The sequence below is a fragment of the Microbacterium sp. genome (genome assembly GCF_047607225.1).
In the GTDB taxonomy this organism is placed as follows: domain Bacteria; phylum Actinomycetota; class Actinomycetes; order Actinomycetales; family Microbacteriaceae; genus Microbacterium.
In genome coordinates this window covers 1-54934 of record NZ_JASGDO010000041.1, presented here as the reverse complement: position 1 = coordinate 54934, position 54934 = coordinate 1, and the positions used below count along the sequence as shown (strand labels likewise).

At 68.4% G+C, this 54934-nt stretch carries 45 protein-coding genes, 4 tRNA genes and 1 other RNA gene; 18 read left to right on the top strand and 32 right to left on the bottom strand.

Features of this window, described 5'->3' with window-relative positions; all coding sequences use genetic code 11:
• Window positions 1-18 precede the first annotated feature (18 nt).
• Window positions 19-444 (bottom strand): hypothetical protein, encoded by a 426-nt coding sequence (locus QM591_RS07530; protein WP_067160049.1) that lies wholly within the window; start codon window positions 442-444, stop codon window positions 19-21.
• Between the two features lie 143 nt (window positions 445-587).
• On the opposite strand from QM591_RS07530, the gene QM591_RS07525 reads away from it, so the two are divergent.
• Window positions 588-1748, top strand: coding sequence for an SLC13 family permease (locus QM591_RS07525; protein ID WP_415131160.1), 1161 nt, complete (start codon window positions 588-590; stop codon window positions 1746-1748).
• A 12-nt stretch (window positions 1749-1760) separates the two neighbouring features.
• Here the strand turns inward: QM591_RS07525 and QM591_RS07520 are convergent, their stop codons facing one another.
• Window positions 1761-2267, bottom strand: a complete 507-nt coding sequence (locus QM591_RS07520) for a glycine cleavage system protein R (RefSeq protein WP_415131158.1) — start codon at window positions 2265-2267, stop codon at window positions 1761-1763.
• Window positions 2268-2352: 85 nt separating this feature from the next.
• Window positions 2353-3270 carry an arsenic resistance protein gene (locus QM591_RS07515; RefSeq protein WP_415131156.1) on the bottom strand — a complete coding sequence of 306 codons (918 nt, stop codon included), beginning with the start codon at window positions 3268-3270 and terminating at the stop codon, window positions 2353-2355.
• 94 nt (window positions 3271-3364) lie between these two features.
• On the opposite strand from QM591_RS07515, the gene QM591_RS07510 reads away from it, so the two are divergent.
• The gene (locus QM591_RS07510; protein ID WP_415131154.1) at window positions 3365-4192 is read left to right on the top strand and encodes an SDR family oxidoreductase; all 828 of its coding nucleotides are present in this window, start codon (window positions 3365-3367) and stop codon (window positions 4190-4192) included.
• A gap of 46 nt (window positions 4193-4238) precedes the next feature.
• Here the strand turns inward: QM591_RS07510 and QM591_RS07505 are convergent.
• From QM591_RS07505 to QM591_RS07495, 3 genes are all read right to left on the bottom strand, one after another.
• Window positions 4239-4313: transfer RNA gene (locus tag QM591_RS07505), tRNA-Val, on the bottom strand.
• Between the two features lie 29 nt (window positions 4314-4342).
• Window positions 4343-4416, bottom strand: a tRNA-Cys gene (locus tag QM591_RS07500).
• Between the two features lie 55 nt (window positions 4417-4471).
• Window positions 4472-4544 (bottom strand) — tRNA-Gly (locus QM591_RS07495).
• A gap of 147 nt (window positions 4545-4691) precedes the next feature.
• On the opposite strand from QM591_RS07495, the gene QM591_RS07490 reads away from it, so the two are divergent.
• Window positions 4692-4764 (top strand) — tRNA-Val (locus QM591_RS07490).
• Here QM591_RS07490 and QM591_RS07485 read toward each other — a convergent pair.
• A complete protein-coding gene (locus QM591_RS07485) occupies window positions 4741-5100 on the bottom strand; it encodes an antibiotic biosynthesis monooxygenase family protein (protein ID WP_415131152.1) in 360 nt (119 codons plus the stop codon). The genes QM591_RS07490 and QM591_RS07485 overlap by 24 nt on opposite strands.
• A 200-nt stretch (window positions 5101-5300) precedes the next feature.
• Between QM591_RS07485 and sigJ the strand changes: the two genes are divergently transcribed.
• A complete protein-coding gene (gene sigJ, locus QM591_RS07480; RefSeq protein WP_415131150.1) occupies window positions 5301-6218 on the top strand; it encodes an RNA polymerase sigma factor SigJ in 918 nt (305 codons plus the stop codon).
• 6 nt (window positions 6219-6224) lie between these two features.
• On the opposite strand, the gene QM591_RS07475 is transcribed toward sigJ, so the two are convergent.
• The 4 genes from QM591_RS07475 to QM591_RS07460 form a co-directional block, all read right to left on the bottom strand.
• Window positions 6225-6782, bottom strand: a complete 558-nt coding sequence (locus tag QM591_RS07475; protein WP_415131148.1) for a type II toxin-antitoxin system PemK/MazF family toxin — start codon at window positions 6780-6782, stop codon at window positions 6225-6227.
• Between the two features lie 112 nt (window positions 6783-6894).
• A complete protein-coding gene (locus QM591_RS07470) occupies window positions 6895-8133 on the bottom strand; it encodes an ammonium transporter (protein WP_067160069.1) in 1239 nt (412 codons plus the stop codon).
• 195 nt (window positions 8134-8328) lie between these two features.
• Window positions 8329-9354 (bottom strand): cell division protein ZapE, encoded by a 1026-nt coding sequence (gene zapE, locus QM591_RS07465; protein WP_415131146.1) that lies wholly within the window; start codon window positions 9352-9354, stop codon window positions 8329-8331.
• Between the two features lie 25 nt (window positions 9355-9379).
• Window positions 9380-10597: an alpha/beta hydrolase family protein gene (locus QM591_RS07460; RefSeq protein WP_415131144.1), complete on the bottom strand. Its 1218-nt coding sequence runs from the start codon at window positions 10595-10597 to the stop codon at window positions 9380-9382.
• A 25-nt stretch (window positions 10598-10622) separates the two neighbouring features.
• Here QM591_RS07460 and QM591_RS07455 point away from each other — a divergent pair, with 25 nt between their 5' ends.
• The 4 genes from QM591_RS07455 (at window position 10623) to QM591_RS07440 (ending at window position 15831) form a co-directional block, all read left to right on the top strand.
• Window positions 10623-11210 carry a DUF3000 domain-containing protein gene (locus tag QM591_RS07455; RefSeq protein WP_415131142.1) on the top strand — a complete coding sequence of 196 codons (588 nt, stop codon included), beginning with the start codon at window positions 10623-10625 and terminating at the stop codon, window positions 11208-11210.
• Window positions 11203-12399 (top strand): HRDC domain-containing protein, encoded by a 1197-nt coding sequence (locus QM591_RS07450; RefSeq protein WP_415131140.1) that lies wholly within the window; start codon window positions 11203-11205, stop codon window positions 12397-12399. Before QM591_RS07455 ends, QM591_RS07450 begins: the two co-directional genes overlap by 8 nt.
• Window positions 12400-12471: 72 nt before the next feature.
• Complete coding sequence (locus QM591_RS07445; protein WP_415131138.1) at window positions 12472-13674, top strand: thiolase family protein; 1203 nt, start codon at window positions 12472-12474, stop codon at window positions 13672-13674.
• A 12-nt stretch (window positions 13675-13686) separates the two neighbouring features.
• A complete protein-coding gene (locus QM591_RS07440) occupies window positions 13687-15831 on the top strand; it encodes a 3-hydroxyacyl-CoA dehydrogenase NAD-binding domain-containing protein (protein ID WP_415131136.1) in 2145 nt (714 codons plus the stop codon).
• Between the two features lie 75 nt (window positions 15832-15906).
• On the opposite strand, the gene pepN is transcribed toward QM591_RS07440, so the two are convergent.
• From pepN to dut, 6 genes are all read right to left on the bottom strand, one after another.
• The gene (gene pepN / locus QM591_RS07435) at window positions 15907-18441 is read right to left on the bottom strand and encodes an aminopeptidase N (RefSeq protein ID WP_415131134.1); all 2535 of its coding nucleotides are present in this window, start codon (window positions 18439-18441) and stop codon (window positions 15907-15909) included.
• Between the two features lie 48 nt (window positions 18442-18489).
• Window positions 18490-20448 carry a 1-deoxy-D-xylulose-5-phosphate synthase gene (gene dxs, locus QM591_RS07430; RefSeq protein ID WP_415131132.1) on the bottom strand — a complete coding sequence of 653 codons (1959 nt, stop codon included), beginning with the start codon at window positions 20446-20448 and terminating at the stop codon, window positions 18490-18492.
• 94 nt (window positions 20449-20542) lie between these two features.
• Window positions 20543-23377 carry an aconitate hydratase gene (locus QM591_RS07425; protein WP_415131130.1) on the bottom strand — a complete coding sequence of 945 codons (2835 nt, stop codon included), beginning with the start codon at window positions 23375-23377 and terminating at the stop codon, window positions 20543-20545.
• Between the two features lie 135 nt (window positions 23378-23512).
• Complete coding sequence (locus tag QM591_RS07420; RefSeq protein ID WP_415131128.1) at window positions 23513-24316, bottom strand: DUF3159 domain-containing protein; 804 nt, start codon at window positions 24314-24316, stop codon at window positions 23513-23515.
• Window positions 24313-24927 carry a DUF3710 domain-containing protein gene (locus QM591_RS07415; protein WP_415131126.1) on the bottom strand — a complete coding sequence of 205 codons (615 nt, stop codon included), beginning with the start codon at window positions 24925-24927 and terminating at the stop codon, window positions 24313-24315. The genes QM591_RS07420 and QM591_RS07415 overlap by 4 nt, the downstream gene beginning before the upstream one ends.
• Window positions 24924-25373: a dUTP diphosphatase gene (dut, locus tag QM591_RS07410; protein ID WP_415131124.1), complete on the bottom strand. Its 450-nt coding sequence runs from the start codon at window positions 25371-25373 to the stop codon at window positions 24924-24926. Before dut ends, QM591_RS07415 begins: the two co-directional genes overlap by 4 nt.
• A 24-nt stretch (window positions 25374-25397) precedes the next feature.
• On the opposite strand from dut, the gene QM591_RS07405 reads away from it, so the two are divergent.
• Window positions 25398-25874, top strand: coding sequence for a DUF3093 domain-containing protein (locus QM591_RS07405; RefSeq protein WP_415131122.1), 477 nt, complete (start codon window positions 25398-25400; stop codon window positions 25872-25874).
• On the opposite strand, the gene QM591_RS07400 is transcribed toward QM591_RS07405, so the two are convergent.
• Window positions 25875-26168, bottom strand: a complete 294-nt coding sequence (locus tag QM591_RS07400) for a DUF4193 domain-containing protein (RefSeq protein ID WP_067160111.1) — start codon at window positions 26166-26168, stop codon at window positions 25875-25877. It lies immediately after the preceding gene.
• A gap of 221 nt (window positions 26169-26389) precedes the next feature.
• Here QM591_RS07400 and sepH point away from each other — a divergent pair, with 221 nt between their 5' ends.
• A complete protein-coding gene (sepH, locus tag QM591_RS07395; protein ID WP_415131120.1) occupies window positions 26390-27436 on the top strand; it encodes a septation protein SepH in 1047 nt (348 codons plus the stop codon).
• Window positions 27437-27446: 10 nt separating this feature from the next.
• Here sepH and QM591_RS07390 read toward each other — a convergent pair whose 3' ends face one another.
• A complete protein-coding gene (locus QM591_RS07390) occupies window positions 27447-28580 on the bottom strand; it encodes an alkaline phosphatase family protein (protein ID WP_415131118.1) in 1134 nt (377 codons plus the stop codon).
• Between the two features lie 98 nt (window positions 28581-28678).
• Between QM591_RS07390 and QM591_RS07385 the strand changes: the two genes are divergently transcribed.
• Window positions 28679-31135: a DNA gyrase/topoisomerase IV subunit A gene (locus QM591_RS07385; protein WP_415131116.1), complete on the top strand. Its 2457-nt coding sequence runs from the start codon at window positions 28679-28681 to the stop codon at window positions 31133-31135.
• Window positions 31136-31192: 57 nt separating this feature from the next.
• Here QM591_RS07385 and QM591_RS07380 read toward each other — a convergent pair whose 3' ends face one another.
• Entirely contained in the window at window positions 31193-33262 is a 2070-nt protein-coding gene (locus tag QM591_RS07380; RefSeq protein WP_415131114.1) for a DNA gyrase/topoisomerase IV subunit B, read from the bottom strand.
• 192 nt (window positions 33263-33454) lie between these two features.
• Between QM591_RS07380 and QM591_RS07375 the strand changes: the two genes are divergently transcribed.
• On the top strand, window positions 33455-33667 hold the full coding sequence (locus tag QM591_RS07375; RefSeq protein WP_415131112.1) for a hypothetical protein: 213 nt from the start codon (window positions 33455-33457) through the stop codon (window positions 33665-33667).
• A 30-nt stretch (window positions 33668-33697) separates the two neighbouring features.
• Here the strand turns inward: QM591_RS07375 and QM591_RS07370 are convergent, their stop codons facing one another.
• From QM591_RS07370 to QM591_RS07350, 5 genes are all read right to left on the bottom strand, one after another.
• Complete coding sequence (locus QM591_RS07370; RefSeq protein WP_415131110.1) at window positions 33698-34720, bottom strand: sugar-transfer associated ATP-grasp domain-containing protein; 1023 nt, start codon at window positions 34718-34720, stop codon at window positions 33698-33700.
• 28 nt (window positions 34721-34748) lie between these two features.
• Window positions 34749-35771, bottom strand: coding sequence for a sugar-transfer associated ATP-grasp domain-containing protein (locus tag QM591_RS07365; protein ID WP_415131108.1), 1023 nt, complete (start codon window positions 35769-35771; stop codon window positions 34749-34751).
• Between the two features lies 1 nt (window position 35772).
• A complete protein-coding gene (locus QM591_RS07360; protein ID WP_415131106.1) occupies window positions 35773-36489 on the bottom strand; it encodes a coenzyme F420-0:L-glutamate ligase in 717 nt (238 codons plus the stop codon).
• Window positions 36486-37817: an RNA polymerase sigma factor gene (locus QM591_RS07355; protein ID WP_415131104.1), complete on the bottom strand. Its 1332-nt coding sequence runs from the start codon at window positions 37815-37817 to the stop codon at window positions 36486-36488. The genes QM591_RS07360 and QM591_RS07355 overlap by 4 nt, the downstream gene beginning before the upstream one ends.
• A 245-nt stretch (window positions 37818-38062) precedes the next feature.
• A complete protein-coding gene (locus QM591_RS07350) occupies window positions 38063-38989 on the bottom strand; it encodes a proteasome assembly chaperone family protein (RefSeq protein WP_415131102.1) in 927 nt (308 codons plus the stop codon).
• Window positions 38990-39113: 124 nt separating this feature from the next.
• Here QM591_RS07350 and QM591_RS07345 point away from each other — a divergent pair, with 124 nt between their 5' ends.
• From QM591_RS07345 to sucB, 3 genes are all read left to right on the top strand, one after another.
• Window positions 39114-40586 carry a leucyl aminopeptidase gene (locus QM591_RS07345; protein ID WP_415131100.1) on the top strand — a complete coding sequence of 491 codons (1473 nt, stop codon included), beginning with the start codon at window positions 39114-39116 and terminating at the stop codon, window positions 40584-40586.
• Window positions 40583-41953 (top strand): dihydrolipoyl dehydrogenase, encoded by a 1371-nt coding sequence (lpdA, locus tag QM591_RS07340; RefSeq protein WP_415131098.1) that lies wholly within the window; start codon window positions 40583-40585, stop codon window positions 41951-41953. The genes QM591_RS07345 and lpdA overlap by 4 nt, the downstream gene beginning before the upstream one ends.
• A gap of 63 nt (window positions 41954-42016) precedes the next feature.
• On the top strand, window positions 42017-43753 hold the full coding sequence (gene sucB, locus QM591_RS07335; RefSeq protein WP_415131096.1) for a 2-oxoglutarate dehydrogenase, E2 component, dihydrolipoamide succinyltransferase: 1737 nt from the start codon (window positions 42017-42019) through the stop codon (window positions 43751-43753).
• A 10-nt stretch (window positions 43754-43763) separates the two neighbouring features.
• On the opposite strand, the gene QM591_RS07330 is transcribed toward sucB, so the two are convergent.
• Window positions 43764-45062, bottom strand: a complete 1299-nt coding sequence (locus QM591_RS07330; protein WP_415131094.1) for a hypothetical protein — start codon at window positions 45060-45062, stop codon at window positions 43764-43766.
• A gap of 117 nt (window positions 45063-45179) precedes the next feature.
• On the opposite strand from QM591_RS07330, the gene QM591_RS07325 reads away from it, so the two are divergent.
• A complete protein-coding gene (locus QM591_RS07325) occupies window positions 45180-45890 on the top strand; it encodes a DUF4191 domain-containing protein (protein ID WP_415131092.1) in 711 nt (236 codons plus the stop codon).
• 24 nt (window positions 45891-45914) lie between these two features.
• Here QM591_RS07325 and QM591_RS07320 read toward each other — a convergent pair whose 3' ends face one another.
• Window positions 45915-46340, bottom strand: a complete 426-nt coding sequence (locus QM591_RS07320; protein WP_415131090.1) for an RDD family protein — start codon at window positions 46338-46340, stop codon at window positions 45915-45917.
• Between the two features lie 99 nt (window positions 46341-46439).
• On the opposite strand from QM591_RS07320, the gene glnA (QM591_RS07315) reads away from it, so the two are divergent.
• Complete coding sequence (gene glnA / locus QM591_RS07315; RefSeq protein ID WP_067160161.1) at window positions 46440-47864, top strand: type I glutamate--ammonia ligase; 1425 nt, start codon at window positions 46440-46442, stop codon at window positions 47862-47864.
• An 87-nt stretch (window positions 47865-47951) separates the two neighbouring features.
• Here glnA (QM591_RS07315) and QM591_RS07310 read toward each other — a convergent pair whose 3' ends face one another.
• From QM591_RS07310 to QM591_RS07295, 4 genes are read right to left on the bottom strand one after another with little or no spacing between them, the layout of a single operon-like run.
• Entirely contained in the window at window positions 47952-49094 is a 1143-nt protein-coding gene (locus QM591_RS07310) for a hypothetical protein (protein ID WP_415131088.1), read from the bottom strand.
• A 41-nt stretch (window positions 49095-49135) separates the two neighbouring features.
• Complete coding sequence (locus QM591_RS07305) at window positions 49136-52132, bottom strand: bifunctional [glutamine synthetase] adenylyltransferase/[glutamine synthetase]-adenylyl-L-tyrosine phosphorylase (RefSeq protein WP_415131086.1); 2997 nt, start codon at window positions 52130-52132, stop codon at window positions 49136-49138.
• 5 nt (window positions 52133-52137) lie between these two features.
• Entirely contained in the window at window positions 52138-53475 is a 1338-nt protein-coding gene (glnA, locus tag QM591_RS07300) for a type I glutamate--ammonia ligase (protein WP_067160169.1), read from the bottom strand.
• A gap of 30 nt (window positions 53476-53505) precedes the next feature.
• The gene (locus tag QM591_RS07295; RefSeq protein ID WP_415131083.1) at window positions 53506-53736 is read right to left on the bottom strand and encodes an SPOR domain-containing protein; all 231 of its coding nucleotides are present in this window, start codon (window positions 53734-53736) and stop codon (window positions 53506-53508) included.
• A 77-nt stretch (window positions 53737-53813) separates the two neighbouring features.
• Here QM591_RS07295 and ppgK point away from each other — a divergent pair, with 77 nt between their 5' ends.
• On the top strand, window positions 53814-54575 hold the full coding sequence (ppgK, locus tag QM591_RS07290) for a polyphosphate--glucose phosphotransferase (RefSeq protein ID WP_415131081.1): 762 nt from the start codon (window positions 53814-53816) through the stop codon (window positions 54573-54575).
• Between the two features lie 32 nt (window positions 54576-54607).
• Here the strand turns inward: ppgK and rnpB are convergent.
• Window positions 54608-54934, bottom strand: an RNA gene (gene rnpB / locus QM591_RS07285) — RNase P RNA component class A; the annotation flags it as partial.

Here is a 54934-nt window from a genome sequence, read left to right as displayed (position 1 = left end):
CCCCCCCGCGGCAGGCGGTCACTGCGAGCAGAGGGTGCCGAGCTTGGTGCTGGAGTCCTGGATCGCGGTGGCGGCGGGCTCGAACTGGTCGAGCTTTCCGCTCAGCCCCTCCATGTCGCCGTCCTCCAGCCCGTCGAACAGGGTGGCGAACTTGTCGACGCTCGCGGAGAGGTCGTTGACGGCCGTCTTGACCTCTTCGTTGGTGATCTTCCCAGACGCCTCGTCGAGCTTCCCCTTGAGGGTGTCGAAGAGCCCCGAGACCTTGGAGAACTCGCCGGCCGAGGCATCTGCCGACACCGATGCGACGTCGGTCTGGACCTCGGAGACGGTCGACTCCGCGATCTTGCACGCGTCAGCCACGGACTGCTGCCCGGAGCATCCGGTCAACGCGGCGACGGCGAGTCCGCCGACGAGAAGGAGGGACAGGGAGGAGGTGGTGCGCATGCGTATCCATTTCTTCGTACTCGGGACCGTTCGCCCGAGCGATTCGGTGATGATGGCCGACGGGGCCGGTGCGAGTCTAGACGGCTCGTGTGACCGGCGCGGCCCGTTCTGCCGACGGCCGCGGCCGCCCGCCATGCCAGATGATGGATCCCGTGAAGCTCGTCCTGGTCGGATCGTTCTTGATCCTGGCATCCGCCGCCGCGGTGACGACCGGCGCGCTCCCCGTTGATGAGGTGTGGGCCATCGCGGAACGGGTGTGGCCGATCCTCGTCTTCGTCGTCGCGGTGACGGTCGTCGCCGAACTGGCCTCGATCGCCGGCGTGTTCGACGTCGCGGCCAGCGCGCTTGCGCGCCTCTCTCGAGGGCGCACCATCGTGTTGTGGCTCCTCGTCGTGGCGTTGGCGACGGCCTCGACGGCCTTCCTGTCGCTGGACACCACCGCCGTGCTGCTGACTCCCGTCGTCATCGCGGTCGCACGCGCCAACGGGCTCTCCCCGGTGCCCTTCGCCTTCGCCACCGTTTGGCTCGCCAACACCGCGTCGCTCGTCCTTCCCGTCTCCAACCTCACGAATCTGCTCGCCGTGCACCGGCTGGGCGGCGCGGATGCCGGTGCCTTCCTCGGACTGCTGGGTCCGTCCGCGGCCGCCGCGGTCGGCGTGACGATCGCGCTGCTCCTGGTGATCCATCGGCGTGAACTGCGCGGTCGGTTCCGTCCCGCGGCAGCCCCGCTCATGTCGGATCGTGTGCAACTGCGCATCGCTTCGGTCGTGCTCGTGGTGCTCGCACCCCTTCTCGTGGTCGGCGTGGAGCCGTGGATCCCGGCCACCGCTGCCGCTGTCATCCTGGTGGCGCTGTTCGCCTGGCGGTCTCCGCGGGTCGTGCGCTTCTCCCTCGTGCCGTGGTCACTGCTCGTCTTCGCCGTCGGGCTCTTCCTCGCCGTCGGAGCTCTGGAGCAGCTGGGGCTCCGCGCGATCGTCGCCGCGATGACCGGTGCCGGTGAGAGCCCGCTCGCGCTGTGGCAGATGTCGGGCGTCGGGATGCTCAGCGCCAACGCCGTCAACAACCTCCCGGCCTATGTGGCACTGGAAGGGGTGGCCGATACGCCGCTGCGCCTTGCCGCGTTGCTCATCGGGGTCAACGCCGGCCCGCTCATCACGCCGTGGGCGTCCCTGGCGACCCTCCTATGGCATCAGCGTCTGACCGCCGTGGGCGTCCATGTTCCTTGGCGTACGTACGTGCTCTGGGGGCTGGTCGCCGCGCCGCTCACGGTCGCCGTCGCGGTCCTTCCATTGATGATCCGCTGAGTAGGGGGCGCGTCAGCCCAGGTTGAGGTCCACCTGGATCTCGTCGGCCAGACGCTCCAGCGCAGCCACGATGGGGGCGGCGTCGGCATCCGCGGGAACCCGAACCGAGACGACGGCCTCGAAGAGCAGACCACCCGCCATCGGCGCGTCGATCGTCCGGCTGGTGAAAGCGTCGATGCTCACCGCGTGCTCGTTGATCGCGCTCGTGACATCGCGCACGATACCCGGTCGATCGTTGCCCAGCACCGTGAACGTCAGCAAGCGTCCCGGGGCGGCCGGGAGCGTCGTGCCGGTGTGGGCGGTCACACGCAGGAGGCCGTCGAGACGGCCGAGAGCAGCCGTCAGTTCCTCGTGACGTTCGTCGGGAACCGAGACCAGCACGACGCCGGCGAATGCGCCAGCGAGCTCCGTGAGCTCGCTGCGCTCCCAGTTGCCGTCGTGAGCGGCGATCGTGTCGGCGAGGGCGCGGACGAGGCCGGTGCGGTCGTCGCCGACGACGGACAGGACGAGGTGAGCCACACCGCCGAGCCTAGCCCTCGACCGCAGGCGAAACCGAAGCGCCCGCGGGTCCGCGCACCGGGAGGAGAGCGGGTACGAGTCGCACCTACACGACCATGCCGACGAGTTCCACGAGCGTCTGGGTCACCACGACGCTGGCGGCGAGGGCGAGGCCCTCGGGGAGCGCGAGTGCCAGTGGCAGCACGACGAGTGAGTTGCGCGTGGCGCCGGAGAAGACGATCGCGCGGCCGGATGGCGGCTCTTGCCGGAAGAGACGCGCAGCGAGAAGGCCCAGCGTCGTCATCGCGACGAGGAAGACGAGGAACAGAGGGACCACGCGCAGGAGGTTCGGGTAGTCGGAGCCCAGCCGGGGGATCTGAGCGGCGACGATGACAAGGAGGGTGACCGTCATGATCGGCACCATCGCGTCGTCCGCGGAACGTACAACAGCGCGCGCGGCCTGCCACCGCCAGGCGGCCCATTGCACGGAGGCGGCAAGGGTCAGTGGAACGACGATGAACAGCGCGAACGCCTCGGCGAACGGTCGCGCGTCGATGCCGACGATCGTGTCGGCGCCGGCGAAGAGGACGAGCCAGAGCGGGAGCAGGCAAAGCTGGAGGATCATCAGGGCCGGCGTCGCGGCGAGCAGTCGATCGGCCGCTCCCCCGGCCATCCGCGTGAAGACGATGACGTAGTCGACGCAGGGAGTGAGCAGCACGAGCAGCACACCGACGAGGAGTGCGGTGTCGTCGGCGACGAACCTGCTGAGGACGAACACCACGCCGGGCGCGGCCACGAAGTTCAGGACGAGCAGGGCGATGAGGAAGCGTGCGTCCCGCCCTGCACGGGCCAGACGTGCGAGTGGAACGCTCAGGAATGTGGCCACAAGCAGCACCATCAGGGCGGGGGTCACCAGTGCCGGGAACGGGCGCACGGAGGCGGGCAGTAAGAGACCCAGCGCGGCGCCGACCATCATCGCGCCGAGGTACAGCGCAACCTGGTGACGCTGCATCCTCTTCCTCACTCGCCCAGCCTACGGATCGTCATCCATCCAGCTGTCGACGGACCACCTGTCAACCCCCGTCTGCGCTCCGCCGATCCCCCGTAGCCTCCCCTCCATGACCACGAATCAGACGCCTCCACGAGAAACAGCCGCCTCCGCGCCGCGCGCCATCGTCACCGCTTCCGATTCCGGCATCGGGGCGGCGACCGCCATCGCGTTGGCAGAGTCCGGGATGGACGTCGGGATCACTTGGCACTCCGATGAGGAGGGGGCCCGTCGCACCGCCGCCGAGGTGGAGAGCCGTGGCAGGCGGGCGCGGATTGCGCGCCTGGACGCCACAGCCCTCCATGAGGTGGCTGGGGTCATCGATCAGTTGGCGGCCGATCTCGGCGGGCTGGACGTGTTCGTCAACAACGCCGGTGGCGGCGGAGGGACCCCGGTCCTCGAACTCGATCTCGAGGAGTGGCGTTCTACGGTCGCCCTCAATCTCGATGGCGCGTTCGTCGCGATGCAGGCAGCCGCCCGGCACATGGTCGCGGCGGATCGGGGTGGGCGCATCATCGCGATCACGAGTGTGCACGAGCATCAGCCGCGGGTCGGGTCGGCCGCGTACGCGAGCGCGAAGCACGGGCTGGGCGGACTGGTCGCCACGATGGCCCAGGAGCTGGGATCCGCGCAGATCACCGTCAACGCGGTGGCGCCCGGAGAGATCGCCACTCCCATGAACGACATGGAATCCGACGATGCCGACGCGACACACCGCCCCGGCATCCCCCTCGGGCGGCCGGGGCGACCAGAGGAGATCGCCGCGGTCGTGGTCTTCCTCGCCTCCCCCGCCGCCTCTTACGTGACCGGCGCCAGTTGGGCGGTCGACGGTGGCATGCTGCAGATGGGCCCGCAGGCGGGGTCCCACCTCGCCGACGACGCCTGGCGAGAGGGATGATGACATGAACGCAGAAGGACCCCTGATCTCTCAGGGGTCCTTCTCGTGGTGGGCGATACTGGGATCGAACCAGTGACCTCTTCCGTGTCAGGGAAGCGCGCTACCGCTGCGCCAATCGCCCGAGATGATGCTTCCGGTCGGGACCGGGAGTGGAGGTGGCGACGGGATTCGAACCCGTGTAAACGGCTTTGCAGGCCGGTGCCTAGCCGCTCGGCCACGCCACCGTGTGTGGTTCGACCCACGTGTCGTGATCTCTCCGAAGACAGATCCCCGCACTCGAGCGGATGACGAGACTCGAACTCGCGACCCTCACCTTGGCAAGGTGATGCGCTACCAACTGCGCTACATCCGCGTGCTCCCTGGTTGCCCCGGGCGCTTGATCGACTTTAGTCGACGAACGGCCAAGTGCAAAACCGGATGACATCCGCGCGTGTCCCGGCTCGGATTCGGTGCAGGCCCGCCCATCCGGTAACATCGGTTGTCGGCCCCTCGGGGCGACGGGCGATTGGCGCAGTTGGTAGCGCGCTTCCTTCACACGGAAGAGGTCATCAGTTCGAGTCTGGTATCGCCCACTCCTCTCCTTCCGAATCTTCCGGCGCCGTCTCCGCAGCGCTGAAGGTCGCGACCGTCGTGAACACGCCCGGTCGAGCGCTGGCCAGTTCCGCTGTGCGTCGCGCGTAGCTCGAGGCGCCCGGGGCGGACTGGGCTGCCGAGAGGTCCTCCGCGCTGTGCCATCGGGCGACGTTGATGATCCTCGTGCCGTCGGTGCTCACGAGCAGCTCGAGCGACACGAACCCTGCGCACCGCGAGAACACGGTCGCCGCGCCCTCCCGGAGATGCGCGAGCACCTGTTCCCGTGTGTCGGGGTCGATGTCGATGACGTTGACGAAGGTGACGGGTCCGGTCATGAGGGTCCTCCAGATCTGCGATGAGACGAGCGCGTCGGTCGGCGGCTCTCAGAGAGGACGACACAACGCTTCGATGTGTGAGGTCCGGCGGAGAAGTCCGACCTCACGATTCCCTTGGCTGCGTCGTCTTGTCGTCGAGAGGATGGTGACCAGGCCGGGCGCGCGTGACGCCGGCGCCGGGTCAACGGGAGGAGGGCACGGTGGACGACGAGACGGGTGCTCCGGATGCGGACGCCGCCGCTGCGGCCGAGCGTCCGGCGCTGAGAGGTCTCACCTACCGGATGCTCGGGTCGGTCGCCGATGCTGAGGACGCCGTGCAGGAGACCTACGTGCGCTGGTATCGGATGACATCGTCGCAGCGGCGGGAGGTGCGCTCGCCTCGGGCGTGGCTGATGACGACGGCGGGGCGTATCGGGGTGGACATGCTCACCTCCGCGCGTGCCCGGCGGGAACGCTACAGCGGGCCCTGGCTCCCCGAGCCCGTCCCCGGCGGGTCCGCGTGGACGAGCGGAGGGCCAGCCGCGGTCGATCCCGCCGATCGGATCAGCACCGACGAGTCCGTATCGATGGCCGTGCTGATCGTGCTGGAGGCGATGTCACCCGCTGAACGCGTCGCCTTCGTGCTGCACGACGTCTTCGGCTACACGTTCCCCGAGATCGCAGACGTGGTCGGACGGTCGACGCAAGCGTGCCGTCAGCTGGCATCGAGCGCGCGTCGACGTGTCCACGGCTCCCGGCGACGCCCCGTCGAGCCCGACGAGCACGCGGCGGCCGTGCGCGCGTTCCGGTTCGCGTGGGAGACGGGAGATACAGGGCAACTCATCGGTCTCCTCGACCCGGATGCGACCGCCGTCGTGGATGGCGGCGGGTCGGTCTCTGCCGCCGCGGAACCGGTGATCGGTGCCGGAGCGGTCACCTCGCTGCTGGTCGGCGTCTGGGATCGCGAGCCCGGTCTCGTGCTCGCCGAAGAGATCGTCAACGGGTGTCTCGGCCTTCTCGCGCGCTCGCGCGGTGAGATCAGGGCGGTGGTCAGCGTCGACCACGTGGGCGGCCGGGTCGCGGCAGTCTGGGTCGTGCGGAACCCCGAGAAGATCCGGGCGTGGTCGGCAGTGTCGTAACCCCGCTCAGAGCTCGATGGCCCAACCCCAGCGGCGGTGCAGCGCTTCGGCCACGATCCGGTATCGACTCTCGTCGAGGATCGCGGCCTCGCGGCGCAATCCGGTTTTGTGGACGCTGTACACCTGATCCAGGTCCAGCCACGACGCCCGACCGGCGGTATCCCATGCTCCGGTCCCGATCGGGAGGAAGTCGCGGTCGCCGTCGTGAGCCTTGCTCGTCAGCTTGACGGCGAAGACGCGTGACGCGTCCTGACGCCCGATGACCAGGACCGGACGGTCCTTCCCGCGGCCGTCGTTCTCGGCGTACGGAACCCACGTCCAGACGATCTCACCGGCGTCGGGATCACCGTCGAGCTGCGGCGCGTACTCGATCCGCAAGTCTTCCGCCGGCGGTGGCGTGACCTCGACGGTGGCAGTGCCGGCGTCCTCCACAGGAGTGGTGGTGTGCGGCGGTGGGACGGAGTCCGGCGTCGGTCCCCACGTCCGCAGCCGGGCCTGCGCCGATCGCACGATTCCCGACAGGAGATCTCGAACGATGCCCGGGCGCGGTGAGGACGGCGTCATGGCCGACAGGCTAACAACCCTCGATGCGGCTGGTGGAGAGTGACGAACGCCGAGGGGCGCCGGACCGGTGTCCGACGCCCCTCGGCGTGCTGTGTCCTGCTGATCGCGGGGATCAGTCGACGAGGGCGTAACCCTCTTCGCCGTGAACGACCGTGTCGATTCCGGCGATCTCGTCCTCGTTCTTCACGCGGAAACCGAGCGTCTTCTCGATGGCGAAGCCGAGGACGTAGGCCACGATGAAGGAGTACACCGCAACCACGATGGAGGCGATCACCTGGAGGAGCAGCTGTCCTCCGTTGCCGCCGGTGAACAGGCCCGTGTTGATGGCGAAGAAGCCGAGGTACCAGCAGCCGATGAAGCCGCCGACCATGTGGATTCCCACCACGTCGAGCGAGTCGTCGTAGCCGAGCTTCCACTTCAGCTCGATCGCGAGGGCGCAGACCGCTCCGGCGATGAGGCCGAGCACGAGCGCCCAGATCGGGTCGAGGTTCGCACAGGCCGGCGTGATCGCGACGAGACCGGCGACGGCCCCCGAGGCGGCGCCGACCGAAGTGGCCTTGCCGTCCTTGAGCTTCTCGACGATGATCCAGCCGAGGATCGCTGCGGCGGTCGCGCCGAGCGTGTTGATGACGATGAGGCCCGCACCCGTGTTCTCCTCACCGAGGAGGTTGAAGGTTCCTTCGGCTCCGGCGTTGAAGCCGAACCAGCCGAACCACAGGATGGCAGCGCCGAGCATGACCAGCGGCACGTTGTGCGGCTTCTGGATGCCCTTCTGGAAACCGACGCGCTTGCCGAGGACGAGGGCGAGTGCGAGGGCGGCCGCACCTGCGTTGATGTGCACGGCCGTGCCGCCCGCGTAGTCGATCGTGCTGTAGTCGAAGCCGAAGGCCTGGCCGAGGTTGAAGATCCAGCCGCCGGCGCCCCACACCCATGCTGCGACGGGGAAGTAGACGAGGGTCGCCCACAGGCCTGCGAACAGCAGCCACGAGCCGAACTTTGCCCGGTCGGCGATCGCGCCCGAGATCAGGGCGACGGTGATGATCGCGAAGGTCGCTCCGAAGGTGGCGCCGACCAGCTCGGAGCTGGTGTACCCGGCCAGGGCGAAGTGCTCACCGAACGGGTTGCCGGAGAACTCGAAGCCCCAGCTCTCGCGCTCGCTGATGCCGGCCATGTTGAACCCGTACAGGATCCACAGGACAGCGACGAGCCCCATCGCACCGAAGCTCAGCATCATCATGCTGACGACGCTCTTGGCCTTGACCAATCCGCCGTAGAAGAACGCCACACCGGGCGTCATGAACAGTACCAAGGCGGTAGCCGCGATCGACCAAGCGAAATTGCCTGAATCCATGAGAATCCTCATTCGTGTCGTGTTACTCAGATCCCGTAGCGACCGCGGGCAATCGGGTGTGCGGCTTTCCGGGCGCGACCAGTTTCGCGAGGCGCGGTTACCGCTGGCACACGTGTCGTGTTTCCAGTCGGTTACGGGGTCGACGCCCACGTAAACTTCACGTTTCGTGCCGCCGGGCAGGCCCCGGGAATCGGCTCAGGCGTGGGTGAGAGCGACCAGGCGCGAGATCGCGCGGAGGTACTTCTTGCGGTATCCGCCGGTCAGCATGTCCTCGGAGAAGACCTCGTCGAGCGGGGTCCCCGTCGCGCGGATGGGCAGTTGCGCGTCGTACGCGCGGTCGACGAACGCCACGAAGCGCAGGGCCGCGGACTGATCGGTCAGTTGTGACACATCCCGCAGACCCACGAGCGACAGGCCATCGATGAGGCGGATATAGCGGGAAGGATGCACCGACGCGAGGTGGCGGATCAGATCCGGGAACGCGTCATCCGAGGCGAGCCCCGGAGCGCCGCCGATCGCTTCCGCATAACGCTCCTCATCCCATGCGACCGCGTGGCCGTCGACGGCGCGCTGGCGGTAGTCGGTGCCGTCGATGCGGATCGTCTGGAAGCTCGCCGCCATCGCGTGGATCTCCCGAAGGAAGTCCTGAGCGGCGAAACGTCCTTCGCCGAGCGCGTTGGGGGGCGTGTTGGAGGTTGCGGCCAGTTTCGTCCCGCCCGGGACCAGCTCGCCCAGGAGTCGCGTCATGACCATGGTGTCGCCCGGGTCGTCGAGCTCGAACTCGTCGATGCACAGGAGGTCTGCTCCGCGGAAAAGAGCGACCGTCTGCTGATAGCCGAGCGCGCCCACGAGGGCGGTGTACTCGATGAACGAGCCGAAGTACTTCCGACGGGCGGGCACCGCATGGTAGATCGCGGCCAACAAATGCGTCTTGCCGACACCGAATCCGCCGTCGAGGTAGACACCGGGCTTGAGCTGCGCCGACTTCTCCCGTCGGCGGAACAGGCCTCCCCCGCGAGGCGCGGTCGCTCCTGCGCCGCTGAAGGTGAGGAGGAGATCCTTCGCCGCCTGCTGAGAGGGGTACTGGGGATCCGCGCGGTACGTGTCGAACGTCGCGTGATCGAACTGCGGCGGAGGGACGAGCGCGGCCACCATCTCGCTTCCCGTGACCTGCGGAGAACGGTCGGTCAGGTGCACGATGCCGGCCGGAACGTTGCTCACCCCTCAAGCCTAGACGGGCGATGTCTCAGCGACGCGACGCGGCGGGGGGCTGCGGGACCAGATCGTGACGCTCGAGCCACGCGGTGATGCTCCGGCTCCACCGGTCCTGGTCGTAGTTCCAGAGCTTGGTGTGACGAGCCACGCAGAACGTCTGCATCTCGACCAGGTCCGGTCGCGCCGCGACGAGGTCGTACGACGCGTCGGGCGGCACGAAGCCGTCGTCGTCGCTGTGCAGGATCAGCACGGGGTGGCGGAGCTCCCCCGCGCGGGCCACGGCGTCCAGCCGCTCGAACGGGATGCGAGCCTCCGTCCCGGTCAGAGGCGTCGCCCAGTCGGTGCCCAGTGCTCCGATCGCGAGGCCGGCGACTCCCGCCGGGAGGCCGAGCTGGCGCGCCTGATAGGAGAGGACGCGGCGCCAATCGATCACCGGGGATTCCAGGACGATCCCGGCGAGGAGATCACGGTGGGCGGAGTTCAGAGCCACCTGGAGGGCGATGGCGCCGCCCATCGACCATCCCATGACGATGATCCGCCGAGCACCCCGCTTCCGCGCGACACCGATGGCGGCGTCGACGTCGCGCCACTCCGTGGCCCCGAGCGCGTAGGCACCCGAACGACTGCGTGGGGCCGAACCGTCGTTGCGGTACGACACGAGCATCGAGGTGATGCCGAGCCCATGGAAGAGGGGAACCGCGCGCAGGCACTCGGCGCGCGTCGTGCCGCGCCCGTGGACCTGGATGACCCACGTGTCGGACGGCTGCGCGCTCGGGAAGACCCAGGCGGGGCACGGCCCGACGGCGGCGCCGACCAGCTCGGACTCGAACGGGAGATGCAGCTGCTCGGGGTGGTCGAAGTACCAGCCGCTGAAGGCCGCATCAGCCGCCAGCCGCGAATCCGGTCCGATATGGGTGAGGAGCTTGCGCGTCACGGTCGACTCGTCGTCCGACAACACCGATCCGACCTTCACGTAGTCGGCCGTTCCTGCCGTGAACAGTCCGTAACGTCCGGGGAGGACGGTGTCGGCGGTCTTGCTCAAGGTGATGGTCTGCGCGGCCACGTCGACATCGACGATGCGCGTGTCGGCGATCCGACCGGCGGGGGTCACCACGCGCCGCGCCATGCGGCCGGCGATGACGGCGAGAAGGGCCAGCGTGGCGCTGAGGGCTACCGTGAGGCCCACGATCAGGGTGTGGAGCACTGCCGGAGACGGAGATGCGCCAGCGGCGCGCCTGGAGGCGTTCATCGTGGGCTCACTTTAGTCTGTCGATGTGGATGACACCCGTCCCCCGCGCGGCCTCGGCTTCGCGCACGCCGCCGAGGCGCTGCGAGCCCTCACCTTCCGTGATGACTTCGTGGTGCGCGAGATCGCGGCGCCGGCTTCGCTGGCGCCGGACGCCGTGGCGTTCGCCGGCGACGTGCGGCCGTCCGCCGACGGGGTCGATTCGGAGTATGGCACGGGTCGGTTCGTCCTCCTCCACAACGACGAGGAGCCCGACCAGTGGGGAGGGCCCTGGCGGATCGTTTCCTTCGCCCAGGCCCCGCTGGAGCCGGAGATCGGAACCGATCCGCTGCTGGCTGATGTGGCCTGGTCGTGGCTCGTCGACGCGCTCTCGGCACGGGGCGCGGCCTTCCACGCCGCCTCCGGCACAGCGACGAAGACGCTCTCCAAGGGATTCGGTACGCTCGCGGAGGAAGGTGACGGCGCGCAGATCGAACTGCGGGCGTCTTGGTCTCCGGAGGGAGACCTGACCGCTCACCTCTCCGCGTGGGCCGAACTGGTCTGCATGCTGGCGGGACTGCCGCCCGGATCGGAAGGAATCGCCGTCTTCGGCGCGCACAGGAACACACGTGGCTGACTACATCGTTATCGCCGACCCGGAAGGACTGCTCGACGCTGCTGCGGCGCTCGCCGCCGGAGAAGGTCCGGCCGCCGTCGACGTCGAGCGGGCGTCCGGATTCCGTTACTCGCAGCGCGCCTACCTGATCCAGGTCTTCCGGCGCGGCGCCGGCGTGTTCCTCTTCGACCCGCCGGCGATTGGCGACATGTCTGCACTCCAGGAGGCGATCGGCGATGTCGAGTGGGTTCTCCACGCGGCGAGCCAGGACCTGCCGTCGCTGCGCGAAGACGGCCTGGAGCCGCCCTCGATCTTCGACACGGAGCTGGCCGCCCGGCTTCTCGGACACGACAAGGTCGGGCTGGGGGCGGTCGTCGAGGACACGCTCGGCATCACGCTGGCCAAAGCGCATTCGGCGGCCGACTGGTCCACGCGGCCCTTGCCCCAGGCGTGGCTGGAGTACGCCGCCCTCGACGTGCTCCACCTGGTCGACGTCCGCGATGCGTTGGCCGACGAGCTCGCCGAGCAGGACAAGACCGACATCGCCGCGCAGGAGTTCCACGCCGTGCTGACACGGCCCGCGAAGCCTCCGCGGGAAGAGCCGTGGCGCCGCTTGAGCGGGCTGCACAACGTACGGGGCCGGCGAGCGTTGGCCGTCGCCCGCTCGTTGTGGCAGGCGCGGGAGGACTTCGCGCGGGCCGAGGACGTCTCCCCCGGTCGGCTCGTGCCGGACCGGTCGCTGGTGGCCGCCGTCATCGCGGACCCTGCCACCAAGCAGGACCTCGCAAGACTCAAGGAGTTCACCGGCCGGGCAAGCCGGACGCAACTGGACCGGTGGTGGTCGGCGATCGAGGCGGGACGTGCCGCCGAGAGCCTGCCGCTGGAGCGGACGCCCGGAGAGGGGCTGCCGCCGCCGCGTGCGTGGGTCGACCGCAACCCGCCGGCCGACGCCCGCCTGAAGGCGGTCCGTCCGCGCATCGAACAGCTCGCCCTGGATCTCCGGATGCCGACGGAGAATCTCCTCACCCCGGAGACGCTTCGCCGCGTCGCGTGGGCACCGCCGGAGCCTCCCACTCCCGACGCGGTGGCCGCCGTTCTGGCCGATCACGGGGCGCGGCCGTGGCAGATCGAGCGCACGGTGCCGGTGATCGTCGAGGCGTTTGTGGAATCCGTTCAGCCCCCGGCACAGGCGCCGGAAACCGCTTCGTAGGTTCGATCCAACGGTTTTCGCGAGACCCGGTTCCACTTTAAGCTGGACTCGATCTCAATCTTTGGAGGCAGTGTGGCCGAGCTCACCGACGTCTACTTCATCGACGGCATCCGCACCCCGTTCGGGCGCGCCGGCGAGAAGGGCATGTACTGGAACACCCGCGCCGACGACCTGGCGGTGAAGGCGACCATCGGGCTGATGGAGCGCAACCCCGGTGTCCCGGCGGACCGCGTCGACGACGTGGCGATCGCCGCGACGAGTCAGACCGGCGACCAGGGACTCACCCTGGGGCGTTCCGTCGCCATCCTCGCCGGACTCCCCCAGACCGTTCCCGGACTGGCGATCGAGCGCATGTGCGCCGGCGCGATGACGAGCGTCACGACCATGGGGGCATCGATCGGCGTCGGGATGTACGACGTCGCCCTCGCCGGCGGAGTGGAGCACATGGGGCACCACCCGATCGGTTCGAACGCCGACCCGAACCCGCGCTTCGTGGCCGAGCGCATGGTAGACCCGGGCGCATTGAACATGGGTGTCACCGCGGAGCGGATCTTCGACCGCTTCCCGCACCTGACGAAGGAACGCTCCGACCGGTTCGGCATGCTCAGCCAGCACAAGGTGCAGGCGGCCTATGACGCCGGCAAGATCCAGCCCGACCTGGTGCCTGTCGCCATCAAGGGCGCGGATGGAGCGTGGGGGCTGGCGACCGAGGACGAGGGACGCCGTCCGGAGACGACCATGGAGGACCTCGCGGCGCTGAAGACTCCTTTCCGTCCGCACGGGCGGGTGACGGCAGGTACCTCGTCGCCGCTGACGGACGGAGCCACGATGTCGCTGCTGGCCGGAAGCCGCGCGGTGAAGGAGATGGGTCTTGCCCCCAAGATGCGCATGGTCTCTTTCGCCTTCGCCGGGGTGCAGCCGGAGATCATGGGCATCGGACCGATTCCCTCCACCGAGAAGGCGCTCGCGAAGGCCGGGCTCACGATCGGCGACATCGGTCTGTTCGAGCTCAACGAGGCGTTCGCGATCCAGGTGATCTCCTTCCTCGACCACTTCGGCATCGCCGACGACGATCCGCGGGTCAATCCGTGGGGTGGGGCGATCGCCCTCGGCCACCCGCTCGCCGCGTCCGGGGTGCGCCTCATGATCCAGCTGGCGGCGCAGTTCGCTGAGAGGCCCGATGTCCGTTACGGAGTGACCGCGATGTGCGTCGGTCTCGGTCAAGGCGGCACGGTCATCTGGGAGAACCCCCACTTCGACGGCAAGAAGCGCTGAGGAGCATCGCACATGAACGGATACGAGACCATCGACTTCTCCGTCCTCGACGAGCTCTCCGCGGACGAGGTCATCACCCATGCGCCGGTCCGCGACGTCCGGCTGCCCTCGGGCCGGACGCTTGCCCTGATCACGCTCGACAACGGTCGTGATCACACGCGCCCGAACACGCTCGGTCCCCGGACGCTCATCGCGCTCGGTGGCACGCTCGACGAGCTCGCGCGCCGCGCTGCGGGCGGCGAGATCGACGCGGTAGCCATCACCGGGAAGCAGTACATCCTGGCCGCCGGCGCCGATCTGTCCGACATCACGCGCGTCGGGTCGAAGGACAACGCCCGTCGGATCGCCCAGCTCGGCCACCACGTGCTCGGGAAGCTGGGTGAGCTCGGCGTGCCGTCCTTCGCGTTCGTCAACGGTCTGGCCCTCGGCGGCGGTCTCGAGATCGCGCTCAACTCCACATACCGGACAGTGGACGCGTCCGCCGCTGCCGTCGCGCTGCCCGAAGTGTTCCTCGGCATCATCCCCGGGTGGGGCGGCGCCTACCTCCTCCCCAACCTGATCGGCATCGAGAACGCGCTCGAGGTGGTGATCAGCAATCCGCTCAAGCAGAACCGGATGCTCAAACCTCAGCAGGCGTTCGACTACGGGATCATGGACGCGATCTTCCCGCCCGCCAACTACCTCGAGGACTCGCTGCGCTGGGCGGACGGGGTGTTGGCCGGCGAGGTGAAGGTCGTCCGCAAGAACGAACCGGGAAAGATCGAGCGGCTCACCAAGTGGCCGATCGCGATCAAGATGGCGCGCGGCATGCTGCAGTCCAAGATCGGAACGGTGCCGCGCTCTCCCTATGTCGCGCTCGACCTCCTCGACAAGGCGAAGTCGGGCTCGAAGGCGGAGGGGTTCGCGCGCGAGGACGAGGCGCTGGCAGACCTCGTCACGGGTGACCAGTTCGCCGCCTCGATGTACGCCTTCGATCTCGTGCAGAAGCGCGCCAAGCGCCCCGTCGGCGCCCCCGACAAGTCGCTCGCGAAGAAGGTGACGAAGGTGGGCGTAATCGGAGCCGGCCTCATGGCCAGCCAGTTCGCGCTGCTCTTCGTGCGCAAGCTGCAGGTGCCCGTGCTCATCACCGACTTGGACCAGGCCCGCGTCGACAAGGGCGTCGCATACATCCACGAGGAGATCGGTGCGCTGGAGGCCAAGGGGCGTCTCGACGCCGACACCGCGAACAAGCTGCGCGGGCTGGTCACCGGTACGACCGACAAGAGCCTCTACGCGGACTGCGATTTCGTCATCGAGGCGGTCTTCGAGGAGGTGGCCGTCAAGCAGGCGGTCTTCGGCGAGATCGAGCAGATCGTCGCCGACGACGCGATCCTCGCGACCAACACCTCGTCGCTGTCGGTGACGGAGATCGGATCCGCACTCCGCCACCCCGAGCGGCTGGTGGGCTTCCACTTCTTCAACCCCGTGGCCGTCATGCCCCTCATCGAGGTCGTCCGGACGGAAGCGACGACCGACGCGGCGCTGTCGACGGCGTTCGTGGTGGCGCGCGGACTCGGTAAGAACGCCGTGCTCACCGCCGACGCGCCGGGCTTCGTGGTCAATCGCCTCCTCGCGAAGGTGATGGGCGAGGCCGCCCGGGCGGTCTACGAAGGAACTCCCGTGGCCGAGGTGGAGAAGGCCTTCGCACCGCTCGGGCTCCCCATGGGCCCGTTCCAGCTGATCGACCTGGTCGGCTGGAAGGTCGCCGCCCACGTGCAGGACACGATGGTGCGCGCGTTCCCCGATCGGTTCTACGCGAACGAGAACTTCCATGCGCTCGCGGAGCTGTCCGCCGTCGTGGAGAAGGACAAGGGCGGCCGCGTCACCGGATTCACGAAAGAGGCGGAGAAGGTGGTCGCTCCGGCGGTCGGCTCCCGGCCTGCCGACGCGGAGACGATCCTGCGGCGGGTGCAGGACGGGCTCGCCGGAGAGATCAAGCTGATGTTGGACGAAGGCGTCGTGCCGGAAGTGCAGGACATCGACCTCTGCCTGATCCTCGGAGCGGGGTGGCCGTTCATCGACGGCGGCGCGTCCCCGTACCTCGATCGCGAAGGCGCGTCTGAGCGCGTCTTCGGGGACACCTTCCACCACCCGCCGATCCGTGGGATCGATCACTGATCCTCATCGTCCTACGCACGGAACGAGTCCCCGGGAACTCCTCCCGGGGCCTCGTTCCGTGTTCTGGGGGCGCACTCAGACGCTCGGCTGCATGCTCTGCACGCGGAGAGCTCGTGCGAGGCCGTCACGCTGCTCGATCACGAGACGTCGGAGGGCGCCGGGAGCCTCGCGATGCGAGGCGAGCCACGCGTCCACGTCGTCCAGGCGATCGGTGGCCGGAAAGAGGCCGCGGACCAGTCGGGCCGCGATCTCGATGCTGCGGCTGTGCCACACGTCGTTGAGCCGTGCGAAGTAGTCATCGTCGAGGTCGGCGATGAGATCGCGGCGCCCGCCGGCACGGATACCCGCGATCGTGGCGTCGAGATGGTCGTTGGAGAGCGTGTCGTCGGTCCACGCGGACATCCATGCGGCTTGTCGCACGGCCGCGTCGGGACGCGCGGCGATGACCGTTCGGTGGGCGCTCGCACCACGGGACGACGGATCCGCGGCGAGCTCCCGATCAGCGTCTGACGGTGCGGCGTTCCCCGTCGTCGCGAGCGCGGCGAGCCAGCTCCAGCGAAGATCGGGATCGAGCGCGAGCCCATTCGGAGCCGGTGTCGTTCCGGCCAGCATCGCCGTCAGCTCACCGGCCCTGTCCGCGCACACGGCGGCGGCAGGTCCCACCGCTCGCGACCATGCGACTTGCGCATCGCTGCCGGTGGGGGCCTCGCGCAGCGCCCGCCAGACCGTCTCCAGCCACGACGCCTCGAGCGCCTTCCGTTCGCCCGGAGCGGAGTATCGTGCGATGGCGAAGCCGGCGTGGGCGATCGCGTCGCCGAGAAGCGTGGCGTGGGGTTCGCGGGGCGCGTGGCGCGCGACGATATCGAGATAGTCGACCACGGGCAGTCCGCCGTCACGGACGGAGTTCCACAGCCCGGCCCAGATCACCGAGCGCGCCAACGCGTCGTCGATCGTGTGCAACCCGCGGGCGACGGTGGCGACCGAGCGATCGTCGAGCACGATCTTCGCGTAGGTCCGGTCGTCGTCGTTGGGAACGATGAGCGCGGTGTCGGGCAGCACGGGAGGCGTGACCGCCGTGTGCTCCCCCGCGACGTCGACCTCGACACGTCCGCGGCGAACGAGCTGACCCCCCTCCAGGTCATAGAAACCGACCCCCAGACGGTGCGGTCGCGCGTCGCTCTGGACCACAGCGACGGGTGAGCGTCGATCGACTCGAATCTCCGGAACGCCCGTCGTCTGGAGCCAGTGCGCGCTCCAGGACCGCAGGTCGCGCCCCGCCGCAGCGCCTTCCAACGCCGTGAGGAGGTCATCCAGTCGTGTGTTGCCGAAAGCATGGGCGGTGAAGTAGTCCCGGACGCCTCGGAAGAACGTCTCCTCCCCCACGAAAGCGACGAGCTGCTTGAGGAGCGAGGCGCCCTTGGCGTAGGTGATGCCGTCGAAGTTGAGCTTGGCCGCCTCCAGATCGGGGATCTCGGCGACCACCGGGTGTGTCGTCGGCAACTGGTCCTGTTCGTACGCCCAGCCCTTCCGACGACTCGCGAAACTCACCCAGGCGTCCGGATAGCCTCCCGCCCGCGCGGCGACGTGGGTGCCCATGAAGTCGGCGAAGGACTCCTTGAGCCACAGGTCGTCCCACCACCGCATCGTGACGAGGTCTCCGAACCACATGTGCGCCATCTCGTGGAGGATCGTGTTGGCCCGCGTCTCGTGCTGTGCGGCAGTCGATGCTCCTCGAAAGATGTAGGCCTCGGTGAAGGTCACGAGCCCGGGGTTCTCCATCGCGCCGAGGTTGTACTCCGGCACGAAGATCTGGTCATACGTGTCGCCCCACGGGTAGGGGCCGCCGAACACGTCTTCGTAATAGGCCAGACCGCGACGGGTGATGTCGAGGATCTCCTCGGCGTCGAGGTGGGGCGAAAGGGAAGCCCGGCACAAGACGCCGAGCGCGATCTCCCGCTCCCCCGAGCGGTACGTGGAGGCGACCCGGTGGTACGGCCCGGCAGCCACCGCGGTGATGTAGCTGGACAGCGGGGGCGTCTCCGCGAACGTCACCCGATCCGTCCCCCTATCGGGGTTCGTTTCGCGGGCAGTCTGCGCGCCGTTGGAGAGGATGCGCCACGGCGCGGGGGCGGTCACCGAGAACTGCCAGCGCGCCTTGAGATCGGGCTGCTCGAAGCACGGATAGACCCGGCGACAGTCGGCCGGCTCATACTGCGTGTAGAGATAGACCTCGTCGTCGACCGGGTCACGGAAGCGGTGCAGTCCCTCTCCCGACGAGCTGTAGAGGCCGCGGGCGCGGATGACCACGACGTTCTCCGACTGGAGGTCGTCGACCCGGATCCTCGCACCGTCCCAGTCCACCGCGCGCGGTTCGCCGTTGACGATGACCTCGTCGACGGCCGCACCAATGAAGTCGATCCAGGTGGACCCAGTCGTTGCCCCGAAGGTCAGCACGGCCGTCGTCGGGAAGTCGCGACGTCGGAGATCCCGTGCGTCGCTCAGGTCGAGGTCGACGGCGATCGTCTCCAGACGCACGTGAGAGGCGCGGTCCGCCGTCTCGTCGCGGCCGAGGTTGGCGGAAGCGGAAGCGGAAGAGGTGGTGTCCGGCACCCCTCCATGCTGTCATGGTCGAGTGATCGGATCGTCGCACGTGAAGCGTCAGCGGGCGCGCTGCGCGTCTTCTGACTCGCCGGTCGCGATCCAGCGCACCGGCTCGGTGTGGGGGCGCGCGACGGGGATACGGGTTCCGAGCACTTGCGCCACGACGTCGTGGGCGATCTTGGCCGCCGACAGTCCGGCGTCCGCGAGGATCTGCTCGCGTGAGGCGTGATCGATGAACTCGTCGGGCAGTCCCAGTTCGTCCACGGCGGTGTCGACGCCTGCCTCGCGCAGCACCTGCCGGACGCGCGTCCCGATGCCTCCCACCCGGATGCCGTCCTCGATCGTGATCACCAGGCGATGACGGGCGGCCAATTCGACGACGGACGGGGCCACGGGCACCACCCAGCGCGGATCGATCACCGTCGCCCCGATGCCCTGTGCGCGGAGGCGCTCGGCAACCTGCATCGCCAGCTGCGCCATCGGTCCGATACCGATGAGAAGCACGTCCTCACCCTCTGAGCGGAAGAGGACATCGACGCCGTCCGACAATCGCTCGATCGCCGGCAGATCTTCGGACACCGACCCCTTGGGGAATCGGACGACCGTCGGTGCATCGTCGACGGCGAGGGCTTCGTCGAACTCTTCGCGCAGACGGGCGGCGTCGCGTGGCGCCGCGATCCGGATGCCCGGTACGAGCTGGAGCATCGCCAGATCCCAGATGCCGTGGTGGCTCGGACCGTCGGGTCCGGTCACCCCCGAGCGGTCGAGGACGAAGGTGACCCCGGCGCGGTGCAGAGCGACGTCCATCATCACCTGGTCGAAGGCGCGGTTCATGAACGTGGCGTAGATCGCCACCACGGGGTGCAGCCCGCCGAAGGCCAGGCCGGCCGAGGCGGCGACGGCGTGTTGCTCGGCGATCCCGACGTCGTACACGCGGTCGGGGAACCGCTGGGCGAAAGGCTGGAGCCCCGTCGGGCGCAGCATGGCCGCGGTGAGGGCGATGACGTCGTCGCGCCGTTCCCCGGCCTCCACGAGCGACTGCGCGAAGACGTCGGTCCACGCGAGCGCGCCCGAGGCGCCCAGAGGCTCGCCCGTGATCGGGTCGATCTTCCCCACGGCGTGGAACTGATCAGCCTCGTCGTTGCGGGCCGGCTCGTACCCCCGCCCCTTCTCGGTGATCGCATGCACGATGACCGGCGAACGGTACTCCTTGGCGAGCTGGAGCGTCTCCAGGAGCGCATCGAGATCGTGTCCGTCGATCGGGCCCAGATACTTGATGTCGAGATTCGAGTACAGGGCGGCGTTGTTGGTGAACCGCGAGAGGAATCCGTGGGTGCCGCCGCGTACGCCCCGGTAGAGGGCGCGTCCCATCGGCCCGAGCCTGCGGAAGAACGAGTCCGAGCCGCGGCGCAGGTGCTGGTAGCTCTCTGCGGTCCGCACACGGTTGAGGTATCGGGCCATGCCGCCGATCGTCGGGGCGTAGGAGCGTCCGTTGTCGTTGACGACGATGACGAGGTTGCGGTCGTTGTCGTCGGAGATGTTGTTGAGCGCCTCCCACGTCATGCCGCCGGTGAGCGAGCCGTCGCCCACGACCGCGACGACGTGCCGGTCCTTGCGACCCGTACGCGTGAGGGCTCGAGAGATGCCGTCCGCCCAGCTGAGCGAACTCGATGCATGTGAGGATTCGACGACGTCGTGGGGGCTCTCTGATCGTTGCGGGTAACCCGCCAGTCCCCCGCGACTGCGCAAGGCGGCGAAGTCCTGCCGGCCGGTCACGAGCTTGTGCACGTACGACTGGTGTCCGGTGTCGAAGACGATGGGGTCCTGCGGCGAGTCGAACACGCGGTGGATGGCGAGCGTGAGTTCGACGACGCCGAGGTTCGGCCCCAGGTGCCCTCCCGTGCGGGCGACGTTCTCGACGAGGAAGGCGCGGATCTCGTCCGCCAGCTCCCGTAACTGGTCGATCGTGAGGGCATCGAGATCACGGGGACCGGAGATCGACGCCAGGAGACTCATCCCTCGATTGTATGCGGCTGAACGCGGACCGGTCGTGGGGACACGGAAGGCCCCGTCCCGCGCGGTTCGCGCAGAACGGGGCCTTCCGATGGCGTCAGACGAGCGAGCGCAGCACGTACTGGAGGATGCCGCCGTTGCGGTAGTAGTCGGCTTCACCGGGCGTGTCGATGCGCACCTTGGCGTCGAAGACGATGGTCTCCTTGCCTTCCGGCGAGAACTCGCTGGGAGCCGCCGTGACCTTGACGGTCTTGGGCGTCACGCCCTCGTTGAGCTGCTCGAGGCCTTCGATCGAGATGATCTCGGTCCCGTCCAGCCCGAGCGACTTCCACGAGGCGCCCTCGGGGAACTGCAGGGGCACGACACCCATTCCGATGAGGTTCGAGCGGTGGATGCGCTCGAAGCTCTCGGTGATGACGGCCTTGACGCCCAGCAGGCTCGTGCCCTTCGCCGCCCAGTCTCGCGACGAGCCGGAGCCGTACTCCTTGCCGCCGAAGACGACGAGCGGTGTGCCCTGGGCCTGGTAGTTCATGCACGCGTCGTAGATGTAGGACTGCGGCCCGCCCTCGCGGGTGAAGTCGCGCGTGTACCCGCCCTCGACGACCTGCCCGTCGTTGACGGCCGCGACCAGCTCGTTCTTGAGGCGGATGTTCGCGAAGGTGCCGCGGATCATCACCTCGTGATTGCCGCGTCGCGATCCGTAGGAGTTGAAGTCCTTCTGGGCCACCCCGTGCTCGGTCAGGTACTGCGCGGCGGGAGTGCCCGCCTTGATGTTGCCGGCCGGAGAGATGTGGTCGGTCGTGACCGAGTCGCCGAGGGCCGCCATGACGCGCGCGCCGTGGATGTCGCTCACCGGCGTGAGATCCATGGTCATTCCGTCGAAGTACGGAGCCTTGCGCACGTAGGTCGAGTCGGCGTCCCACTCGAAGACCGGACCGGTGGGGGTGGGGAGGTTCTTCCAGCGCTCATCGCCGTCGAAGACGGTCTCGTACTGCTTGATGAACTGCTCGCGCGAGATCGAGGAGTCGATGATCTCCTGCACCTCGTCGGGAGCCGGCCAGATGTCCTTCAGGAAGACGTCGTTGCCCTCGGCGTCCTTCCCGAGCGCATCGGTCTCGAAGTCGAAGTTCATCGAGCCGGCCAGCGCGTAGGCCACGACGAGCGGCGGGGAGGCGAGGTAGTTCATCTTCACGTCGGGGCTGATCCGGCCCTCGAAGTTGCGGTTGCCGGAGAGCACGGCCGTCACAGCGAGGTCATTCTCATTGACCGCGTGCGAGACCTCTTCGATGAGCGGTCCCGAGTTGCCGATGCAGATCGTGCAGCCGTACCCGACGGTGTAGAAGCCAAGACCCTCGAGGTCCTTGTCGAGGCCCGACTTCTCGTAGTAGTCGGTGACGACCTTCGAACCGGGGCCGAGCGTCGTCTTGACCCACGGCTTCTGCTTCAGCCCCTTCTCGCGCGCCTTTCGCGCCAGAAGGCCGGCCGCGATCATCACCGACGGGTTGGAGGTGTTGGTGCAGGACGTGATCGCCGCCAGGGTCACGGCGCCGTTGTCGAGGATGTAGGAGGAGCCGTGCGGGGGCGTGACGGTGACCGGACGGGAGGCGGCAGCGGGAGCGCCGCTGTTGATGTGCACCTCGCGGGTCTCGGGCTCTTCATCGCCGGGCGCCCCGCCCGGGTCGGAGGCCGGGAAGGAGTGCTTGGACTCGAGGTCGACGACGTCGTTGGAGACCGACGGCGACGCGTAGTTCAGGATGTCCTTCTCGAACTGGGACTTCGCCTCCGACAGCAGGATGCGGTCCTGGGGGCGCTTCGGTCCCGCGATGGAGGGAACCACCGTCGAGAGGTCGAGCTCCATGTACTCGCTGAAGGAGGGCTCGGCCGACGGGTCGTGCCACAGCGACTGGGCCTTCGCGTACTGCTCCACCAGGGCGACGGCGGCCTCGTCCCGACCGGTCAGGCGCAGGTAGTCCAGCGTCACGTCGTCGATCGGGAACATGGCGGCGGTCGAGCCGAACTCGGGGCTCATGTTCCCGATGGTCGCGCGGTTGGCCAGGGGCACCGACGCGACGCCGGCGCCGTAGAACTCGACGAACTTGCCGACCACGCCGTGCTTGCGCAGCATGTCGGTGATCGTGAGGACGACATCGGTCGCCGTCACACCGGCGGGGATGTCGCCGGTGAGCTTGAAGCCCACGACGCGCGGGATGAGCATCGACACGGGCTGGCCCAGCATCGCGGCCTCGGCCTCGATGCCGCCCACGCCCCAGCCGAGAACGCCGAGTCCATTGACCATGGTGGTGTGCGAGTCAGTGCCGACACAGGTGTCGGGGTAGGCGCGCAGCGTGCCGTCGACGGTGCGGTCGTAGATGACCTTGGCGAGATGCTCGATGTTGACCTGGTGCACGATGCCCGTTCCCGGCGGAACGACCTTGAAGTCGTCGAACGCGGTCTGGCCCCACCGCAGGAACTGGTAGCGCTCACCATTGCGCTCGTACTCGATCTCCACGTTGCGCTCGAGGGCGTTCTCCGTGCCGAAGAGGTCGGCGATGACCGAGTGGTCGATGACCATCTCGGCCGGCGAGAGCGGGTTGACGCGGGCGGGGTCTCCCCCGAGCGCCGTGACAGCCTCGCGCATGGTGGCGAGGTCGACGATGCACGGAACGCCGGTGAAGTCCTGCATGACCACGCGTGCCGGAGTGAACTGGATCTCGGTGTCCGGCTCGGCGTCGGGGTCCCATGATCCCAGCGCCTCGATCTGGGCCTTGGTGACGTTGGCGCCGTCCTCGGTGCGCAGGAGGTTCTCCAGCAGCACCTTCAGGCTGAACGGGAGCTTGTCATAGCCCGGGACCGTCTCGATGCGGAAGATCTCGTAGTCGGTATCGCCGACCGTCAGGGTGCTCTTGGCTCCGAAGCTGTCAACTGTGGACACGTCTGGTCTCCTTCGTCGGCGGACGCAGGCGCACGGCCTGTCGATTCCATCTTCCCGCTGCTCCGACGTGCAGGCTAGTGAGGTAGCCCTTACCGGCGCGAGACAGATATTTATCTTGATGTCGAGATAAATCTATCACGCCGCGGGTGGCTCGACGCGCCGGTACAGGGCACGGACCGTCAGCCAGGTGACTGCGACGAGGGGCGCGAACAGGGGCAGACCCATCACGAGTTTCAGGGTCCCGAGCGTGGTGACATCGCCAGCGAGGTAGAGCGGGAACTGCACCGCCAGGCGGAGGAAGAACAGCGCCGCCCACGCGATCGTCAGCCAGAAGAAGACCCGTCGCTTGCGGCGATCGGCGCGCCAGCTCGTGCCTTCGTTCATGAGGAAGCCGACGGCGAGACCGATCAGAGACCATCCGGCCAGGGCGGAGATCAGGAGGGCGGAACCATAGACGGCGTTCGTAATGAGGCCCGGGACGAAGTTGTCCTCGCCGCGGCCGGTCCACAGGGCGAGCCCCGCGGCGACGGCCGCTGCGACGAGGCCTCCGAGGGCAGCGCTCAGGGTGGAACGCTGCACCAGGCGGATGACGGTGAACAGCGCGGCCGATCCGACCGAGACGACGAGGGAGAGCACGAGGTCGCGTGTGAGCGTGTACAGGATGACGAACGCGAGCCCCGGGACCACCGACTCGAAGATGCCGCGCCAGCCGCCCATCGCGGCCCAGACCACGTGGCCGGTGCTGGCCTCACGAGAGGGATCGAGCCCGGCCTTTCGAGCCGCCCCGCCCAGCGCTTGGCTGATCAGTTCCGAGGCGGTGGGCTCGGGGGGCGTGAGTCCGGGAGCAGTGGACTCTCGCTCGCGCGACTCGGACGCGGGCTCGCCTCCGCGGTCGTGGCCCGCCGAACTGTCGCCGCGGTTGCCCGGAGCGTCGCTCATGCCGAACCAGGCGCGGCGGGCATCTTGAGCGGGATGAGATCGCGGGGAGGCATGGGAGTGCCGCCCCGGACCACGACGAGTGAGCGGAAGAGGTCCTCGACCTTCTCCGCCGCGGCGACGTCGGCGGCGGCGGCGCCTCCGATGACGCCCCGGAGGAACCAGCGCGGGCCGTCGATCCCGACGAATCGGGCGATGCGCTTGCCGCTGGTGCCTTCCGCCCCGGCGACCACCGGCACTTCGGCGAGGAGCTCGGGACCGAGCGGACCCTCGCGCTCCTCCACGCGGCCGCCCTGCTGCCGGATCTGCTGGCGGATCTGCTCGCGCGTCTCGTCCCACAGTCCGCTCGAACGCGGAGCGGCGAAGGGCTGGACTTGAAGAGTGGAGTCGGCGTAGTCGAGTCCGACCGCCACGATCCGCTTGGTCTGCTCCTCCACCTCGAGGCGCAGGTTCAGGCCTTCGCGAGGAAGGACCTTGATCCCGCCCAGATCGATGTACGGGCGCACCGGGTTGGCTTCGGACTCGTCGAAGGGTCCCGCGCTGGCCCGGTCCGCAGGTGCCGCCTTCGGTCGGTCGCCGGGAGTGGGAGCCGCGGACGCAGTCGGATCGGTCATGAGGTGCTTCCTGTCTGGTAGCCGGTGGAACCGAAGCCGCCCTCCCCGCGCGTGCTGTCGGGGAGCTCGTCAACCGGGAGGAAGGTGACACGGGTGACGGGCATGACGATCATCTGCGCGATGCGGTCGCCGGGCACGACCTCGTAGGCGTTCTCGGTGTCCGTGTTGAGGAGGGAGACCTTGATCTCGCCACGATATCCGGCATCCACGGTGCCGGGTGAGTTCACGATCGTGATCCCGTGCTTGGCCGCCAGTCCGCTGCGGGGGACGACGAAGGCCGCGAAGCCCTCGGGGAGCGCGATACGCACGCCCGTCCCCACGAGAGCGCGCTGCCCCGGAGCCAACGTCACGCCTTCGGCGGCAACCAGGTCCGCTCCGGCGTCGCCGGGGTGGGCGTAGGTCGGCAGATGCGATGCGATGATGGGGAGGTCCACACTTTGGATCACTCCACGAGGGTAATGCACAACGCCATGACCGAACTGAGACCATCCGCCGTCGATTATCGGGAGCGCTTGAGCCCGTCATTGTGGGTGCTCGTAGCCGCCGCGGTGAGCGCACCGATGGTCGCCCTCGTGTTCACGCCTTTCGACGCGACGCTCGCGCTCGTGGCCGGTGTCGTGGTGGCCGTGGCGGTGACGGGCGGTCTGGTGGTCTCAGCGCCCGTCGTCGAGGTCCGGGGCGGGCAGCTGCGGGTCGGCGCCGCACACATCCCCGTCGATCTTCTCGGCGAGGCCCAGATAGCAACGGGCGAGGATGCTCGGCAGGCGCGAGGGCCGGGCCTCGCACGCACGGCCTGGCACTTGCTGCGTCCGGGGATCGACGGCGTGGTTCGGGTGCCCGTCGCCGATCCGCGCGATCCGGTGACCGAGTGGGTCTTCTCCTCGAGGACGCCGGATCGAGTGGCGGCCGCCGTTCGCCGGGCGAAGACGGCTGCCGTCAGCGGCTGATCAGGCCGCGCACTCCACGCACACCGCGCCTGCGGCGGATTCGTGGTCGATCTGGGTGCGGTGCTTCACGAGGAAGCACTCGATGCAGGTGAACTCGTCCTCCTGCGGGGGCAGTACGACGACGTCGAGCTCGAGGTCGGACAGGTCCGCGCCGGGCAGCTCGAACCCCGAGGGGTTGTCGGCGTCTTCGGAGTCGACCGATCCGGACAGCTTGTCGGGGACGCGTTCCTTCAGAGCCTCGATCGACTCGCTGTCGTCTTCGGTCTTGCGGGGGGCGTCGTAATCCGTAGCCATGCTCGAACGTCTCTACTTCCAGGGTTTGCGTGGGGTCGCGGCCCGAATCGGGCGGCCATAGTTTGCACGACGCCACCACATTTCGCAAATGCCGCCCGGATCCCACTGATTTCCGGCGGGTGCGTGGCGTGAAACTCGCGGCGCGCCCCCGATATTCCCGGCCATGCCGAGTGCCTGTGACACCATGGGCGCACACCCAGGATCTGGAGGCGCGTTTCCGCATGGAACAGCTCAAAGTCATCGGCATCGAAGACGGCGTGCTCGTGCTCGCCACCGAGTCGGGCGACCGCTTCTCGTTGCCCGTCGACGAGACGCTTCGGTCGCACCTGCGCCGCGCGACGCGCGATCACGAGTCGCGTGCAGCCCGTCCCAGTCCCCGGGAGATCCAGTCCCACATCCGTGCCGGCATGTCGGCGGAAGAGGTCGCGACGCTTCTCGGCGTTCGTGTCGAAGACGTTGCCCGCTTCGAGGGCCCTGTCCTCGCCGAGCGAGAGCACATCGTCGGTCAGGCGCTCGCGGTCCCGGTACTCATCAGCGGCGAGCTCGACCCCGACGCGCAGCCGACGTTCGGTGCCGCGGTGCGCGCGAAGCTCGCCGAGGCGGGAGCCACCGGTGAGCGTTGGACCAGTTGGCGGGAGCAGAACGGCTGGATCGTGAAGCTCGAGTTCACTGCGGGCGACGTCGACCACGACGCCCGGTGGACGTTCGATCCCAAGCGGGCCACCCTGGCGCCCCAGAATGCCGATGCCACGCAGCTGTCTCGTCAAGGCTCTCTGCCGGAGGGTCTCATCCCGCGGCTGCGGGCGCTCGACTCCTCCGGGGTCAAGGACTCGTCCCGGTTCGACAGTGGAGCGTTCGGCCCACGCCGAGTGCCCGATGCGGAGTTGGAGGCGCCCGAGGTTCGCGAGCCCGCGAGCCCGGCTGTGCAGCAAGCCGCCATCAAGCGGGCTCCCGAGCAAGGCGTGACCTCCACCGACACCGCCGATCTCCTGGAAGCTCTCCGTCGGCGCCGAGGACAGCGCGAGGCGATGCCGACCGAGCCCGCGCCATCCGAGCGGCGCGTCGAGTCGTCGCCCGTGGCGTTGTTCGACGCACTGGAGCCGGGCTACGACGAGGCGGCCCCGCAGACCGATACGCCTTCTTCGGACGGCGCTGCGCCGACGAACGGCGAGGGATCCGCGTCGACGGAATCGTCGCGCCGTAAGGGACGGACCTCCATGCCGTCCTGGGATGAGATCGTCTTCGGGGCGCGCACCGAGGACGGCTGAGCCCCTCCGTTCAGCGCCCGAAGGCGCCGAGCCGGACGAGCGGGACGATGCGCTCCTGGTCGGTGAGGGAACCGTGCTGGCCGATCATCCGCTGCGGCTTCTTGTCCGGTTCGCGGTCGTCGTAGTACGCGATCGCGCTCCGCGCGGCGACGAGTACATCGCCGATCCTCGCCGCGACCTCCTGGTCGACGTGGGGCCCGAACAACCCTGCGTCGACGGCCTCCGCTCGTGACATCACCCAGGACCTCGCGTGCTCGCTCTCTCGCCACCGGGCCAGGACACGATCAGCGGAACCGGGCTCGGCGTAGAGGTGCAGCATGCGCGGCTCCCCCGCGACGACCGCGACCTCCTCGACGAGCGGATCGCCCGCCCGCAACAAGACGTGCTTGTGCGCGGGCACGTCGACCATACCGTGATCCGCGGTGACGAGCGCGCCGGTGCCCGGAGGCAGATCCTGGGCAAACGTCTCCAGCTCGCGGTCGAGGTCCTCGAGGGCGCTCAACCAGCGAGAGCTCTCCCAGCCCGACCCGTGACCGATGGTGTCGAGTTCGGGCACGTAGACGTAGACGAGGGCGCCCTCGTGCATGCGCACCGCCTCCACCGCCGTCGCCAGTCGCTCTGCCACGGAGCCCGCGGCAAGGAACGTCGCGCCGCGCTGAATGGCCGTCGTGAAGCCGGTGCCGGCGTACAGGGCCTTGGACACGACGAAGCACGGCCTTCCCCGGGAGGCCTCGATCTCGAAGAGAGGGGACGACCGCTGCCATTGGAGCGGGTCGAGGCCATCGGTCTCCCACCCCTTGAGCTGATTGACCGCTCTCCCGGTCTCGGGCACGCGCACGCGATATCCCACGATGCCGTGCTCGCCTGCGGGCCGCCCGGTCAGGAGGCTCGTGAGCGAGGTGGCCGTCGTGGAAGGAAAACCCGCCCGGACGGCGTCGGCCTTTGCCAGTCTCGACGACAGGAAGCGCGCGTGGCCGGAGCGACCGGTGAGGTTGGATCGGCCCAGGCCGTCGACGAGGACGACGATGGCCGACCGTGCGGTAGGCAACCACTCTCCGCGCCCCTCCAACGCGGCAATCGTCTGTGACACGACGTCGGTGAGGCTCCGGGCGCTCGGCGGGTCCGCGGGTAGGCTGAGTGGCATCGGGGTCAGTCTCGCACACGGCACCCGTTCCCCCGCGGATCGCGGGATCGGCTCGACGGTCCCGTGCCGCTCGCTCGTCCCGGAGGACCACTCGATCCATGGCAGCCTCGCGCAACAGCCCCGTGCCCGCTGGTGAACGCATCGAGGACGTCGACGTCTCCGCCGAGATGCAGGGGTCGTTCCTGGAGTACGCCTACTCGGTCATCTACTCGCGAGCGCTCCCCGACGCGCGCGACGGACTCAAGCCCGTGCAGCGCCGGATCCTCTTCCAGATGGCCGACATGGGACTGCGGCCCGATCGCGGACACGTGAAGAGCGCTCGTGTCGTCGGCGAAGTCATGGGAAAGCTCCATCCCCACGGCGACTCCGCGATCTACGACGCTCTCGTGAGGCTCGCGCAGGACTTCGCGCTGCGCGTGCCGCTCGTCGACGGGCACGGCAACTTCGGCTCGCTCGACGACGGTCCTGCCGCGGCTCGCTACACCGAGGCGAGGCTCGCTCCCTCGGCGCTCGCGCTGACGGAGAACCTCGACGAGGACGTGGTGGACTTCGTCCCCAACTACGACGGTCAGTTCCAGCAGCCGGACGTGCTGCCGGCGGCCTTCCCCAATCTTCTGGTCAACGGGACCACGGGCATCGCCGTGGGGATGGCGACCAACATGGCGCCGCACAACCTCATCGAGGTGGTCTCGGCGGCGGTGCATCTGCTGGACAACCCTGACGCGACGTTGGAAGAGTTGATGGAGTTCGTCCCCGGCCCCGACCTCCCCGGAGGCGGTGTGATCGTGGGACTTGACGGCGTGAAGGACGCCTACGCGACGGGTCGTGGGACGTTCCGTACACGCGCGAAAGTAGCGGTCGAGTCGCTCGGTCCGCGCCGTACCGGTCTCGTCGTGACCGAGCTGCCCTACATGGTCGGGCCGGAGCGGGTCATCGAGAAGATCAAGGATGCGGTCGGAGCGAAGAAGCTCACCGGGATCGCGGACGTCGTCGACCTGACCGACCGCAACCACGGACTAAGGCTCGTCATCGGGATCAAGACCGGCTTCGATCCGCAGGCCGTCCTCGAACAGCTCTACCGGCTGACTCCTCTCGAGGACTCCTTCGGCATCAACAACGTCGCGCTCGTCGACGGGCAGCCGCAAACACTCGGTCTGAAGGACCTCCTCCGCGTCTACCTCGACCACCGCATCCAGGTCATCACTCGTCGTAGCCGATTCCGGCTCGCTCGACGTCGGGAGCGCCTGCACCTGGTGGAGGGGCTGCTCATCGCGATCGTCGACATCGACGAGGTGATCCAGGTGATCCGCACCTCGGACGACGGCGAGCAGGCGCGAACCCGGCTGATGGATGTCTTCGACCTCTCCCAGCCGCAGGCGGAGTACATCCTCGAGCTCCGATTGCGGCGCCTGACGAAGTTCTCCCGCATCGAGCTCGAGAACGAGCGCGACGCCCTCACCGCCGAGATCGCCGCGTTGGAGGAACTGCTCGCCAGCGAGACCCTGTTGCGCGGCCAGGTCGCCCGCGAGCTCGAGGCGGCTGCAGAGGCGTACGGCACTCCCCGTCGGACGCTCCTGCTCAACGGCGGGCCCGTCGCCGCGCGGTCGCGTTCCGCGAAGCCGGCCGATCTGCAGATCGCCGACGCCCCCTGCCGTGTGTTCCTGTCGGCGACGGGGCGCATGGTGCGGGCGGAGCTCAGCGATGACCTCCTTGGAGGAGGAGGCGTCGTGCCGCCGACGCGGCGCTCCAAGCATGATGCGGTCCGTGCCTCGGTCGACGCCACGACGCGGGGCGATGTCGGGGCGATCACCACGGCCGGCCGCCTGGTGCGCTTCTCCCCCGTCGACCTTCCCTCGGTGCCGGCGAACTCGGTTCAGCTGGCCGCCGGGGCCAGAGCCGACCAGTACCTGGCTCTCGGTGCGGGCGAGCACGTCGTCACGATCGTCCCCCTGACAGACGCGCCTCCTGTCGCACTCGGAACGGCGCAGGGCATCGTGAAGCGGGTGTCGGCCGCGGAGCTCCCCGCAGGCAAGTCTGAGGTCGAGATCATCTCCCTCAAGCCCGGGGACCGCGTCGTCGGTGCAGCACCCGCCCCGGACGACGCCGAGCTGCTGTTCATCACGAGTGACGCCCAGTTGCTGCGTTTCGATGCGTCGGCGGTGCGACCGCAGGGGCGTGCCGCGGGAGGCATGGCAGGAATCCGGGTGACGGATGGAGAGCGCGTCGTCTTCTTCTCGGCGGTGTCTGCGCCCGGCGATGCGGTCGTGGTGACGGTCGCCGGCTCAACCGACTCGTTGCTGGGCGCCGACGCGGGAAGCGGGAAGGTCTCGTCGCTGTCCGAGTTCCCGGCGAAGGGTCGCGCGACCGGCGGCGTGCGCGCCCACCGCTTCTTGAAGGGCGAGAACACGCTGAGCCTCGCGTGGGTGGGAACCGACCCGCGCGCCGTGGGGCCGGATGGAGCGGTGCGGGCCCTCCCCGAGGCCGGGGCGAAACGCGACGCGTCGGGTGTGGGACTGGACGCGGTGATCGGCGCCGTGGGTTCCCCGATCGGCTGAGCCCGCGAGAGCGCGCCCGGTCGCCGTGCGGGGAACGGCCTCGGCCCATCGGTCGGGTCAGGCGTCGATGGCCTCGCGGTCGAGACGGTCTGCGGACGACACGATGAAGTCGCGTCGCGGCGACACGTCGCTTCCCATCAGGAGCTCGAACACGTCGGCGGCCGCCTCGGCGTCCTGCACGCGGACCCGCCGCAGAGTGCGACCGGCGCGGTCCATCGTCGTGGTCGCCAGCTGGTCCGCATCCATCTCTCCGAGACCCTTGTAGCGCTGAACCGGTTCCTGCCATCGCCGGCCCGACTTCTGGAGTCGGTTGAGCAGCGCGTGGAGCTCCTGCTCGCTGTAGGTGTAGATCGTCTCGTTCGGCTTGGAGCCCGGGTTGACCGCGATCACACGGTGCAGCGGCGGCACGGCGGCGTAGACCCGGCCCTCCTCGATGAGAGGGCGCATGTAGCGGAAGAACAGCGTCAGCAACAACGTGCGGATGTGAGCGCCGTCGACGTCGGCGTCGCTCATCAGGATGATCTTGCCGTACCGGGCGCCGGACAGATCGAACGAGCGGCCCGACCCGGCCCCGATGGTCTGGATGATGGCCGCGCACTCTGCGTTGGAGAGCATGTCGCTGATCGAGGCCTTCTGCACGTTGAGGATCTTTCCCCGGATGGGCAACAGTGCCTGGTACTCGCTGTTGCGTGCGTGCTTGGCCGTTCCGAGGGCGGAGTCTCCCTCCACGATGAACAGCTCCGACTCCGCAACGTCGTTGCTGCGGCAGTCGGCGAGCTTCGCCGGCAACGAGGACGATTCCAGCGCGTTCTTCCGGCGCTGCGTCTCCTTGTGCGTACGGGCGGAGATACGCGCCTTCATCTCGGCGACGACCTTGTCCAGCAGCAGCGCCGTCTGCGCCTTGTCGTCGCGCTTGGTCGACGCGAACCGAGCGTTCAGTTCCTTCGTCACGACTGTCGCGACGATCGCGCGCACGGCCGGTGTGCCGAGGATCTCCTTCGTCTGTCCTTCGAACTGTGGTTCCGGGAGACGTACCGTCAGCACGGCGGTGAGACCGGCGAGGATGTCGTCCTTCTCGATCTTGTCGTTGCCGACCTTGAGTCGTCGAGCATTCTGGTCCACCTGGGTGCGAAGCACCTTCATCAGCCCCTGCTCGAAGCCCGCCTGATGAGTGCCGCCCTTGGGCGTCGCGATGATGTTGACGAACGAGCGGAACGTCGTGTCGTACCCCGTCCCCCACCGCAACGCGATGTCGACGTGACAGGTCCGCTCCACATCGGTCGGGATCATGGCGCCGCTGTCCTGCAGCACGGGGACGGTCTCGGTGAACGTCCCCTCGCCGGTCAGCCGCCACGTGTCGGTCACGGCGGGATCGGCGGCGAGGAAGTCCGCGAACTCGGAGATGCCCCCGTCGAATCGGTAGCTCGTCTCGGTGCGCTCTTCGCCCCGCTCGTCGGCGATGACGATTTCGAGGCCCGGGACCAAGAACGCCGTCTGCCGCGCGCGCTGCACGAGCTCGTCCAGATGGAAGGACGCATCCTTCGTGAAGATCTGACGGTCGGCCCAGTAGCGGATGCGCGTCCCGGTCACGCCCTTGGCGGCCTTGCCGACCACGCGGAGTTCCGATGACGCCTCGAAGGGGCGGAACGCCGCATCCGGCTCGGGTCCGGCGAAGATGCCGGGCTCGCCACGGTGGAACGACATGGCGTAGGTCTTGCCGTCACGGTCGACCTCGACGTCTAGCCGCTCGGAGAGCGCATTGACGACCGAGGCGCCGACGCCGTGGAGTCCCCCCGATGCCGCGTAAGAACCGCCGCCGAACTTGCCGCCGGCGTGGAGCTTGGTGAAGACCACCTCGACGCCGGTGAGGCCCGTGCGGGGTTCGACGTCGACGGGGATTCCTCGGGCACGGTCGCGGACCTCGACGCTGCCGTCGGCGTGGAGGACGATGTCGATCCGGTCACCGAAGCCGCCCAGTGCCTCGTCGACCGCGTTGTCGATGATCTCCCACACGCAGTGCATGAGACCGCGCGAGTCGGTGGAACCGATGTACATGCCGGGCCGTTTGCGGACCGCTTCGAGCCCTTCGAGCACCTGAAGATGGTGGGCGGAGTACTCGGAAGTCACAGTTCTCAAGGATATCGGGGGCTCCCGACCCCGAGGGCGCGACACACGACGCGGCGGGCGATGTCCCGCCGGGTGGCCGAAACACCGTACGCGTAGAGCGAAATGTGACCGGGCGCGGGCATGCTCGTCATCATCGCGTGGTTGTATTGCACAGATCCCAACTGGAGTTCAGGCACTGAGGAGGCACCCAGAATGAGCATCTCGACTACCGCAGAGCAGGGCGTCCTCGAGCACCGCCTGACCGCTGCCGACCGTTGCGACTCCTGCGGAGCGCAGGCCTACATCGCGGCCGAGGTCAACGGCAGCGAACTGCTCTTCTGCGCGCACCACGGGCGCAAGTACGAGGAGAAGCTGCGCGCCGTCGCGACGTCGTGGCACGACGAGACCGATCGCCTGCTCGCCTGAGCAGCTCGCGCCGCCGCGCATGACGGCGGCTCAGAAGCCGACGGCCGCCTGATAGACGGGAAGCAGGCCGGTGCGCACACCAGAGGCCGACGGCTTCGGCTGGAAGACGCTGGAGTTGTGGTTGCCCTCGATGACCACAGGACCGTTCGGTGTGATCGCGAGGTCCCATCCCACGTAGGGAGCCTCGGGCGTGCGGCGGGCGAGTTGTTCGGTGATCTCGAGGACGCGGTCGTACATCGGCACACGGAACCCGACGATCGGCGTTCCCGTCACGGGGTGATCGCGATACACGTTGCTGCGCTTGTCCACGCCTGGGTACAGCGCGACGCCGTCATCGTCGAGCATGGTGAACATGCCGCCGGAGGCGAAGTTGTCGATCACGTCGCCGTTGCCGATCCTCAGCACCGCCGCCAGGAGCCGCACGCTGCCGCCGGGCTCCGGACCGCGCTGATCCAGGAACGTGATCATCCGCACCGTGTTCACGCTGTCCGGGTACAGCGCGCTCATCTCCGGATGCTGGACGATGAACTCGTCGACGATGGTCTGCCCGGCCGAGGTCACCTCCTCGCGGAACGCCGCGACGTCGGTGACGTTCTCGTGGAGGGTGATGCCGCCACCGCCCTGACCGTCCAGTGGCTTTGCGAGCACCTTCGGATGACGGGCGAGAAAGTCGGCGAGCGTCGCGTCGTCGACGTCGCGCACATCGACCGTCTCGCGACCGAGGAGGTCGGCGTACTCGCGCGCGAAGCGGCGCTTGTCCTCGAGCTTCGCGCGACCCTCGGCGGTGTTGTACATGCGCGTGATCCGGAAGGACTTGGGATGAGTCATCCACGTCTTCCGCTCCTTCGCCGTGAGGAGGCGAATGTCCCACACGGCGTAGTCACGGAAACCCATGTCGTACTTCACCGAGCACCACAGCATGTCGGCGATGAGCACGGGCAGCGGCGCCTTCGACACCTTCTGGGCCTGCCGGGCGAACTCGACGAGGTTCCCGGGTCGGAGCTTCGCCGCGCGGCGCGCGAGGTAGCGAAGGCGAACGGTGGCTCTGCTCATGGGCTGGTCATCCTTCCGGAACGCGTGCTCAGAAGCGCATCGCAGCGCGGTATCTCGGGAGGAGCCCGCGCCGGATGCCCGAGACGGAGGGCTTGGACTGGAAGACACCGGTGTTGTGGTTGCCTTCGATCACGACGGGGCGCTCGGGCGTGATCGCGATGTCCCAGCCGATGTACGGCATCGCCGGCACGCGACGCGCCAACCGGTCGACGAGGTCCAGGATCTCGGCGTACAGCGGCACCTGATACCCGCTGATCCGCTCCCCCGTGACGGGATGAACGTCGAACGGGTGACCTTCCTCGTCGCTTGCGGCGTGGAGGGCGCGACCGTTCTCGTCGAGCATGGTGTACATGCCGCCGTTGCTGAAGTTGTCGATGACGCCGCCGTTGCCAATCTTCAAGACACCGGCGAGGACGTGGACCGTTCCGACGGGGTCGAGGTAAGTGACCATTCGCAGGGAGTTGACGCTCCGCGGGTAGAGGCGCGCCATCTCCGGGTGCTGAGTGAGCACTTCTTCGACGAGTGTCTGTCCCGATGCCAGCAGTTCAGTGCGCAGAGCGGCGACATCCGTGATGTCCTCGCGGTCGCGGATGCTGATGCCGTTGCCGCCGACGCCCGTCGGGTTCTTCGTGATGATGCGTGCGTGACGCTGCACGAAGGTCTCGAGGTCGGCGACGCCGGTGGCCGAGACGTCCAGCCACTCCCGACCCAGTTCGTCACCGAAGTGCTCGGCGAAGCGGAGCTTGTCATCGAAGATCGCGCGCTGACTGTTGTCATTGAGCTTCCGCGACAGGTGGAACGACTTGGGGTCGGTCATGTACGTCTTGCGCTCGCGGGCGCGGAGGATGCGGAAGTCCCATTCGGAGTAGTTCTCGAAGGTCGTCTCGTAGCGCACCGCGCACCACGCCATGTCGAGCACGACCCACCACAGAGGCGCTCGCGAGAGCGACCCGGACTGACGCGCGAACTGCAGCACCCGCTCGCGGTCGAAGGAGACGACGCGCTTGACGAAGAAGCGCGCGCGTCGATAGAGCCGGTTGACCGCCGACACGTCAGTTCCCGTCGGAGGAGGTCGCGCGGCGGATGATGCCGAGCGGCGTGGACTGGTGTCCCTGACCCAGCGGGTTGTCGCTCAGAATCTCGACCAGTCGCCGTTCGCCGGCCCCATCGAGCGTCGAGCCGAGGATGTTGCCGCCGATGTCGTTGATGTCGACGACCGCGACGTCGTTCTCGCCGCCCAGGAGCTGCTTGAGGTGCGCGGCGACCTTGGCGGGCTCCTTGGGACCGAGCACGACCGCCTTGTTGTACGGCGGAATGGTGTGCCGAGTGGGGCCGTCGATCGAGCGTGCCTTGTCACCCGCGATGCGATAGAAGTCACCACGTCGTCCGACGAGCTTGCCCACCGCGCTGACGGCGGCCGCGAACAGGATCCGCGGCGTGCCGCATTCACGCAAGGCCATCTCCATGGTCTCGGGCGTTCCGAGGCCGATCCCGTACGACGTCTTGACGACATAGCGCGACAGGAAGCGGGCAAGTGGGCGCGGCGTGATCTCCTCCACGAGGAAGGAGCGTCCCTGCGTGATCGCCACGATCTTCTCGGTCACGAAGAGGAGGTCGTCGGTCTGGAGCTCCGGACGAGCGTATTCAAGGATGAACGCGTCGAGGTCGTCGCCGGGTAGGACGACTCGCGTCCGAATCGGGATCCTCGCAAAGCGCGCGCCTTCGACGGCGATCTCCAGTGCCTTGCCGTCGTTGGCCTGCGCGCTCATTCGAGGTAGTCCCGCAGTGACTGCGACCGCGACGGGTGTCGCAGTTTCGCCATCGTCTTGGATTCGATCTGGCGGATGCGCTCCCGCGTCACCCCGAAGGTGTCGCCGATCTGGTCCAGCGTCTTCGGCTGGCCGTCTCCGAGACCGAAGCGCATGCGGATGACCCCCGCCTCGCGCTCCGACAGGGAGTCCAGAAGCGCCTCGAGCTGACGCTGGAGCATCGTGAACCCCACGGCGTCCGCGGGGACGACCGCCTCGGTGTCCTCGATCAGGTCGCCGAACTCGCTGTCACCGTCCTCACCGAGCGGCGTGTGCAGGGAGATCGGCTCGCGGCCGTACTTCTGCACCTCGATGACCTTCTCGGGGGTCATGTCGAGCTCACGGCTGAGCTCTTCGGGTGTGGGCTCGCGACCCAGGTCCTGGAGCATCTGGCGCTGGACGCGGGCGAGCTTGTTGATGACCTCGACCATGTGCACCGGGATACGGATCGTGCGCGCCTGGTCGGCCATGGCCCGAGTGATCGCCTGGCGGATCCACCACGTCGCGTACGTCGAGAACTTGAAGCCCTTGGTGTAGTCGAACTTCTCGACGGCGCGGATGAGACCGAGGTTCCCCTCCTGGATGAGGTCGAGGAACTGCATGCCGCGCCCGGTGTATCGCTTGGCGAGCGAGACGACCAGTCGGAGGTTCGCGCCGAGGAGGTGGCTCTTGGCTCGCTGGCCATCGCGCGCGACCCATTGGAGGTCGAGGCCCAGCTGCGACGACTTCTCGCTGGCCGACATCTGCGACAGCTTCTCTTCGGCGAACAGGCCCGCCTCGATACGCATGGCGAGTTCGACCTCTTCGGCGGCGTTGAGGAGCGGGACCTTGCCGATCTGCTTGAGGTAGTCCTTCACCGGGTCGGCGGTGGCGCCGGTGATCTGGGTCGAGTAGACCGGGACGTCGTCCTCGTCGCTCGAAGAGATGACGATCGCGCCGGTCGGGAGCGGCTCGGTGAAGGCCGGCTTCGCCGCGCCCTCCTCGTCTTCGTCGTCGTCCTCGGAGTCGCCCTTCTTGGCCTTCTTGTCGGCGGGCGCGTCGGTGACCTCGTCGTCCGTGTCCTCGTCGGTGTCAGCGACGTCGTCGATGTCGTCCTCGTCGTCGAGGTCGGGTTCGTCGTCGTCCTTGGCGGTCGCCTTGGTGGCGCGAGCCTTCGCCGGAGCGGCCTTGGTCTTGGCGGCACCGGACTTGGTCGCGGTCTTGCGCGCCGGCTTCTGGGCCGGGACTGCGGTCGCCTCTTCGGTGTCCTCAGCCTTGCGGGTGCGGGTGCTCTTCGTGCCTGACGTCACGTCTCGCCTTTCACCGACGATGGCCGTCGGGGTTTCGGACACTAGTAAGACCCTTGTCAAGTCCTCCGGGCCGTCGAGCGGACGACGAAACGGGGATGACAACGGGTCAGATGTCCTATTCTCTCACAGTTCTCCGCGGGAACGAGTCGAGCGACACTGCGGAGACCGTGGACTTCCCTGACCACAACACTCCCGCGACTTCCCGTATTCCGTGACGGGCGACGCGATCGGATCCGTACGACCGCTCAGCGGCGCTCGTGCTTGTCCTCGTCGCCCGGCGGTCGCGTGGCGAGGAAGCGCTCCAACTCGGCCGCGAGCTCATCCGCACTCGGAAGGTCGCCCGTGTGGATGATCGGCTGGGCCTGCGTGGAGCCCGCCATGTAGGCGTCGTACCGCTCTTCGAGTCCGTGGAGCATCGCTGTCAGTTCGTCGCTCCCCGACACCTGTTCGGTGACCTTCTCCAGGTACTCGCGGTTCTCCTCGCGCAGGTCGTCGAGATCGAACACCAGGCCGGTGGCGACCGAAACGCTGTCCAGGCCGGCGATGGCGGCGGCCGGATAGTCCGTGTCACCCAGGTAGTGGGGAACGAGGAGAGCGAACCCCGCAACCTCGGCACCCGCTTGCGCGAAGCGATACTCCAGGAGGTGTCCGACGGTCGCGGGAACCTGTGTGTGGGGCTTCCAGACGGAGTGAGCCTCGGTGAGCTCGTGGCGGGTGCCGCTGACGGTCGTGCCGATCGGTCGGGTGTGCGGCACCGGCATCGGGATCGCGTGGACCCAGGTGACCGAAGAGACCTGCAGGCCCTCGGCCAAACCGACCACCGTCTCGGTGAACGCTTCCCACGCGAAGTCGGGTTCGAACCCCGCGAGGAGCACGAAGGGCTGGCCGAGCGAATCGTGGGCGAGGGCGAGCTCCAGCCGCTGCGGGCGATAACCGCTGAGGTGATCGGCTTCGAACGTGATGAGCGGGCGCCGGGCGCGGTAGTCGAAGAGGACGTCCGCAGAGAATGCGACGACCGGGGCCGGGTCGAGGTCGTCACGGAAGTACGCCAGCATCCGGCCGGCCGCTCCTCCCGCGTCGGTGAATCCCGTGAGGGTCACCACGAGGGGAAGGCCGCTCGGGATCGGCGGGGCGCTGGCGACACGCTCATAGAGGGGACCCTGCAGTGGCATGTCTCCACTGTACGAGCCCTCCGCAATGCGGGGTCGGCGTGACGGCTCTCGCATGCCGCTGACAGCGAACACAGGTCGAGCGGGGTGGCCTCCGGCCGTCCGGGGCAAAACTAGGATGGACGGCATGCCGTTCCCGGAGCTGTCGTACACCACCGCTGCCCTGACCGACATCGATGCCGATGCCTGGGTGCTCGCGCTCCCCCCGCTGGACGACGCGATCGCGGCGCTCGCGGGCTTCCCGGGGCTGGATGATTCGCTGTCGGCGCTGGGCTTTACGGGGAACGCAGGGTCGGTGGTGCGGGTCTTCGCGCCAGAGACGACGACGCGTCCGCTGTTCGTGGTCGGCACGGGCGCGCAGCCCACGGCGGACGCTCTGCGAGATGCCGTCGGTGCCGCCGTGCGGACGACGACGGGTTTCACGACGCTGGCCGTCGCCGCGCCGGGCGCAGTCGGACGAGAACGCGCGATCGGCGAGGGTGTCGTCCTCGGTGGCTACCGTTTCGACGACTACAAGTCGGATCGAGGCGCACAGCGTGCCGCGCGCGTCGTGGTCTCGAGCCCCCAGCCCGTCGACGCTGACGACACCGCCGCCGTCGCGGCGATCGGTTCCGCTTCGGCCCTCGTCAAAGACCTCGTGAACACGCCGGCCGAGTGGCTCGGGCCACAGGAGTTCGCCGAGCGTGCGATCGAGGCGCTGTCCGGTCTCCCCGTCACCGTGGAGGTCCTCGACGAGGCGGAGCTGGCTGCACAGGGGTTCGGCGGGATCCTCGGCGTCGGAAAGGGATCCGATCGGCCGCCGCGCTTCGTGCGACTGGACTACGCGCCGGCCGATGCGGAAGGTGCGCGCCATGTGGCTCTCGTCGGCAAGGGCATCACCTTCGACACCGGCGGCCTGTCACTCAAGCCGCCCGCGAGCATGGTGGGGATGAAGTACGACATGTGCGGTGCCGCCACGGCACTCGCCGTCGTCCGCGCGGTCGCCGAGCTCGCCCTGCCGGTGCGCGTGACCGGCTGGCTCTGCATCGCCGACAACATGCCCTCGGGACGGGCGACGCGCCCGGGCGACGTGGTGCGCATCCTCGACGGCACCACCGTCGAGGTGCTCAACACCGACGCGGAAGGGCGCCTGGTCCTCGCGGACGGTCTCGTGGCCGCCAGCCGCGCGCATCCCGATGTCATCGTCGACATCGCCACGCTCACGGGCGCCATCACCGTCGCCCTCGGCAACCGCTACGCGGGCGTGATGGGCGACGACGGCGCCGTGGCGGCGTATCTGGCCGCCGCGCAGCGCGCCGGCGAGCTGGCGTGGCAGCTTCCCCTTCCCGATCACATGGAGGACGAGCTCGACTCCCCGATCGCCGACCTGCAGAACGCGAAGATCGGCGATCCGGCCGGGGGGTCCCTGTTTGCGGGGCTGTTCCTGCGCCGCTTCATCGGGCGGACCTCCGACGCCGAGGACGCTCCGCGCATCCCGTGGGTGCATCTGGACATCGCGGGGGCCGGGACGACCAAGGCGGCCTTCGGGGCCACCGACAAAGGCCCCACGGCGGCGACGGTGCGCTCGCTCGTCGAGTTCATCTCAGGAGGCGCGCAGTGAGCGAACACGCATTCGACATCGTCGTCCTCGGGGGTGGCAGCGGCGGCTACGCCGCAGCGCTTCGCGCACGCGAGCTCGGCAAGACGGTCGCGGTCATCGAGAAGGACAAGGTGGGTGGCACCTGCCTCCACCGCGGCTGTATTCCCACCAAGGCCCTGCTCCACGCCGCGGAGGTCGCCGATCACGTGAGAGACGCCGCGAGCGTCGGCGTCTCCGCCTCTTTCGTCGGCATCGACACCGCGGCGGTGACCTCGTATCGGGAGGGGATCGTCGCCAAGAAGTACAAGGGGCTGGAAGGTCTCCTCAAGGCACGCGGCGTCACCGTCGTCGCGGGAGAGGGGCGACTCCTCCCGGACCGCGCGATCCAGGTCGGCGATGACGTCTATCGTGGTGCCGATGTGGTCCTCGCCACGGGGTCCTACAGCCGGGTGCTTCCCGGCATCACGATCGAGGGTCGGGTTCTCACCAGCGAGCAGGCGCTGGCTCTGGACGAAGTTCCGGAGCGCGTGATCATCCTCGGCGGCGGCGTGATCGGCGTCGAGTTCGCGAGCGTGTGGCGGTCGTTCGGGGCCGAGGTCACGATCGTCGAGGCGCTGGACCACCTCGTTCCACAGGAGGACGTCGCTCTCAGCAAGGCCCTCGAGCGTGCGTTCCGCAAGCGCGGGATCACATCTCGCCTCGGGACGCGCTTCTCGTCCGTCGCGCACAACGAGACGGGCGTGGTCGTCTCGCTCGAAGACGGCAGCGCCTTGGAGGCGGACTACCTCCTGGTCGCGGTCGGACGCGGCCCGTCGACCTCGGGGCTCGGGTTCGAGGAGGCCGGAGTTCGCCTCGACCGCGGGTTCGTCGTCGTCGACGACGCTCTCCAGACCACCGTCCCGCACGTGTGGGCCGTGGGAGACATCGTCTTCGGCCTGCAACTGGCCCATCGCGGCTTCCAGCAGGGCATCTTCGTCGCCGAGCACATCGCGGGGCTGTCGCCCTCGCCGATCGTCGAGTCCACCATCCCGCGCGTGACCTACAGCAGCCCCGAAGTGGCCTCCGTGGGGCTCACCGAGGCTCAGGCCCGAGCCGAACACGGTGATGCCGTCGTGGCTTACGAGTACAACCTGGCCGGGAACGGCAAGAGTGAGATCCTCGGCACAGCCGGTCTCGTCAAGGTCGTCCGCCGGGCCGAAGGTCCCATCATCGGTGTCCACCTCGTGGGCGACCGAGTGGGAGAGTTGATCACCGAGGGGCAGCTGGCGGTCGGCTGGGAGGCGCATCCGGAGGATCTCGCCCCCCTGATCCACGCTCATCCGACGCAGAGCGAGGCGCTGGGTGAGGCGTTCCTCGCTCTTGCCGGCAAGCCGCTGCACGCCCTCTGACGACCCGCTCGCGCAGGTCACTAAGCTTAAGAAGACATCGACACGTCTAAAGGAGACACACCTATGAGCACACCCGTGGTCCTCCCCGCGCTCGGCGAGAGCGTCACCGAGGGTACGGTGACCCGCTGGCTCAAGCAGGTCGGTGACACCGTCCAGGCCGACGAAGGTCTCTTGGAGATCTCGACCGACAAGGTCGACACCGAGATCCCGTCTCCGGTCAGCGGCGTGATCGAGGAGATCCTGGTTCAGGAGGACGAGACCGTCGAGGTCGGCGCAGTCCTCGCCAAGATCGGTGACGGTTCTGGCGCCGGCGGCACCGACGACGCCCCCGCGCAGGAGCAGCCCGAGGAAGCAGCCGCTGAGCCGGCTGCCGAGCCCGCGCAGGAGCCGGAGCCCGCTGCACCGGCCAACGATCAGCCCGCTGCCCAGGCCGCCCCGACCGCGGGCGGCGACGCCAAGGATGTCGTCCTCCCCGAACTCGGCGAGAGCGTCACCGAGGGCACCGTCACGCGCTGGCTCAAGCAGGTCGGCGACGACGTGGCGGTCGACGAGCCGCTTCTGGAGATCTCCACCGACAAGGTCGACACCGAGATCCCGTCGCCCGTCGCCGGAACCCTCCAGGAGATCGTCGTCGGTGAGGACGAGACGGTCGCTGTCGGCGCCGTACTGGCGCGCATCGGATCGGGGGCCCCGGCCGCCGCTCCCGCCACGCCGGCGCCCGCTCCTACTGCAGCACCGGAGCCCGCACCTTCGGCAGCACCGGAGCCCGCACCTGCTCCGGCCGCTTCCGCCCCGGCCGCTACTCCGGCGCCGGCTCAGACGCCCGCTCCCGCAGCGGCACCCGCGCCGGCTTCGCCCTCCGTCCCGTCTGCGGACGCCGAGGACGATGGCCCCACCTATGTGACCCCGCTCGTGCGTCGCCTCGCTCAGCAGCAGGGCGTCGATCTGGCAACGGTCACGGGCACCGGTGTAGGCGGGCGGATCCGTAAGGAAGACGTCCTCAAGGCCGCCGAGAGTGCAGCATCAGCGCCCGCGAGCGCTCCGGCTGCCGCGGCACCGGCCGCACCTGCTCGAGAGATCTCGGAGCTGCGCGGAACCACTCAGCCGATGTCGCGCCTGCGCAAGGTGCTCGCCGAGCGCGCCGTGGCCTCGATGCAGCAGACGGCGCAGCTGACGACCGTGATCGAGGTCGACGTCACGAAGCTCTCGAACTTCCGCGACACCGTGAAGGGCACGTTCCAGCAGAAGACCGGCGACAAGCTGTCGTTCTTGCCGTTCTTCGCGCTGGCAGCCGCGGAGGCGCTGCAGGCGTACCCGATCATCAACGCGACGGTCGACGGCACCGACATCGTCTACCCGGCGACCGAGAACCTGTCGATCGCCGTCGACACGGAGCGCGGCCTCCTCACTCCCGTTCTGCGGGATGCCGCGTCGAAGAACCTCGCCCAGATCGCTCACGAGATCGCCGACCTCGCCGCGCGAACCCGTGACAACAAGCTCAAGCCGGACGAGCTCGCGGGAGGCACGTTCACCCTGACCAACACCGGCTCGCGCGGTGCGCTCTTCGACACTCCCGTCGTGTTCCTGCCCCAGTCCGCCATCCTCGGCACGGGCGTCGTCGTCAAGCGTCCGGGCGTCGTGAATGTGGACGGCAAGGACGCGATCTCGGTGCGCTCGTACGTGTACCTCGCGCTGTCGTACGACCACCGCACGATCGATGGCGCCGATGCGGCTCGATTCCTCGGGGCGGTCAAGTCTCGCCTCGAGGCCGCCGACTTCGAGGGCCAGCTCGGCATCTGATCCGGCTCCGTCATGGCTGGTCCGCGACATCGAAGACGTCGCGGACCAGCCATGAGTCGTTGGAGCGGACGATGACGGCGTACTGGGCTGCGTGCTCGGGAGCCTCGACACGCAACACCGCCACTCCCCCGTAACGCTCGACCACCGTCGTCGTGCGGTCCGCCCCCGGGGCGTCTGTGACGCCGGACGGGAAGGTGTCGTGAGGGTCCTCCACGACACCCGCGCCGCATGTCGGCGCGCACGTTGCGTACGTCTCGATCAGCTGGCTGGCTGTGTGCACGAGCGTCGATGTCTTCTCCTCGGACGCGTCGCTCGTCGGCGCGACATCCGTTCGTTCCTCCGTCGCGTCGTCGTTCGTCGCGGAGCGTGGCGGAGACGTCGGCGGCGACGACGATGCTTGCCCGCGGGGGACGTCCGCGGTCCCGGTGCCGCCGTCGGCCGCGGTGTCGCCGTCGGGCCAGCTCACTCCGATCACGAGCACCGCCGTCATGACAACCGCAGCCACCAGGAGTGGGCGCCGTGACGTACGCGCGCGCGTACGTGGTCGCGCCCGCTCGCTGTGCGTCGATCGAGGGTGGTCGCTCCGCGTGAGCAGACGGTTGAGCCGCTCGACGATCGGGTGATCGACGAAGCCGTGCAGCGCGGGAGGAAGCCGCCGACCATGCTCGAGGGCGCCCTCGGACCTCGTCAGGTCTGCGCGAGCGGCGAGGTGACGCGCGGGAAGCGAGACGAACTCGGTGGCCAGCGGTGCGGGTTCTGCGCCAGCGAACAGACGAGCCTCGAGTTCCTCGATCGCCGAAGCGGAACCAGGCGACGCGATCGCGCCCGACACGTCGCTCACCACTTCAGCGAGGTGGCTCGGGGCGCGCGCGACGATGTGGGCCACCATCTCGCGCGTCGTCTGCCGCCAATCCTCCGTCCCCACCCCCGCGAGGACCGGCCTCCCGTCTGAGGTCACCCACCACTCGCCCCGCTCCACTCCGCGCATCTGCGCGGAGGTGCTCCCCCGCAGAATGCTGACGCCGAGAGTCACGATCTCGCCATCGCCGAGTCGCGTCCGGCGGGCGAGCCAGTCGCCGAGGCGATGAGGACAATGCGGAACCGCCACGAGGGGACCGTCATCGGACTGGCCGAGGTCGACGGGGGCGAGGAGGTGATCGGCTTCGCTGGCGTCCCAGCAGCGGTCGTGTCGCCACAGGGCTCCCGAGGTCCACACCACGGGAGGGTCGCCGGCCACGAGATCGCCGGGATAGGGTGCGTCTCCCGGGGCGAGCCGCCGCAGCGGACTCGGATGCAACGGATCGGACATGGCGGAGAGTCTCGCGCTCTCGCACTCCTTGACGCCGTCCGTGATCGCGGCCTGTGCACAACCGGCATGAGCTGCGCGCTGTGACGTCGGCGCCGCGGCGAAGGTAGGCTGGTGCCCATGTCATCGCGCAGTTCCGCACCCGAGAAGCGGCCCGGTTTCTTCAGCCAGATCCGATCCCTGCTGACTTTCACGAAAGACGTCTATCCCTGGACGCCGTGGGTGCTGCTGTCCATCCTCGTCGTCGGTACGGCTCTCGGTGTCGTGGCGGGCTTCCTCATCCCGCCGGCTCCTCTGTGGAGCATCATCCTGTGGGGCGTGACCGGACTGCTGTTCGGTCTGCTGGCGGCCATGATCACGCTGACCCGGATCTCCACGAAGGCGATGTACAAGAAGATCGACGGTGTCCCGGGCGCGGCGGGGCACGTCCTGTCCACGGGGCTGGGTCGCCGTTGGGTGGCGTCGGACACCCCCGTCGGCGTCAACCCGAAGACGCAGGATGCCGTCTACCGCGTGATCGGACGCGGCGGCGTCGTCATCGTGGGCGAGGGCGCGCGCGGCCGGCTGACGCGGCTCATCAACGACGAGCGGGTGAAGGTCCAGCGTGTGGCCTCTGGCGTCCCCGTCCACGTTCTGCACATCGGCCACGGCGAGGGCGACGTGCCGATCGGCAAGCTCGCCTCGACCATCAAGGCGCTCCCGAAGAAGGTCGATCGCGTCACGATGGCCGCTGTCGTCAAGCGAGTGGACTCGGTATCTCAATCGGTGACGTCTCTGCCGATCCCGAAGGGCATCGACCCGATGAAGGCTCGCGCTCAGCGGCCGCGCTGATCCGCCTCGTCGGAGGGATCCTCTCTAGCCGCGGATGAGGACCGTCCCGGCCGCCTTGTCGTGGAGCCCACGCTGGTCCGGGTCCCAGATCACGGCCGGGATCACGAGGACCAAGAGGGCGGTCCGCACGATCGGGCGCCACAATCCCACCCATCCTCCGTGCAGACGCTGCAGCCGCAAGCCGACGAGGCGGTGTCCGGGACTTCCACCGAGCGTGGGGAGGAAGAGGACCTGGACGATGGCGAACACCGCGGTCGTCGCGAGGGCGTCGTAGGAGAAGAACGCGATCGAGACGATGACAGCGCATGCCCAGTCGATCGCGAGCGCGGCGATCCGCCGGCCCGGTCGAGCGACGCTCCCCTTCCCCTCGATGGGCATCCCGAGTCGTTGGCCGGGGAACGCGTTCTCGGTCGGGGTCACCGCTCCAGCGTATCGGCGTCCGTGTAACATGCCCGAAACACAGGAGATACTGCCGGGCAACCCGCCCTCGCTAGGTTCGGGAGGAGCCTGGCAGCGTCAGGCCGATACCCACCCGATCTTGGAGACTCCATGTTCAAAGATTCATCCGAGGTGCTCAAGTACATCAAGGACGAGGACGTCAAGTTCCTCGACATCCGTTTCACGGATCTTCCGGGTGTGCAGCAGCACTTCAACATCCCCGCTTCGACCGTCGACGAGGAGTTCTTCACCGTCGGTCAGCTCTTCGACGGCTCCTCGATCCGTGGGTTTGCGAACATCCACGAGTCCGACATGCAGTTGATCCCCGACGTCTCCACGGCCTACCTCGACCCGTTCCGCGAGGCCAAGACGCTCGTGATGGTCTTCGACATCTACAACCCGCGCAACGGTGAGATCTACGCGAAGGACCCGCGTCAGGTCGCCAAGAAGGCGGAGAAGTACCTGGCGTCGACCGGCATCGCCGACACGGCGTTCTTCGCTCCCGAGGCCGAGTTCTACATCTTCGACGACGTCCGCTACTCGGTGACGCAGAACGCCAGCTTCTACAGCGTCGACTCCGAAGAGGGCGCGTGGAACACCGGCCGTGAGGAAGAAGGCGGCAACCTCGCCAACAAGACCCCCTACAAGGGCGGCTACTTCCCCGTCTCCCCCGTCGACAAGACGGCCGACCTTCGCGACGACATCTCGCTGCACCTCATCGACGCGGGCCTGCACCTCGAGCGGGCTCACCACGAGGTCGGCACCGGTGGACAGCAGGAGATCAACTACCGCTTCGACACCATGGTGCACGCGGCCGACGACATCCTGAAGTTCAAGTACATCGTCAAGAACGTCGCCGAGCAGTGGGGCAAGGTCGCGACCTTCATGCCCAAGCCGCTCTTCGGCGACAACGGATCGGGCATGCACACGCACCAGTCGCTGTGGCTGAACGGCCAGCCGCTCTTCTACGACGAGAAGGGCTACGGAGGCCTCTCCGACACCGCTCGCTGGTACATCGGCGGCCTGCTCGCGCACGCTCCCGCCGTCCTGGCATTCACCAACCCGACGCTGAACTCCTACAAGCGTCTCGTCAAGGGCTACGAGGCGCCGGTGAACCTCGTCTACTCGGCCGGCAACCGCTCGGCTGCCATCCGCATCCCCATCACGGGGTCCAACCCCAAGGCGAAGCGCATCGAGTTCCGCGCGCCCGACGCCTCGGGAAACCCCTACCTCGCCTTCGCGGCGCAGATGATGGCCGGTCTGGACGGCATCAAGAACCGCATCGAGCCGCACGAGCCCGTGGACAAGGACCTCTACGAGCTTCCGCCCGAGGAGGCCAAGAACATCCCGCAGGTGCCGAACTCGCTGCTGGACTCGCTCGAGGCGCTGCGTGCCGACCACGAGTTCCTGCTCGCGGGTGGCGTGTTCACGCCCGAGCTGATCGAGACCTGGATCGAGTACAAGATCGAGAACGAGATCAAGCCTCTCGCGGCGCGTCCGCACCCGTTCGAGTACGAGCTGTACTTCGGCGTCTGACAGAAGCCTGTCGCGGAAGAGCCCTCGGAGGATCACCTCCGGGGGCTCTTCCCGTCCGAGGGGGTGCGTCGCCGGACGTGCCCCTTCTCAGCGGCGTGCGGAGGGGACCTTCGGTGCCAAGGGACCGACGGGGCCGGGTACCGGTGGCGGAGTCAGCTTCGTCACCCGTGCATTCGGAGCGAAGGTCCACAGCACCGCACCCTTGTCGTCCTGGAGGCGCCACCAGCCGGCGTACGAGCCGGTGAGGATGTAGGACGTGCCCTTCGCCACCGACAACCGCCCCCTCGCGCAGGTCGTGGAGGGCGCGGTGCGAACGGTCGTCGCATTCGCGATGACGGTTGCGACGTCCGCCCGCGAGAGGATCTCGGCGCGCGCCGGAGCCGTGCAGGCGCCGATCGTCGACGGCGCGCCCGTCGTGGTCTTCACGCCCTTCGCAAACCAGTCGACGTAGTAGTTGTAGAAGTTCCGGTTGCCGTAGCTGGAGCACGGGTCGCCGGATCCGTAGCCTGCCGCGAGGGCTGAGATGTTGGGCCGGTACGGCGTGTAGTTGTACAGGTTCGCGGTGGCCTGGTTCTTGATGAACACACGGGAGTCTCCGCAGGCGGCATCGGGATGCCACTTGATCGTGTTCGTCTGCCCCGCGCGATAGCGGAACGAGGACGGCTTCTTGGTGTAGATCTGCATCTGACGGGCGCCGAGATACACCTGGTTGACGAACCCCGCCGCCGCTGCCGAACACGGCGCGGTGTCGGGGCAGTCCTGACCCATCGCCGCGCGGTAGGCCCATGCGCTCGGGGCGGTCGCGGTCACGAGACCCTGCTCCTTCTGCAGCATGACCAGGATCACTCGCGGATTGATCCCACAGGCCACGGCAACGCTCGTGATGATGTCGGCCGCCCGCGCCTTGGTCTGTTTCGGCATCGCGCTGCAGTAGGCGTCAGCTGCGCGTGCGGGGACGTCGGCCACGAAGTCCTTGAGGCACCTCGGCGCCCCCGCGGTGGCTTTACAGGTCGTCACACGTGCACGGAGGAAGGTCTGCACCTGAGCCGCCGTCATCGATCGCGCGGAGAAGAACTCGGCATCGCTGATGAGATATCCGCCATCGCGGATGTTCCCGGGCAGGGGTGCCTGCGCCGCGGCGGCGGGGACAGCACCACCAGAAAGGAGCGCGATGACGAGCATGGCGGCGATGACGGAGGGGCGCAGTGCGCGGTGAAGGAAGCGGGGCATGTCTCTGCCGATGCTATCGGTCGGGCGATGCCGCCTCCCGGTCAGCCGTAGAAGAGCTTCTCGAACACCCGGCGAGCCCGGCGCGAGCGGCGCAGCCACTCTTCTTCGACGAGGGTGGCGGACCGCGGCGGATACTCGAGCAGGCGCCCGATTCCGTCGAGCTTTGCGCGGTCCACAGGAAGCACGTCGCTGGTCTGTCCGGAAAGGAGGGTGTTCGCCGACCGCAGTCGACTGGCGAGCCGCCAGCTCGCGGCGAGCCGGTCGGCCGCCGCATCTGGCACCAGTCCTGCGTCGCGCGCCGCAGAGAGCGCGTCGATCGTGGAGGTCGTGCGCAGGCCCGGTAGGCGGTGTGCATGCTCCAGTTGGAGGATCTGGACGAGCCACTCGACGTCGCTGAGTCCGCCCGGGCCCAGCTTGAGGTGACGGCTGCGGTCACCCCCTTGGGGCAGTCGCTCGTTCTCCACGCGTGCCTTGATGCGCTTGATCTCTCGCAGCGCCTGTGGATCCACGCTCGCCGGATAGCGCACGTCGTCGGCGAGGGCCATAAAGCGTCCGATGAGCTTCGTGCTCCCCGCGACTCCCCGAGCGCGAAGGAGCGCTTGCGCCTCCCACGACAGCGACCACCGCCGGTAATAGGCCGCGTAGGACTCGAGCGAACGCGCCATCGGTCCGTTGCGTCCTTCCGGGCGGAGATCGGCGTCGAGCTCGAAGGGCAGGCGGTGGTCCTCGGAATAGGTGCGCAGTCCCGCGACGATCTGCAGAGCCAGCTCCTGAGCCCGGTGCGCCTCGACGCCGTTGGGCTCATAGACGTACATGACATCGGCGTCGGATCCGAACCCCAGCTCTGCTCCGCCGAAGCGTCCCATCGCGATCACCGCGAAATCGAGGTCGGCGTCCTCCTCCGGCACCACTTCTCTGCGAACGGCCCGGAGCGTTGCCTGGATCGTCACTTCGCTGATCGTCGTGAGCGCCTGCGCCAGCTCTTCGATCGTGACGGTGTCGAGGATCGCGGCCAGCGCCAGTCTCAGCAGTTCCCGGCGGCGGAGGGCGCGGACGGCACTCATGGCGTCGTCGATGGAACGCTGGCGTGTCTGGATGGCGCGGGCCTCGTCTTGGAGGACGACTCCCGAACGCGGACGCAGTTGCTCGTCGGCGTCGAGCCAGGCGACGGACTCGGGAATCCACTCCATCAGCTCGCCCACGTACCTCGAACCCGACAGTGCGCGCGTGAGACGCTCGGCGGCCCCCGCCGAGTCGCGCAGCATGCGGAGGAACCATGGGGTGTCGCCGAGGCGCTCGCTGACCCGACGGAAGGCCAAGAGCCCGTAATCCGGGTCGACGCCGTCGGCGAACCATCGGATCATCACGGGCATGAGGTGCCGCTGGATGGTCGCCTTTCGGCTGATCCCGCTGGTGAGGGAACCGATGTGGCGGAGAGCGCCCGCGGGGTCGCGGAAGCCGATCGCGGCGAGGCGGTCATGGGCGGCCTGCGCCGAGAGCGTCTGTTCGTCGGCGGGGAGGGCTGCCACGGCGGACAGCAACGGTCGATAGAAGAGACGGACGTGAATCTCGCGGACTTCGCGCTTGATCGACTCCCAGAGCTCCCAGACGGCGGGGCCGGTCTCGGCCAGACGGGAGGCGCGCGCGAGGGTGCGCAGTCCCTCCGGCGTCGACGGCATCAGGTGCGTCCGGCGCAGCCCAGCCAGCTGGAGGCGATGCTCGAGCACGCGCAGCGCGCGGTAGTGATGCGAGAACGTCGCGGCCTCAGAGCGGCCGATGTAGCCCTCCGCGACCAGCGCCTCCAACGCCGAGAGCGTCCCGCGTTGACGCACGTTTTCGTCGGCGAGCCCGTGAACCAACTGCAGCAACTGGACGGTGAACTCGACGTCGCGGATCCCGCCCGGTCCGAGCTTGAGCTGATAGGCCACCTCCCCCGAAGGGATGTGCTCGGTCACCCGCTCCCGCATGCGTTGGACGCTGTCGACGAAGTTCTCCCGAGCGGCGCTCGTCCAGACCTTCGGTTGGACCGCGGAGACATACGCCTCGCCGAGCGACGCGTCGCCCGCGATCGCGCGCGCCTTCAGGAGCGCCTGGAACTCCCAGCTCTTGGCCCACCTCTCGTAGTACGACAGGTGTGAATCGAGGCTTCGGACCAACGCACCCTGCTTGCCTTCCGGACGCAGGTTGGCGTCCACCTCCCACAGAGGCGGCTCGATCTCCATGCCGGAGATGCCGCGCATGGTCTGAACGGCGAGGCGGGTCGCGATGTCGATCGCTCGGCTCTCGCTCAGCCCCTCGCCGTCCGTGGCGGCCGTGCCACCGACGAAGATGACGTCGACGTCGCTGACGTAGTTGAGCTCACGGGCTCCGGTCTTTCCCATTCCGATGATGGCCAGCCGCGCCGCGGCGACCTCTTCTCGGGGGAACAGGCCGCCGACCCCCGCCCGTCCCGAGATCCGCGTGCGCGCGACGCTCAGCGACGCCTCCAGCGCAGCCGCGGCGGCGTCGGCGAGCGACGCGGCCACCTCGGCCAGCACCTCGGTGGCGTCGGGGGCGGCGAGGTCGTACACGGCGATGCGAGCGACCAGGCGTCGGTACCGCACGCGCAGCGCCACCCACGCCTCCTCGTCGCCCCGCGCCGCAAAGCCTGCGTCGTCGGACTCGACGGCGGCCAGGAGCTCGTCGCGCAGCTCTTGAGCCGTCGGCAGCGCCGATCGGTATCCGAGATCCCGGAGCTCCTCGGGGTGGCGGAGGTAGAAGTCCGCGAAGCCGTCCGAGGCGCCCAGGAGCGACCAGGCCGCCCGCGGCTCACGTTCGAGAACGGCGCGGACCTCGTCGGCGGAGCGACGGGCGACGCGGACGAGGGCGGACAGGGCCGCGTCGGGATCGGCGGCGCTTCCCGCCTCGCGCGCGATGTCCTCTCTCGCGACGCCGACCAGCGAAGACAGCTCATCGAGCAACGCGTCGGCCTGCCCGAGCTCGCTGAACCCCGCGCGTGCGAGTCCCGTCAGCGATGACGATCGCGCGTGCGCCGACATGAGACCTACAGCATCTCCAGGTTGCTCTTCAGCTCGAACGGGGTGACCTGGGCGCGGTACTCCTGCCATTCGCGGCGCTTGTTGAGCAGGACGTAGTTGAAGACCTGCTCGCCGAGGGTCTCGGCGACCAGTTCGGACTCCTCCATGTACTCCAGGGCGTGATCGAGGCTCGCCGGCAACGCCTCATACCCGAGGGCGCGACGCTCGGCGTCGGTCAGCGACCACACGTTGTCTTCGGCCTCGGCGGGGAGCTCGTATCCCTCTTCGATGCCCTTGAGCCCGGCGGCGAGCATGAGGGCGAAGGACAGGTACGGGTTGGCGGCCGAGTCGAGAGCGCGGTACTCCACGCGCGTCGACTGCCCCTTTTTGGGCTTGTACATCGGCACGCGAACGAGGGCGGACCGGTTGTTGTGCCCCCAACAGATGAAGCTGGGAGCCTCGTCCCCGCCCCACAAGCGCTTGTAGGAGTTGACGAACTGGTTCGTGACGGCGGCGATCTCATTGGCGTGGCGGAGGAGGCCGGCGATGAACTGTCGCCCGGTCTGCGACAGCTGGTACTGCGCACCCTCCTCATAGAACGCGTTGACGTCGCCCTCGAAGAGGGACATATGCGTGTGCATGCCGCTGCCGGGATGGCCGCTCAGGGGCTTCGGCATGAACGTCGCGTAGACACCCTGCTCGATCGCCACTTCCTTGACGACCGTGCGGAACGTCATGATGTTGTCCGCCGTCGCCAGGGCGTCGGCGTACCGGAGATCGATCTCGTTCTGTCCGGGCCCGCCTTCGTGGTGGCTGTACTCGACGGAGATGCCCAGATCCTCCAGCATCCGCACCGAACGTCGACGGAAGTCGTGCGCTGTCCCTCCCGGGACGTTGTCGAAGTACCCCGCCGAGTCCACCGGCTCTGGCCCGCCCGGTCCGAACGACGAGGACTTCAGCAGGTAGAACTCGATCTCGGGGTGCGTGTAGAAGGTGAAACCCGCATCGGCGGCCTTCGCGAGAGTCCGCTTGAGGACGTGTCGTGGGTCGGCCACGGCCGGCTGGCCGTCGGGCGTCGTGATGTCGCAGAACATGCGGGCGGTCGGATCGATCTCACCCCGCCACGGAAGCGTCTGGAAGGTGCTGGGGTCGGGATGGGCCAGCAGGTCGGACTCGTACGACCGCGTGAGTCCCTCGATGGCGGAGCCGTCGAAGCCCAGTCCCTCGGCGAAGGCTCCCTCGACCTCGGCGGGGGCGATCGCCACCGATTTGAGGGTGCCGATCACGTCCGTGAACCAGAGGCGCACGAACTTGATGCCTCGCTCCTCGATCGTGCGCAGTACGAAGTCCCGCTGCTTGTCCATCGCGTCCTCTCCGATGCCGTGGATGTCAGACTATCGGCCCGAGTCGCTTGCGCTGTCCGTCGCCGCGCCGCCCTTCGCCGCGTCTTCGCGTGCTTCTTCCTCGGCCCAGGCACGCGATCTCGCCGCGATGACCTCGGGTGCTTGTGCCGCCTCCGCCTCCGTGTCGAACGGGCCGGCGCGATCGACCGACGGCGACTCGAAACCGCGTTCGACGCGCCCGGTCTTGAGGTTGTACCAGTACTTCTCGTCGGCTTCGGTCATGACGCCTCCTCGGGGCTGTGACGGTTGTCCTGGTCGATCCTAACGAGCGCTCGGTTCGCTCTCGATAGGCTGAGGCCATGGCGAGCAAGGCGACCCGCGCAGTCGGGGTGGACATCGGCGGCACGGGTATCAAGGGAGCCCTCGTCGACCTGGAACGTGGTGCGCTTCTGAGCGATCGCGTGAAGGTCGCGACGCCTGCGGGAGCGGAGCCGGTGGATGTCCTCGTCGCGGTGCGCACGGTGCTGGAGACCCTCGGGGTGTCGGAGGCGGACGTTCCCCTCGGCGTCGCGTTCCCTGCCATCGTCAAGCACGGACGGACGCTGTCGGCTGCGAACGTGTCGGACGCCTGGATCGGGTTCGAGGCAGAGCGGTTCTTCGAGGACGGTCTCGGGCGGGAGATCCACTTCGCCAACGATGCGGATGTCGCCGGCGTCGCCGAACTCCGTTATGGAGCCGCCGCCGACCAGGAGGGTCTCGTCATCCTCACGACGCTCGGCACCGGAATCGGAACCGCAATGCTCCACAACGGCACGCTCATTCCGAACTCGGAACTCGGCCACCTCCAGCGCGCCGGCCACAAGAAGGATGCCGAGGCGTGGGCGGCGTACTCGGCGATGGAACGCGATGCGCTCGGCTGGGCGGAATGGTCCCGTCGCCTGCAGTGGTACTACCGCCACCTCGAGTTCCTGCTGAGCCCCGACCTGTTCATCGTGGGCGGTGGCGTATCTAAGCACGCGCAGGAGTTCTTGCCGCTCCTCGACCTGCAGACGCCGATCGCGCCCGCCGTGCATCGCAACAACGCAGGGATCATCGGCGCCGCGGCGCTGGCCGTCTCCTGATCGGCGGCGGCAGGGGCCTCCGACGGCGGGTGCGAATGGGCCGGCCTGTACGCCGGGTTCTGTCCGGGGGCGTGAGCCCCGTGGACGGTCATCTCTCTCGGCGACACGTTGCCGTGCCGCTCCAGCGGCCTACCCGGGGACTCGGCGGGCCGCGTCGTCATCCCCTGTCTGGCCTTGCTCCGGGCGAGGTTTGCCGTGCGGGTCGTGTCACCACGGCCCCGGTGGTCTCTTACACCACCCTTTCACCCTTACCCGCCGAAGACGGCGGGCGGTCTGCTCTCTGTGGCACTGTCTCGCGGATCGCTCCGGGTGGGTGTTACCCACCGCCCTGCCCTGTGGAGCCCGGACGTTCCTCGGTG

Excerpts from the sequence above, each read along its gene's own strand:
- QM591_RS07385 (WP_415131116.1), top strand. The coding sequence starts at position 28,679 with ATGGCAGCCTCGCGCAACAGCCCCGTGCCCGCTGGTGAACGCATCGAG.
- QM591_RS07415 (WP_415131126.1), bottom strand. The coding sequence starts at position 24,927 with ATGACCGATCCGACTGCGTCCGCGGCTCCCACTCCCGGCGACCGACCG.
- QM591_RS07295 (WP_415131083.1), bottom strand. The coding sequence starts at position 53,736 with ATGACCGAAGCCGACGAGAAGTACTGGTACAACCTCAAGACCGGGCGC.
- QM591_RS07370 (WP_415131110.1), bottom strand. The coding sequence starts at position 34,720 with ATGAGCAGAGCCACCGTTCGCCTTCGCTACCTCGCGCGCCGCGCGGCG.
- QM591_RS07330 (WP_415131094.1), bottom strand. The coding sequence starts at position 45,062 with ATGTCCGATCCGTTGCATCCGAGTCCGCTGCGGCGGCTCGCCCCGGGA.
- QM591_RS07475 (WP_415131148.1), bottom strand. The coding sequence starts at position 6,782 with ATGACGCCGTCCTCACCGCGCCCGGGCATCGTTCGAGATCTCCTGTCG.
- QM591_RS07420 (WP_415131128.1), bottom strand. The coding sequence starts at position 24,316 with ATGAGCGACGCTCCGGGCAACCGCGGCGACAGTTCGGCGGGCCACGAC.
- QM591_RS07305 (WP_415131086.1), bottom strand. The coding sequence starts at position 52,132 with ATGTCGGCGCACGCGCGATCGTCATCGCTGACGGGACTCGCACGCGCG.
- glnA (WP_067160161.1), top strand. The coding sequence starts at position 46,440 with ATGTTCAAAGATTCATCCGAGGTGCTCAAGTACATCAAGGACGAGGAC.
- QM591_RS07400 (WP_067160111.1), bottom strand. The coding sequence starts at position 26,168 with ATGGCTACGGATTACGACGCCCCCCGCAAGACCGAAGACGACAGCGAG.
- QM591_RS07485 (WP_415131152.1), bottom strand. The coding sequence starts at position 5,100 with ATGACCGGACCCGTCACCTTCGTCAACGTCATCGACATCGACCCCGAC.
- ppgK (WP_415131081.1), top strand. The coding sequence starts at position 53,814 with ATGGCGAGCAAGGCGACCCGCGCAGTCGGGGTGGACATCGGCGGCACG.
- QM591_RS07440 (WP_415131136.1), top strand. The coding sequence starts at position 13,687 with ATGAACGGATACGAGACCATCGACTTCTCCGTCCTCGACGAGCTCTCC.
- QM591_RS07405 (WP_415131122.1), top strand. The coding sequence starts at position 25,398 with ATGACCGAACTGAGACCATCCGCCGTCGATTATCGGGAGCGCTTGAGC.
- QM591_RS07470 (WP_067160069.1), bottom strand. The coding sequence starts at position 8,133 with ATGGATTCAGGCAATTTCGCTTGGTCGATCGCGGCTACCGCCTTGGTA.
- QM591_RS07375 (WP_415131112.1), top strand. The coding sequence starts at position 33,455 with ATGAGCATCTCGACTACCGCAGAGCAGGGCGTCCTCGAGCACCGCCTG.
- QM591_RS07320 (WP_415131090.1), bottom strand. The coding sequence starts at position 46,340 with ATGTTACACGGACGCCGATACGCTGGAGCGGTGACCCCGACCGAGAAC.
- QM591_RS07460 (WP_415131144.1), bottom strand. The coding sequence starts at position 10,597 with ATGAACGCCTCCAGGCGCGCCGCTGGCGCATCTCCGTCTCCGGCAGTG.
- QM591_RS07325 (WP_415131092.1), top strand. The coding sequence starts at position 45,180 with ATGTCATCGCGCAGTTCCGCACCCGAGAAGCGGCCCGGTTTCTTCAGC.
- dxs (WP_415131132.1), bottom strand. The coding sequence starts at position 20,448 with ATGAGTCTCCTGGCGTCGATCTCCGGTCCCCGTGATCTCGATGCCCTC.
- QM591_RS07510 (WP_415131154.1), top strand. The coding sequence starts at position 3,365 with ATGACCACGAATCAGACGCCTCCACGAGAAACAGCCGCCTCCGCGCCG.
- sepH (WP_415131120.1), top strand. The coding sequence starts at position 26,390 with ATGGAACAGCTCAAAGTCATCGGCATCGAAGACGGCGTGCTCGTGCTC.
- sucB (WP_415131096.1), top strand. The coding sequence starts at position 42,017 with ATGAGCACACCCGTGGTCCTCCCCGCGCTCGGCGAGAGCGTCACCGAG.
- QM591_RS07345 (WP_415131100.1), top strand. The coding sequence starts at position 39,114 with ATGCCGTTCCCGGAGCTGTCGTACACCACCGCTGCCCTGACCGACATC.
- QM591_RS07530 (WP_067160049.1), bottom strand. The coding sequence starts at position 444 with ATGCGCACCACCTCCTCCCTGTCCCTCCTTCTCGTCGGCGGACTCGCC.
- QM591_RS07360 (WP_415131106.1), bottom strand. The coding sequence starts at position 36,489 with ATGAGCGCGCAGGCCAACGACGGCAAGGCACTGGAGATCGCCGTCGAA.
- QM591_RS07310 (WP_415131088.1), bottom strand. The coding sequence starts at position 49,094 with ATGCCCCGCTTCCTTCACCGCGCACTGCGCCCCTCCGTCATCGCCGCC.
- QM591_RS07525 (WP_415131160.1), top strand. The coding sequence starts at position 588 with ATGGATCCCGTGAAGCTCGTCCTGGTCGGATCGTTCTTGATCCTGGCA.
- glnA (WP_067160169.1), bottom strand. The coding sequence starts at position 53,475 with ATGGACAAGCAGCGGGACTTCGTACTGCGCACGATCGAGGAGCGAGGC.
- QM591_RS07350 (WP_415131102.1), bottom strand. The coding sequence starts at position 38,989 with ATGCCACTGCAGGGTCCCCTCTATGAGCGTGTCGCCAGCGCCCCGCCG.
- QM591_RS07390 (WP_415131118.1), bottom strand. The coding sequence starts at position 28,580 with ATGCCACTCAGCCTACCCGCGGACCCGCCGAGCGCCCGGAGCCTCACC.